We start from the raw sequence: 57,130 nt of genomic DNA, 5'->3' as shown, positions 1-57,130 counted from the left end.
GCGAAGGTCTTGTCCCGCACGATCCGTCCAATCCACACGGCCTTTTTATGGCGGCACGGACATGCCCGAACTGGGTGATTTGCCCGGATTGCGGGTCTGCGCAACATGGCATTTGCCGCGGATTAAGGCGCGGCTTTTCAACCTGCGTCGTCATGAAGTTTGGACACAGCCCGATCTATCGTTCCCTCGATTCGTTGTTAATTGGTCAGGGAAGTTATCGAATGCCCACTTTGCTGGACGGCGAAAGCCTTGTGACATCAGAACTTTTCGACGCGGCTTCGGGTCGCGTTGGTCGGGCGGGGGAACTGCCCAACCCGGACATCTCCCTTAGACTTGATCCGGTGCTTGACGCGGCCTTGGCCGGGTTCGCGGCAAATCTGCCTGCCAGCCGCATCGTGTCGGATCTGGCGGCTGCGCTGCATGTGCTGCGCCGCACATCATCGCCGCAGGACTGGAAGGCGATGGCGATTGCGTGCCGCGCCCATCCCGTCGGCGACCTGCTTCGGCAAGATCCGTTCACCGGGCGGTCGGCCGGCAAGCCACGTGGGTATTCGGGCGATGCCGAACTGCTGGACATCTTTTACAAACACCCCTCGGCCGACGAGGTGGTGAATAACGCATCGACCATCGGTCGCGCGATCTACGAACATACTTCGGAAGTCCCCTCCTCCGAGGCAGGTCGCGAACGTTGCCGGCTATTGGCCGCCAATGTTGATGAGGCGTGTCAGCGCGTGGGAAGCAATGCGCAGATCCTGGCCGTCGCCGCGGGGCATCTGCGCGAGGCAGAGATTTGCGCCTCGTTGGACAAAAAGCGCATCCTGCGCTGGGTCGCGCTTGATCAGGACCCGCTGAGCATCGCGACCATCCGCACGAACCACGCAGGAACGCCCATTGAGGCGGTCGAGGGGTCTGTCCTAGGCCTGCTGCGCCGTTCCTATGATCTGGGCACGTTCGATCACGTATACGCCTCGGGTCTTTATGACTATCTGACCGCGAAGACCGGGGCGAAACTGCTGGGCCGCCTGTGCGAGATGGTCGCCCCCGGTGGCACCTTGCTGTTTGCGAATTACAGCGATGAGATCGTTTCGGACGGCTATATGGAAAGCTTCATGGACTGGCCGCTGATCCTGCGCTCCGAGGCGGATATGCGTTTTATCGTGGAAGCGACCCCGGAAACCGAGGAGTTTTCGGCGGAATACTTCTATGGTGCGAACCGCAACATCGTCTATGCCAAGCTGACCCGCGACCTGCCCATTTCGACAGCTTCCTCAGAGCACGCGATTTGCTACATATAACACATCTTTAACGAGTGTTTTGGCGCAGGCCGCGTATCGGCCTCGCCGCTTTGAGGTGTTATATGAACGATGATCTGGTAAAGCGCCTTGCGCGCGCATGGGCTGGTATTGAAGGCAAGGCGGCAGAATTCGACGCCTGTGCCGCCAACCCGGTGCAGGATATGCGGGACGGACAATTCTCGCGCTATATGTTCCAGGCAGAGGAATTGATGCGGCGGTCGGGCTTGGCCATCGACATGCATCAGATGCGTTTGCGGGCCGATGGCGCCGCCCAATCTCTGGCTTAGGCCAGACCTGACCGGGCCGCTTACCGGCGGCCCGATCCAAGGCGCTTCAGGCCGCGCGGCGGCGGGCGAACATGCGTTTCCAGCCGGAAACGGTTTCCTCATCCAGAAACAGCAGACCTGCGACATCTTCGACCGACAGACCGTCGGCAAGCAGCAGCAGGGCATTGGCCATGCGGACCTGCAAAACCTCGGGGGATTTGCTTTGCAGGGTGGTCATCAGCATCTGGTGGTCTTTTTCGGAAAGTTGCATATCTGTCTTAACGCTGGTTAACGGGTGTCGCGCGATTGTCATATTGCGCGGTTGGCTGCAATGCCCAGACCACCACCACAGCGCTTTCGCGCCGAGGGGCGGCAATTTCTGCATTGGAAAAGGGTTAGGGATGCGCCACGCAATCCGCGCGGCGCAATGCCTCAGGCGTTAAAAAGGAAGTGCAGCACGTCGCCATCCTTGACGACATAGGACTTGCCTTCGACGCGGAACTTGCCGGCTTCGCGCGCACCCGCCTCGCCCTTATAGGCGACGTAATCGTCATAGGCGACGGTTTCGGCGCGGATGAAGCCGCGTTCGAAATCGCCGTGGATCACGCCTGCGGCCTGCGGGGCCAGCGTGCCTTTGTGAATGGTCCATGCGCGGGCCTCTTTGGGGCCGACGGTGAAATAGGTTTCCAGACCCAGCAGCGAATAGCCCGCGCGGATCAGGCGATCCAGACCGGCTTCGGTCAGGCCCATCTCGTCAAGGAACATCGCGGCCTCATCGCCGGGAAGCTGGCTGATCTCCTCTTCGATCTTGGCCGAGATCACGACGTGGCCCGCGCCCTGCGCACGCGCCATTTCCGCCACGCGGTCGGATTGGCTGTTGCCGGTGGATGCCTTGTCTTCTTCGACATTGCAGACGAACAGCACGGGCTTGGCGGTCAGCAGCTGCAGCATGTCCCATGCCTTGCGCTCATCCTCGGCGACCTGCACGGTGCGGGCAGGCTTGCCATCCGACAGCGCGGCCTGCGCGGCTTTCAGCAGACGCTCCTGTGCCACTGCTTCCTTGTCGCCGCCCTTCAGCTTGCGCGCGATATTGGCCAGACGCTTTTCGACCGATTCCAGATCGGCGATCATCAGCTCGGTTTCGATCGTGTCGGCATCCTCGATCGGATCGACGCGGCCTTCGACATGGGTCACGTCGCCGTCTTCGAAACAGCGCAGCACATGGGCGATGGCATCGACTTCGCGGATATTGGCCAGAAACTGGTTGCCCAGACCTTCACCCTTGGACGCGCCTTTTACCAAACCGGCAATATCGACAAAGGTGATGCGGGTCGGGATGATCTGCTTGGAGCCGGCGATCTCGGCCAGTTTGTCCAGACGCGGATCGGGCACAGCCACCTCGCCGACATTCGGTTCGATGGTGCAAAAGGGAAAGTTCGCGGCCTGCGCGGCTGCGGTCTTTGTGAGCGCGTTGAACAGCGTCGATTTGCCCACGTTCGGCAAGCCGACGATCCCCATGCGAAAGCCCATGATGCACCCCTTTTCCCGGATTTTCGCGCCTTTTATGGCCGCAAGCGTCCCAAGTCCAGTGCCGGGCGTTGATCTTGGCACCGAAGCCGCGCTAGGGCTTTGCGGATCATGACTGGGGAACGGGGCGCATGAGCAGAATTGACGACACTTTCGCGCGGCTGGCCGCCACGAATGGCAAGGCCTTTGTCGCCTATATGATGGGCTGCGACCCCGATTTCGACAAATCGGTCCAGATCATGCGCGGTATGCCCGCCGCAGGTGTGGACATCATCGAACTGGGGATGCCCTTTACCGATCCGATGGCGGATGGCGCGACCATTCAGGCCGCGGGTCAGCGCGCCCTGGCGGCAGGTGGCAGCATTGATCGCGTGTTCGACATGGTCCGTGCCTTTCGCAAAGACGACAACACGACGCCGATCGTGCTGATGGGCTATTACAACCCGATCTATGCGCGGGGCGTGGACCGTTTCATCGCGGATGCCGTTCAGGCCGGGATCGACGGGCTGATCGTAGTGGACCTGCCCCCCGAGGAAGATGCCGAACTGTGCCTGCCTGCGCGAGATGCCGGGCTGAACTTTATCCGTCTTGCGACGCCGACGACCGATGACCGGCGGCTGCCTGCGGTGGTGCGCAATACCTCGGGCTTTGTCTATTACGTGTCGGTCACCGGCATCACTGGCGGGCTGGCGGCGAATGCCACCGAAGTCGCGCCCGAAGTCGCGCGCATCCGCGCCGCAGCGAATCTGCCCGTCGTGGTCGGTTTCGGCATTTCCACCCCCGAAGCGGCGCAGGCCGTGGCTGGCGTGGCGGATGGTGCGGTCGTGGGCTCGGCCATCGTCAAGCTGATCGGCGAAGGCCGTCCGGTCGCCGAAATCCTTGCCTTCGTCGCCGATCTTGCCAAGGGCGCGCATAGCGCCTGACGTTCGCAAAAACAGAACGCCGCGTTTTGCCCTTTTCCAGTTGGGGAAACGCGGCGATGCGCTATCTTCCGGTTAACGCAACACCCGGAGGATACCATGCCCAAGCTGCTTTACCACACCGGCGCCTGCTCGCTTGCCCCGCATATCGTGCTGGAATGGATCGGTGCGCCCTATGAGACGCAATCGGTCGAGTTCGGCTCGAAAGAGCTGCTTGCCGTGAACCCCTCGGGGATGGTCCCGGCGCTGATCGAGGATGACGGCTGGGTTCTGACGCAGGCGGGCGCGATCCTGCATTATTTGGCGCATCAACACCCCGAGGCGGATCTGGCGGGCGGCACGGGTCCGCGCGCGGCGGCCGAACTGGACCGCTGGTCGGGCTTTTTCACCGGCGACCTGCATCCCAGTTTCTACCCGATCTTTATGCCCCAGCGCTACACGACCGACTCTGCGGGCCGCGATGCCACGCAGGAGGCCGGGCGCAAGCTGGTCCGCAAGCGGCTGTCGCTGCTGGACGAACAGTTGAACGGGCGCGAATGGGTGCTGGGCAAACGCTCGGTCATCGACGCCTATGCTTTCCCGATGCTGCGTTGGGCCGCCAAGCTGCTGCCCGAAGGGCTGTCGGAATGGAAAAACGTCCAGGCCCTGCATGACCGCATGGCCGCCGATCCGGCTGTCCAGCGCGTGCTGGCCCGCGAAGCGGCATAAACAGGAGAAGAAATATGTCCACCGGCATCCATCACGTCACCGGCATCACCCGCCGGGTGCAGGCCAATGTCGATTTCTATGCAGGCTTTCTGGGCCTGCGACTGGTCAAGCGCACGGGCGGGTTCGAGGATGCCGAACAACTGCATCTGTTCTATGGCGATGCGCTTGGCTCGCCCGGCTCGCTTGTGACCTTCCTGGTCTGGGAAGATGGTGCGCCGGGTCGGGTCGGTCACGGGCAGGTCGCGGAAATCGCGCTGGCCGTGCCGCCGGAAAGCATCGGGGAATGGCTGACCCGTGCCATGACCGCGCGCATCCCGGTTGACGGGCCCAGCCGCGAATTCGGCGAAACCGTGTTGCGGTTGAAAGACCCCGATGGGGTGATCGTCAAGCTCGTCGGGATCGACATGCCCGCCGATGCGCCTTTGCCCGATCCCATCGCGCCGACCCGGCTGCGCGGCGTCACGCTGTTTTCCGAAACGCCGGAACAGTCGTGCGATTTTGCCGCCCGCTTTGGCTATCGGCCGGGACAGGTGGCGGGTGCGGTCCGCCGCATGGTCTCGGATACGGATGTCATCGACATTCGCGACGCGACCGGCTTCTTTCCCGGTATTCCGGGCACGGGCATCCTGGATCACGTCGCATTCCGCGCGGCTGATGTCGATGCGGTGCGCCAGATGCGCCTTGCGTTGAAGGATACCGACGCGACCAACGTGCATGACCGGACATATTTCCTGTCGCTTTATGTCCGCGACCCGGCGGGCATCCTGCTGGAATATGCGACCGACCGCCCCGGCTTTGTGCTGGACGAAACGCCGCAGGAACTGGGCAGCACGCTGTTCGTGCCGCCGCAAGCCAAGGCCCGCGCGCAGGATCTGCGCGTGATGATGCCGCAATTCGCCCTGCCGGGCGAAGAAAGGACACCCATGCGCGATCTGCATTTCACCCATCGCTCTCACCGGCCTGAAAACCCCGATGGCAGCACGATCATCCTGCTGCATGGCACGGGCGGCAACGAATCTGACCTGATGCCGCTGGCAAACCGCATCGCACCCAATGCGACGCTTCTGGGTGTGCGTGGCCGCTCGACCGAGGAGGGGATCAACCGCTGGTTCCGCCGCTTTGATGCCGTGACCTATGATCAGGCCGACATTCTGGCCGAGGCAGAGGCATTCGCCGCCTTTATCGACGATGCGGTGCGGGCTTACGGGCTGGACCCCGCGCGGCTGGCGTTTCTGGGCTATTCCAACGGCGCGAACCTGATCGGCGCGATCCTGCAACTGTATCCGCAGGCGATCCGTCGGGCGATCCTGCTGCGCGGCATTCAGGTGCTTGAGGATGCGCCGCAGCAAGCCGAAGGCGCGTTGGCGGGCCAGAAAGTGCTGATGCTGAACGGTGCGCGCGACATGTTCGGGCGCATGGCCCCCGCGCTGGAGGCCGCGCTGCGTCAGGGCGGTGCCGATCTGGATGCGCAGACCTTGCCCGCCGGGCATGAACTTTCGGCCGAAGACCTGAACCGCGCGCAGGCTTGGCTGGTCTGACTTTGGTGGGGCGGAGTAAATCCGCCCCGCCTGTTTCCAAATATCGAACACCGCTTTCTGAACAGGTCGGCTTGCCCGCACGGGTTTCAGGGTTCAGCTTGCCCAAGCAATTTCCCGCCGCATCGCGGCAATCGGATCAAGGATGCCACCATGACGAAACCGAATATCGCCATCATCATCGGCTCGACCCGCGCGACGCGCTTTGCCGACAAACCCGCCGCATGGCTACTGGAGAACGCCCAAAAGCGCGAGGATATGCGCTTTGAGCTGGTCGATCTGCGCGATTACGACCTGCCGCTGTTCAACGAACCCGCATCCAACCTGTGGATGCCGTCGCAAGACCCTCGTGCCGTCAAATGGCAGGAAAAACTGGCCGAGTTCGACGGCTATATTTTCGTGACCGCCGAATATAACCACTCGATCACCGGCTCGCTGAAGAACGCGCTGGATCAAGCTTACAAGGAATGGAACCACAAACCCGCTGCGGCGCTGGGTTACGGCGGCGTGGGCGCGGCCCGCGCGATCGAACATCTGCGCGGCATCGCGGTCGAACTGATGATGGTCCCGCTGCGCAATGCCGTCCATATTGGCGGCGGCGATTTCTTCAAGGTTTCGCCGCTTGGCGCGAATGGCGACATGGCGGAAATCGAAACGAACCTGTTGCCCGCACTGAACGCCACGCTGGATGAATTGGCGTGGTGGGCCGAAGCGACGATGGCGCAGCGCGCCAAGACAGCCTGAAACCTGACAGGGCGGCCCAAGGGTCGCCCTTTTCATTGCGCTGGAACCTCTGGCCCCGCCCTGCGGTTCTACACCATGGCATCCGCCACGCCTGAGGAGGGCAGGGACCATGGCATCAAGGGCTATCTGGAAAGGGCAGCTTCGCCTGTCCCTTGTGGCCATTCCGGTCGAGATTCACAGTGCGGTCAAGACCGGCGCAAGGCTTAGCTTTCGCCAGATCCATGGCCCGTCTGGCAAACCCGTCCGTTATGAAAAGACCGTGCCGGGCATCGGCCCCGTCAAGGCGGATGACATTCTGAAGGGCTATGAACTGCCCGATGATCAATACCTGCTTCTGGATCCCGATGAGGTGGATGCGATCCGGCTGGAAACGAAGAAGACCTTCGAACTGGTGCAGTTCGTCGATGCCTGCGAAATCTCTCCGCTGTATTACGACAAGCCGTATTACATCGTGCCGACCGATGAGCTGGCCGAGGATGCTTATCGCGTCGTCCGCGATGCCTTGCGCAAGACATCGCGCGTCGGGCTGGGTCAGATGACGATGCGCGGCAAGGAATATCTATGCGCCGTGCGGGCCTGTGGTGACGGGCTGCTGATGGAAACGCTGCGCTATGCCGATGAAATCCGCGATGCCGACCCGCTGTTTCGCGACATTGAGGATGCCAAGGCCGATGCCGAGCTGCTAAGCGTCGCGACCCAGCTGATCGACCGCAAGACCGCGCCCTTCAAGGCCGAGACGTTCAAGGATCACTATGACATCGCCCTGCGCGACCTGATCGAGGCCAAGCGCAAGAACCGAAAGACCCCCCGCACCAGCGTTGACGACGAGGCGCGGCCCAAGGGTGGCAATGTCGTCGATCTGATGGATGCGCTGCGGCAAAGCCTGAAATCCGGCGGCAAGACGACCGGCAGCAAGACCGCCTCCAAGCCCGCGGCAAAATCTGATGCCAAGCCGGGCCGCACAAGGGCGCCGCGCAAGGGCAGCAAGGCATCCTGATGGCCGGGCTGGCGAAATATCGTGCGATGCGGGATTTTTCGGCCACGCCTGAACCGCAGGGTGGTGCGGGCAGCAAACTGGCGCTGCGCTATGGCATCCAGATGCACGATGCGACGCGGCTGCATTGGGATCTGCGTCTTGAATGGGATGGGGTGCTGCTAAGCTGGGCGGTGACGCGCGGCCCCTCAACCGATCCTGCCGATAAGCGGCTGGCGGTCAGGACCGAAGATCACCCGATGGACTATCTGACCTTCGAAGGCGTGATCCCCAAGGGATATGGCGCGGGCACGGTGATGCTTTGGGATATCGGCTGGTGGCAGCCGTTCCACGACGTGGGCCAGGGGCTGGAAAAGGGGCATCTGCATTTCGCCCTGCACGGTCGCCGCGCCACCGGCAACTGGTCGCTGATCCGCATGAAAGGCCGGGACGAGCCGCGCGAGAACTGGCTGATGATCAAGGAGGAGGACGCCGCTGCCGATCAGGGCGGCACGCCTTTTTCCGAACGCTACCCGGTTTCGGCCGTCACGGGGCGCAGTCTGGCCCAGATTGCAAAGAATGCGCCGCCGCATGATCCCGGCCCTGCGCGCAAAGGTCCGCTGCCGCGTTTCCGCGCCGTTCAGCTTGCCGAAACCGTGGCCGCTCCGCCCAAGGGCGTCGATTGGCTGCACGAAGTCAAGCTGGACGGCTATCGCGCCCAGATCGCGTTGGGCAAGGGCGGCATCCGCATCCGCACGCGAAACGGGCATGACTGGACCGACCGTTTCGCCGAGCTTGTTCAGCCCTTGGCCGAGCTGCCCTGCGACAGCGCCCTGATAGACGGAGAGATCGTCGCGGGCGCGGGCCTGTCCGGCTTTTCCGCCCTGCAGGCCGCGATCAAGGCGGGCGGGCCGTTCCGGTTCTATGCCTTTGACCTGCTGCATCTGGACGGCAAGGATCTGTCTGATGCGCCCCTGCTCAAGCGCCGCGCCGCGCTTGAGGGGGTGATGGCCGATACCGTGCCCTTGGGCATCCTTGGCCTGTCGCCCGCGATCACGGGCGATGCCGCCGAAACGCTGGGCACGATCTGCGATGCGGGCGGCGAGGGCATGATCTCAAAGCTGCGCGATGCGCCCTATCGCGGTGGGCGCGGCCCCGCATGGGTCAAGACGAAATGCATCCGCCGCGCGGAGTTCGTCATCGTGGGCTGGCAACCTTCGGCCAGCAAGGGGCGGGCCTTTGCCTCGCTTCTGATGGCAACGTTCGAAGGTGGGCGGCTGGTCTATCGCGGCAAGGTCGGCACGGGTTTTGACGGCGACACGATGGATGAACTGGCGGCCGCGATGAAGCCCCTTGCCCGCGATCGCGCACCGCTGGACGCCCCCAAGGCCGAAACACGCGGCGCGCGCTGGGTGCAGCCAAGGCTGGTCGCGGAAATCTCCCATGCCGAACTGACATCCGCCGGGCATCTGCGCCACGCCAGTTTCGTCGCGCTGCGCGAGGATAAAAGCCCAAAGGAGGTGGCCTTGGACCCGACCCCCACCGAACAGCTGGAAAAGCCCGACCCCTCGCGTATCGACGTGGCAGGGGTGGGGATCAGCCATCCGCGCCGGGTGATCTTCCCGGCGGTCAAGGTCACGAAGCTGGATCTGGCCCGCTATTATCACGACATGGCCGACCGCATCCTGCCGCATCTGGCCGACCGCCCCCTGTCGCTGGTGCGGCTGCCCGAAGGGATCGAGGGCGAGCGGTTCTTTCAGAAACATGCCGGCAAGGGCTTTCCCGATGCGATCAGGCGTATCCGCGTGCCCGACCCGGATGGCGGCGATGACGAATTGCTGACCGTGACCGATGCCAGGGGTCTGGTCGCCGCGGTCCAGATGGGCACGGTCGAATTCCATCCATGGGGTGCGAAACGTGACAAGCCCGACCGTCCCGAACGTCTGGTCTTTGACCTTGATCCTGACGAAGGTTTGGGCTTTGCCGCCGTCCGCGACGCGGCATTCGAACTGCGCAACAAGTTGCAGGCATTGGGACTGGCGGCGTGGCCGATGCTTTCGGGCGGCAAGGGTGTGCATGTCATCTTGCCGCTGCGCCGGACCGCAAGCTGGGAAACGGCGCGGCTGTTTGCCCAGCTTTTCGCGACGCTGATGGCCGAAACCGTGCCGGACCGCTATGTCGCCACCATGTCCAAGCGCCGTCGCAAGGACCGCATCTTTATCGACTGGCTGCGCAACGACCGGGGCTCGACCGCGATCGCGCCGTTTTCGGTCCGCGCGCGTCCGAATGCCAGCGTGGCGGTGCCGCTGTCCTGGGACGAGCTGAAAAAGCAGAAACGCGCGGATGCTTTTGGCATGGATGCTGCGCGGGAACGGGGCTGGGATGACCTGCGCCTGCCAGCCCCGAATGCGCTGAACCAGACGCTGTTGAAACGTCTGGCCGCGCTGGTCGAACGGGACAAGGATTAGCCCCGCTGCGTGGGATCAGTCATCGACCCCGATCATCACGTCCGAGGCCTTGATGACCGCGCTGGCCTTGGAACCGACCTGCAGTCCCAGTTCCTTGACCGCTTCGTTTGTGATCGAGGCGGTGACGGACGAGCCGCCGACATCCAGCCGCACATGGCTGGTGACGGCGCCGGTGACGATTTCGGTGACCGTGCCGCTAAGGACGTTGCGGGCGCTGAGCTTCATCTGGTTCCCCTCCAAGATTGGTTTCGCCCAAAGGCTAAGCCGATACACGGACTGCCGCAATCCTGTGTCGCGGCGACAGTCTATCAACCTTTACAAGAAGCCGATAAGCTGGTCCCGTCAGAAAACGTAGAGGAGACAAGGACATGATCCGTGCTATAAGCGTCGCCGCCCTGACCCTGCTGCCGATTTCGGCGGCCGCGCAGGACCTGCCGACCAGTGCCTATCTGCCGTTGGAAACCGGGTTGACCGCTGCACAGGCCGCGCTTGTCGCCTGCGCCGCCGAAGGCCACAATGTTAGCGTCGCCATTGTTGGCCGCGACGGTGTGCTGAAACTGCATCTCAAGGCCGATAATGCCGGGCCCCATACCGTGGGCAGCGCACAGGGCAAGGCATTCACTGCCGCCTCGATGGGGCGTGACACGGCGACCATCGCCCAAGCCATTGCCGACAACCCGCAGAATGCCGGGATGCGCGACATGGACGACCGCATGGTGATTTTGGCGGGCGGGCTGCCCATCCGCCTTGGCGATGCGCTGGTGGGGGGTATCGGCGTCGGCGGTGCACCTTCGGGCGACATTGACGCGACCTGCGCCCGCAAAGGTCTGGACGCGATCAGCGCGCAGTAAATCCCCAAGATGTCAGGCTGGCGCCTTGATGATCTTGCGTGAAAAAAGATGCAGTGCGGCACGCGCTGCATCTATATCCGTGGCGGCGCCCGTCCAGCGGGACAGATTGCCGCTTAGCATCTTGCCTGCCACGCCATAGGCAAAGCTGCGGGCCGTCGCGATCAGCAGCGGCGGATCGACATCATCGTCCATGACACCCAGTTCGCGCGCGCGCAGCAACATCTGCATCATCAGCCGGTGCAGCGCGGTTTCATAGCGCAGCAGATTGCCGCTTTGCGGGGTCATATGCGCGGGAATATCGCCAAGGATGGCGAACTCCTGCGGGTGGTCATGCGCCCATTCGATATAGGCATCGGCCAGTGCCAGGAACTGCGCCAGCGGATCGTCCGCGCTGACCTTGACCACCGAACGCACGCATTGATCGTGCAGCAGCATCATTGCGTTTTCCAGCGCCGCTTCCATCAGGCGCTGGTCGTCGGGAAATACCTTTGAAACCTCGACTTCATCTGTGCCCAGATGACGGGCAACATCGGCGGTGGTGGGCCGGACGGAACGCGCGCCGAGCTGCGTCACGGCGCTGACGGCATCGGTATAAAGCGAACCACCCCGGCGGCTGAAATAGGCCATGCGAAATGCTCCGAAAGAATGCGCGAGCTATATCAGATAAAGCGCAACCTTAGGAAGAGTTTCGTAAGAATGCTGTCTTTTATCAATGATTCGGCGCGACAATTTTGACGGGAACGACCAAAGGCTTTCTCGCGTTGGAATGGGGATTCCAACCGCACCTTGACAGAAATGCATCGTTGTGTGAGCATTTGCCCATCGCATTGGCAAATGCCGATCCGTTAGGGAGGACGACCAAGATGAACATGAAGTTGCGCAGCCTGATGGGGGCATGTGCCCTGACGGCACTTGCCGCACCCGTCATGGCCGAAACGCTGACCATCGCCACCGTCAACAACGGTGACATGATCCGCATGCAGAAAATGACGAAGCCCTTTACCGACGCCAATCCGGACATTCAGCTGGAATGGGTCACGTTGGAAGAAAACGTGCTGCGCGAGCGTGTCACCACCGACATCGCGACGAATGGCGGCCAGTATGACGTGCTGACCATCGGCAACTACGAAGTGCCGATCTGGGCCAAGCAGCAATGGCTGACCCCGCTGACCGATCTTCCGGCGGATTACGACGCCGACGACCTGCTGCCGCCGGTGCGTGCGGCGCTTTCGATGGATGACCAACTGTTCGCCGTGCCGTTCTATGCGGAATCGGCCATGGTCATGTATCGCAAGGATCTGGCCGAGGCCGCGGGCGTCACCATCCCCGACAGCCCGACCTGGACCGACATCAAGACCGCCGCCGAAAAGATGACGGACAAGTCCAAGGAACAATACGGCATCTGTCTGCGCGGCAAACCCGGCTGGGGTGAAAACATGGCCTTTCTGTCGGCCATGGCCAACAGCTATGGCGCGCGCTGGTTCGACATGGACTGGAAACCCCAGTTCGACAGCGCCGAGTGGAAAGAGGCCTTCACCGACTATCTGACCATGATGCAGGAATACGGCCCGCCCGGCGCGTCCTCGAACGGGTTCAACGAAAACCTGTCGCTGTTCCAGCAGGGCAAATGCGGTATCTGGATCGACGCAACCGTCGCCGCCAGCTTCGTGTCGGACCCGAACGAATCGACCGTGGCCGACAAGGTGGGCTTCGCCAAGTTCCCGAACAAGGAAGGCGTGGACAACCACGGCAACTGGCTGTGGTCGTGGAACCTTGCCATCCCGGCATCCAGCCAGAAACAGGACGCGGCCAAGAAGTTCGTCGCTTGGGCGACCAGCAAGGCATATACCGAACAGGTCGCAGCAGCTGATGGCTGGCGTGCAGCACCTCCGGGCACCCGCACCTCGCTTTACGAGAATGCGGAATACCAAAAGGATGCGCCCTTTGCTGCCATGACGCTTGAGGCGATCACGGTTGCGAACACGCAGAAATCCTCGGTTCAGGATGTGCCCTATACCGGCGGTCAGTTCGTGGCGATCCCGGAATTCCAGGGCATCGGCACCTCGGTCGGTCAGCAGTTCGCTGCGGCGCTTGCCGGGCAGATGTCGGCTGACGACGCGCTGGCGGCCGCCCAGTCGAACGTCACCCGCGAAATGACCCGCGCGCGCTACATCAAGTAACGCGCCGACACGGGCCGCCCGGCATCCACCGGGCGGCTTTCCCCGAACCGGCGTTACGCCGGCGACCCGCCGCATTCACCAAGGAGCAACCGTCATGGCAACCCGCCAGACCCAGAGCCTTGCCCGCCTGATGCGCGCACCCGCGATCCTGCTGCTTTTGGCGTGGATGATCGTGCCGCTGGCGATGACGCTTTACTATTCGTTTCTGGACTACAACCTGCTGAACCCCGGTTCGGCGGCGTGGACCGGGTTCTTCAACTATCGCTTTTTCTATACCGATCCCGCGTTTTTCGCGGCCATCGGCAATACGCTGATCCTTGTGCTGGGCGTGCTGGCGATCACCGTGATCGGCGGCATCGCCATCGCGTTGCTGATCGACCGTCCCATCATGGGGCAGGGGATCGTGCGGATCCTGATCATCTCTCCGTTCTTCGTCATGCCGCCGGTCGCGGCGCTGATCTGGAAGAACATGATCATGCATCCCAGCTACGGGGTTTTGGCCGACATGGCACGGTTCTTTGGCGTGCAGCCGGTGGACTGGTTCGCGCAATATCCGCTGCTGTCGATCATCATCATCGTGGCGTGGCAATGGCTGCCCTTTGCGACGCTGATCCTGCTGACCGCCCTGCAATCGCTGGACAGCGAGCAGATGGAGGCGGCCGAGATGGACGGCGCCAGCGCATGGGCGAAGTTCACCCACCTGATCCTGCCGCATATGGCGCGCGCGATCACCGTGGTCATCCTGATCCAGACCATCTTCCTGCTGGGCGTCTATGCCGAGATCTTGGTGACGACCAATGGCGGTCCGGGCAATGCCTCGACCAACCTGACCTATCTGATCTATCGCGCGGCGCGGTTGAACTTCGACATCGGCGGCGCGGCTGCCGGGGGGATCATCGCGGTCGTTCTGGCCAATATCGTCGCCATCTTCCTGATGCGCGCCGTCGGCAAGAACCTGGATTAAGGGGGGAAACATGGCACGCGCAACCACTCAACGCAGCCGGATCGGATGGACCATCGCCGCATGGTTCGTCGCCCTGCTGATCTTTTTCCCGATCCTTTACACCATCATCACCAGCCTCAAGACTGAACAGGAGGCGATCGCGGGCTTCGACCTGATCCCGTCCTTCACACTGTCCAGCTTCGAGGCGGTGCAAAGCCAGAACAGCTATTGGCGGCCCTTCACCAATTCGGTGATCCTGTCGCTGGGTTCGACCCTGCTGGCCTTGGTGGTGGCGATCCCCGCCGCTTGGGCCATGGCGTTTTCGCCGACCAAGCGGACCAAGGACATCCTGATGTGGATGCTGTCCACCAAGATGATGCCTGCGGTGGCCGTGCTGGTGCCGATCTATCTGATCTTTCTGCGCACCGGGCTTATGGACACGCGCATCGGGCTGACGGTCCTTTTGATGCTGATCAACCTGCCGATCGTGGTCTGGATGCTTTACACCTATTTCCGCGAAATTCCCGGCGAGATTCTGGAAGCGGCACGGATGGACGGCGCATCCCTGCGTAATGAAATCCTGTATGTGCTGACGCCGATGGCGGTGCCGGGCATCGCATCCACGCTGCTTTTGAACGTCATCTTGGCGTGGAACGAAGCGTTCTGGACCATCCAGCTGACGACGACGAATGCGGCGCCCTTGTCGGCCTTCATCGCGTCCTTCTCCAGCCCGCAGGGGCTGTTCTGGGCGAAACTTTCGGCGGCGTCGGTCATGGCTATCGCGCCCATTCTGGTTCTGGGCTGGTTCAGCCAAAAGCAACTCGTGCGCGGCTTGACCTTCGGCGCCGTGAAATAAGGGGGGGAATGATGGGCAGCATCACACTGAAACAGGTCCGCAAGACCTTCGGCGATGTCGAGGTCATTCCCGGCGTCGATCTGGAAATCAACGATGGCGAATTCGTCGTCTTCGTCGGGCCTTCGGGCTGCGGCAAGTCCACGCTGCTGCGGCTGATCGCGGGGCTTGAGGACGTGACCTCGGGGCAGATCGTCATCGACGGGCAGGACATGACCGACGCCGCCCCCGCCAAGCGCAAGCTGGCGATGGTATTCCAGTCATATGCGCTTTACCCGCATATGTCGGTCAGGAAGAACATCGCGTTTCCGCTGAAGATGGCGGGCATGGACGCGGCCCAGCAGGAAGCCAAGGTCAAGCATGCGGCGGGCATCCTGAACCTGACAGACTACTTGGACCGCCGCCCCGGCCAGCTGTCGGGCGGCCAGCGCCAGCGCGTGGCCATTGGCCGCGCCATCGTGCGCGAACCTTCGGCGTTCCTGTTCGACGAACCGCTGTCGAACCTTGACGCGGCGCTGCGCGTGAACATGCGGGTCGAGATCAGCGAGCTGCACAAGAAGCTTGCGACCACGATGATCTATGTCACCCACGATCAGGTGGAAGCCATGACCATGGCCGACAAGATCGTCGTCCTGCGCGCCGGCCTGATCGAACAGGTGGGTTCCCCGCTGGAGCTTTACCGCAACCCCGCCAACCGCTTCGTCGCGGGCTTCATCGGCAGCCCCAATATGAACTTTCTGGAAGGCGAGACCGCGCGGGCCATGGGCGCCCACGCCATCGGCGTCCGCCCCGAACATTTCGATCTGTCCAAGACCGAAGGTCTGGTCGCGGGCACGGTCGGCGTGGCGGAACATCTGGGTTCGGACACGTTCCTGCATGTGCATCTGGACGGCGGCACGCAGGTTGTGGTCCGCGCCAAGGGCGAATTCCCCGTCGATCACGGCGATCGCATCTACCTGACCCCGCAGGACGGGCGGGTCTATCGCTTCGACGAAAAAGGCTTGGCTCTATGAGGCTGGAAGGCAAAACTGCCCTGATCACGGGTGCTGCGCGCGGCATCGGCCGCGCCTTTGCCGAGGCGTATATCCGCGAAGGCGCCACCGTCGCGATTGCAGACATCAACGCGGCGGCGGTCAAGGCGACGGCTGCGGAAATCGGCGCGCATCCCGTCGTCATGGACGTGACGAAACAGGACAGCATCGACGCGGGCGTGGCCGAGGCGGTGCGCCTGATGGGCGGCATCGACATTCTGATCAACAACGCAGCCCTGTTCGATCTGGCCCCAATCACGGAAATCACCCGCGACAGCTACGACACGCTTTTCGCGATCAATGTGGGGGGCGCGCTGTTCACCATGCAGGCCGTCGCCCGCCATATGATCGACACCGGGCGGCGGGGCAAGATCATCAACATGGCGTCGCAGGCGGGTCGTCGCGGCGAGGCTTTGGTCGGCGTTTATTGCGCCACCAAGGCCGCCGTCATCAGCCTGACCCAATCAGCGGGGCTGAACCTGATTTCCCATGGCATCAACGTCAACGCCATCGCCCCCGGCGTGGTGGACGGCGAACATTGGGACGGCGTGGACGCGAAATTCGCCGCCTATGAAGGAAAGCCGCGCGGTCAGAAAAAGCGTGAGGTCGGCGAAGCCGTCCCCTTTGGCCGCATGGGCACTGCGCAGGATCTGACCGGCATGGCCGTGTTCCTTGCCTCGACTGACGCCGATTACATCGTCGCCCAGACGTATAACGTCGATGGCGGAAACTGGATGAGCTGACATGACCATTCGACTGAACGACGCGAACCTTTCCCAGATCGCAGCCAAGCCCGGCTATGACCGCGCCGCCCTGACCGGCGGGATCGTGCATTTCGGCCTGGGCAATTTCCACCGCGCCCATCAGGCGGTTTATCTGGACCGGCTGATGAACCTGGGCCAGGGCCATGACTTCGCCATCATCGGTGCGGGCGTCATGCCCTCGGACGCGCGGATGCGTGAAGCGCTGGCGGCGCAGGACAACCTTTACACCGTGGTCGAACAATCGGCCGAAGCGTCCGAGCCCCGCGTCATCGGCGCGATGATCGACTATCTGCCCGCCGCCGATGCCGCGGCCATCGTGGGGCAACTGGCCGATCCGGCCACGAAAATCGCCAGCCTGACCATCACCGAAGGCGGCTATTTCATCGACGCAAATACCGGCCATTTCGATCCGACCCATCCGGCGATTGCGGCGGATGGCGCGAACCCCGATGCGCCCAAGACCGTTTTCGGGATGCTGGTCGCCGGTTTGAAAGCGCGCCGTGCCGAAGGCACGCCCCCCTTTACCGTCATGTGCTGTGACAACATCCCCCATAACGGCGTTGTCACGCGCGAGGCGGTGGTGGAAACCGCGCGCCTCTCGGACCCGGAACTGGCCGACTGGATCGCTGCCAACGTCGCCTTCCCGAACGGCATGGTCGACCGCATCACCCCCGCGACCAGCGACCGCGAACGCGCCATGATCCGCGACGATTTCGGCATTGCCGACGATTGCCCGGTCTTTGCCGAGGATTTCATCCAGTGGGTGCTTGAGGACAACTTCCCCGAAGGCCGCCCCGCGCTTGAGGAGGTCGGCGTCGAATTCGTCGCCGATGTCACCCCGTGGGAGCTGATGAAGATCCGCATCCTGAACGGCGGCCATGCGGTCATCGCCTATCCCTCGGGGCTGATGGACATCCATTTCGTGCATGAGGGGATGGAAAATCCGCTGGTCCGCGCTTTCCTGGACAAGCTTGAGGCCGATGAGATCATCCCTGCCGTGCCGCCGGTGCCCGGCACCGACCTGAACGCCTATTACGCCAAGGTCGCGGAACGCTGCGCCAATCCCAAGATTGGCGACACGATCCGGCGGCTGTGCCTTGACGGCTCGAACCGGCAGCCGAAATTCATCGTGCCGACGATCAACGACCGTCTGGCGCAGGGGCTTTCGGTGGACGGTCTGGCGCTGGAATCGGCGCTGTGGTGCCGCTACTGCGCGGGCGTGACCGATAGCGGCGCGGTGATTGAGCCTAACGATCCGAATTGGGACCGCCTGACCGCTGCGGCGAACGCTGCCAAGGCCGACCCCGGCGCATGGCTGGGCATGGCCGACATCTATGGCGTCACCGGGGCCGATCCGCGTTTCGCCCAGCCCTTCGCCAAATGGCTGGGGATGCTGTGGCAGGACGGCACGGCGGCGACGTTGACCGCCTATCTGAAGGGGTAAGCCATTGCCGCGCGGGCTTATCTTCGACTGTGACGGGGTTCTGGTGGACAGCGAACCGCTGGCTGCTGCCGAACTTGCGACAGTCATGCGCGGTCTAGGGGCGCCGGTCGATCAGGCGCGGGTCTATGACGATTATCTGGGCCGCTCGGTCCGCTATATCGTCGATGCGGCCTCGCGCGAATTGGCGATCGACCTTGCCCCCGCCATGCCCGGTTATGCCGAAAGCCTTGCCAGCCGCTTCCAGCGCGAATTGCAGCCCATTCCCGGCATGGCCGGGGCATTGGCGCAGCTTGCCGGACCCAAGGCGGTCGCCTCCTCCTCGACGCCCGAGCGGCTGGCGCTTTCACTTGGCATCACCGGGCTGGCGCCATTCTTTGGCGAACACGTCTATTCCGCGACCATGGTGCAGAACGGCAAGCCGGCGCCCGACCTGTTTTTGCTGGCCGCCGCGCGTCTGGGCCTTGCCGCCGAAGATTGCGTGGTCATCGAGGACAGCCCCGCCGGGATCATGGCCGCCAAGGCTGCGGGGATGCGCGTCGTGGGCTTTCTGGGTGGCAGCCATGCCGCACCTGCGCGCCTTGCGCAGCGTCTGGTTGAACTGAAACCCGACGCGCTGATTGAACATGCCGACGTTTTGCCCAACACTTTGGCCGAACTGGCCTGAGGGAGAGACGTCTTGCTGATCGCTGCAGTTGATGTGGGCTCGGCCCGCGCGCGTGCGGGTTTGTTCACGCCGGACGGGCAGCTTGTCGCGCGGACCAGCCGGGGCTTCGACACGCGACACGCGTCGGACGGGCAGGCGGGTTTCGTCTTTGCCGAAATCTGGCAGGCGGTATCGGACGCATTGGCCGAGGCGCGTCAGCAGGCCGGCACCGCGCCCGAGCGTATCGGCGCGTTGGCATTCGACGCGACCTGTTCGCTGGTGGTGGACGCGCCCGGATTTGCGCCCGACGTGATCGCTTGGCACGACCATCGCGCCGTGGCCGAGGCGGCAGAGCTTTCAGACATTGCCCATGAGGTGGTGTCGAGGGCAGGCGGCGCCGTCTCGCCCGAGATGCAGACGCCGCGTCTGATCTGGCTAAGGCGGCACCGCCCGGACATCTGGGCCAACCTGCGCGGCATCCGCGATCTGGGCGACCATCTGGCCTTTCGCGCGACCGGCATCGCCACGCGGTCGCATTGCGCGGCGGCGGCAAAATGGCCATGGCTGCCCGATCAGGGCGGCTGGGCCGAGGATTTGCTGACGCGGCTGGGCATCGCCGATTTTCCCCATGCCGAACCCGTCCTGCTGACCGGCGCGGCCATCGGTCCGCTGACGGAACCTGCTGCTGCGGAATTGGGCCTGACCCGCAGTTGCGTGGTCGCCTCGGGGATGATCGACGCTTTTGCGGGCGCGCTTGGTGCTGCGCCGGGGATGCCCGCGCTGATCGCGGGCACGTCGAATTGCATCATGGCGCTGGACGTGCCTGTCGGTCCCGCGCTGTGGGGGCCCTATCCCGGCGCGATCCTGCCCGACGAGGCGGTGACCGAAGCCGGGCAATCCGCGACAGGCGCGCTGCTGGAATGGGTGCGGCGGCAATATCCCGATGCGCAGACCCATGACCAGATCACCGCGCGTCTTGCCCGGATGCCAGAACCGGGGGCGGGGCTGCATGTCCTGCCCGATTTCAAGGGCAACCGCGCGCCCTTTGCCGATCCGCTGATGCGCGGCGTGGTGCATGGCATGGGGCTGGATCGCGGGCAGGCGGCGATGGATGCGCTGTACTGGCGCGCGGCGGTGGGCATCGCCTTGGGCACGCGGCAGGTCATCGACCATATGGGCCTGACGCCCGCGCGGCTGGGCATGGCGGGTGGACAGGCGCGCACGGCCCTGATGCGCCAGCTTTATGCCGATGCGACCGGGGCCGAGATCCACTGGCAACCCGACGATGCGGTGCTGCGCGGCACGGCCATTGCCGCCGCCGCGCCCCGTGCCGGGGGGCTGCGTGCCGCCCGCGACCGCTTTGCGCGTCCGGCCACCGTCACCGCGCCCGACCCGCAAGGGCAGGCGCGGCGTGGTCGCGATTGGGCGGTTTTCCTGCGGATGCAGCAGCAGCGCGACGAAATCTTAAACATGACAAAGGATTAGGCCATGTATCTGGGCATCGACCTTGGCACTTCGGGCGTGAAGGTCACGCTGATCGACGACAGCCAGCGGGCGCTTGGCTCGGAAACCGGGGCGCTGACGGTGCAGCGTCCGCATCCGAACTGGTCCGAACAGGCCCCCGCCGACTGGATCCATGCGACCGAGGCTGCGCTGTCCGCGCTGGCCCGCACCCATGATCTTGCGGCGGTGCGCGGCATCGGGCTGTCCGGCCAGATGCACGGCGCGGTGGCGCTGGACGCGGGCGGCGCTGTGCTGCGCCCGGCGATCCTGTGGAACGACACCCGCAGCCACCTTGAGGCGGCGGAACTGGACGCCATGCCCGAGATGCGCCGCATTTCCGGCAATATCGTCTTTCCGGGCTTCACCGCCCCCAAGCTGGTCTGGATGGCCCGGCATGAACCCGACCTGTTCGCCCGCGTGGCGACCGTGCTGCTGCCCAAGGATTATCTGCGCCTGTGGCTGACCGGCGAGCGGGTCAGCGAAATGTCGGACGCATCTGGCACAAGCTGGCTGGACGTGGCGGGCCGCGACTGGTCGGATGTCGCGCTGACCGCTGGCGGAATGCGCCGCGATCAGATGCCGGCGCTGGTCGAGGGGTCGGCGCCCTCGGGTTATCTGCGGGCGGAACTGGCGACGAAATGGGGTATGGGGCGCGTGGTCGTGGCGGGCGGCGCGGGCGACAATGCCGCGACTGCGATCGGTGCGGGGACCGTGGGGGCAGGGCAGGGCTTTGTCAGTCTGGGCACCTCGGGCGTGGTCTTTGCAGCGTCGGACCGCTTCCTGCCCGCACCCGATACCGCCGTTCACGCCTTTTGCCATGCGCTGCCGGGGACGTGGCACCAGATGGGGGTGATACTTTCGGCCTCGGCTGCGGTCGAATGGCTGGCGGGGGTGCTGGGTGCAAAGCCCGCCGAGCTGACCGCCGATCTTGGGACGCTGCAAGCGCCGGGGACGGCGATGTTCCTGCCCTATCTGTCAGGCGAACGCACGCCACATAACGATGCGATCGCCAAGGGGCTGCTGGCCGGGCTGACGCCGACGACCGACCGCGCCGCCCTGACGCGGGCCGTGCTGGAGGGCGTGACATTCGCGCTGGCCGACAACCTGACGGCGCTGCGCGCGGCGGGGGCCGATCTGGATGCGCTGCTGGCCCTGGGTGGCGGCGCGCGGTCGGATTACTGGCTGCAGCTGATTGCCACGACCTTGAACCTGCCCGTGCTGCTGCCGGTCGGTGGCGATTACGGCGCGGCCTTCGGCGCGGCGCGGCTGGGGCTGATGGCCGCGACCGGGGCCGCCCCGTCCGAGGTCTGCGCCATGCCGCAGATCGCCCGCGAGATCGCCCCCGATCCGGCGCTGGTTGCGGCCTTCGCCGAAAGCCATGCAAGGTTCCGCGCGCTTTACCCCGCCAGCCGGGGCTAAAGCAGCGCCGCCCCGGTTGCGGCGTCGGTAATAAGCCCGCCGATCAGCCCGCCTTCCAGCGCGCCGCGCAGGGCGGGCACCTTTTCGGCCCCGTAAGCCGCGCCGATCACCAGCGTGGTTTCGCGCGGCGGAATGGGGGCGGATGCCACGCGGTCATTCGATAGCCCGTGAATCAGCCGCCCCTGCGCGTCATAGGCCCAGCCGGTGATTTCGCCCACCGCACCCGACGCGATCATCGCATCCAGATCGGGGCGGGTCAGAAAGCCGTCCTCCATCAGCGCTGCGCGTTCGTTCATCGTGCCGATGCCGACAAAGGCCACTTCGGCCTGCGCCGACATTTCGATCACGCGCTGGATGCCGGGTTGGCGCATCATGGCGCGGCGTTCCTCGACCGTGGGCACGATCACGGTCAGAGGCAGCGGATAGCTGCGGGCCGTGACCAGATCCGACATGGAAAACAGCACGTTGTAATAGGCGGTCGAGCCGTCGGTCGCGATGTTTCCCGTCAACGACACGATGCGGTGCTGCGGGCAGTCGATATGCGGCAACTGCCCTACGGCGGAACGCAACGTCCGCCCGGTCCCAAGGGCCAGCGTCAACGCAGGTTCGCGGCGCAGCCAGCGTTCCATCGTGGCGGCGGTGTGATGGGCCACGCCTGCCTCGGGTGCGTCGGCGGGGGCGATTTCGCAAAATTGCAGCCCCCAACGCGCGCGCAGATCGGCGGCAAGTTCAAGGCAATGCGCGAAAGGGTGGTCGATGCGAATCTTGACCAGCCCCTCGGCCATGGCCTGTGCGACCAGCCGCTGCGCGGTCTGGCGCGAAATACCCATCAGGCCCGCGATTTCGTCCTGGGTCTTGCCCGCGACATGCGCAAGCCATGCCGCGCGCGCGGCCTGTTCCAGCTTGCGACCCTGGTTCGACATGGGCGTCCTCCCTATCCTCGCGTCATCTAGGGCCGTTCCGGGGGCACTGTCCAGCAAGGCTGATCTGGCTTTATCAATGCGCATGAACTGGAGCTATCGACGATTGTCCCACACGCGTAAGCTTGCCCGATCAACCATTCGCCCGGAGACGCGACATGAACGACCTTAGCCCGGTCATTGCAGCGGACAAAGCCCATGTGTGGCACCATCTTAGCCAGCACAAGCAATACGAACAGACCGACCCGCGCGTCTTTGTCGAGGGCAAGGGAATGCGGCTTTGGGACGCCACGGGACGCGAGTTTCTGGACGGCGTTTCGGGTGGCGTCTGGACCGTCAACGTGGGCTACGGGCGCGAAAGCATCGCCAATGCCGTGCGCGACCAGCTGCTGAAGCTGAACTATTACGCGGGCGCGGCAGGCACGGTTCCGGGTGCGAATTTCGCACGGCGGCTGATCGAAAAGATGCCGGGGCTGACGCGGGTGTATTACTCGAACTCGGGTTCCGAGGCGAATGAGAAGGTCTACAAGATGGTGCGCCAGATCGCGGCGCGTCACTATGGCGGCAAGAAATGGAAGATTCTGTATCGCGACCGTGACTATCACGGCACCACCATCGGGACGCTGGCGACCAGCGGTCAGGATCAGCGGGCGATGCAATACGGCCCCTATCCCGAAGGCTTTGTGCGCGTGCCGCATTGCCTTGAATATCGCAAGCAATGGGACGTTGAGAATTATGGCGAACGCGCCGCGGATGCGATCGAGGAAGTGATCCTGCGCGAAGGCCCCGATACCGTGGGTGCCATCGTGCTGGAGCCGGTGACCGCAGGCGGCGGCGTCATTACCCCGCCCGAGGGCTATTGGCAGCGCGTGCAGGAAATCTGCCGCAAATACGATATCTTGCTGCATATCGACGAAGTGGTCTGCGGCTTGGGTCGCACCGGCACATGGTTCGGTTATCAGCATTACGGGATCGAACCGGATTTCGTGACGATGGCCAAGGGGCTTGCCTCGGGTTATGCGGCGATTTCCTGCACCGTCACCACCGAACGCGTGTTCGAGATGTTCAAGGACGATGCCAGCGACCCCATGGGCTATTTCCGCGACATTTCGACCTTTGGCGGCTGCACGGCGGGGCCTGCGGCGGCGCTGGAAAACATGCGCATCATCGAGGATGAGGACCTGCTGGCCAACACCGTAAAGATGGGTGAACGCACGGTCGCGAACCTGAACGCGCTGATGGAAAAGCACAAGGTCATCGGTGACGTGCGCGGCAAGGGCCTGTTCTGCGGTGCGGAACTGGTCGCGGATCGTGTGACAAAGGAACCGGCGGATGAAAAGAAGGTGCAGGCCGTCGTTGCCGATTGTCTGGCGCAAGGCGTGATCATCGGGGCGACCAACCGCTCCATCCCCGGCCTGAACAATACGCTGTGCCTGTCGCCTGCGCTGATTTCGACGGCGGATGACATCGACACGCTGACGAATGCCATCGACGGGGCGCTGACACGGGTGTTCGGCTAAGGCATCATGGCGGCCTTAAAGCAAAGGCCGCCATGCAGATCCCGCCCGAGACATTCCTGATCGACCGCGCATCCCCGTTGCCGCTGCAAGTGCAATTGCGGCGGCAGATCGTTCTGGCGGTTCACGAAGGGCGGCTGCGCCCCGGTGAAAGGATGCCGTCAAGCCGCGCGCTGGCCGCGCATCTGGGCGTGGGACGCATCACCGTCAGCCAGTCCTATGGCGATCTTGTGGCGACGGATTATCTGACGGCGCGGGGACGGTCGGGCTATTTCATCTCGGACCGGGTGGGGGAACCGGAGCAGATTCCCGCGACCGAACCGGGGCCGGGTTTTGATTGGGGCGCACGGCTGGACGGGCGTTTCCGCGCGGCGCGGCGCAAGGACAGGCCGCTGGGGTGGCGCGGCTATCCCTATCCCTTCATCTATGGCCAGACCGACGACCGGCTGATCGACCATGCGGCATGGCGGCAATGTGCGGTGCGGGCGCTGGGGCGGCGCGATCTGGGCGCGCTGTCAGACGACCAATATGACGGCGATGACCCGGAACTGATCGACTTCATCATTCGCCACCTGCTGCCCCGACGCGGCATCAAGGCACGCCCCGAGGAGATTTTGCTGACCCTTGGCGCGCAGAATGCGCTGTGGCTGATCTGCGACATCCTGTTGTCGTGCGGCGCTGTCTGCGCGCTGGAAGAACCCTTCTATCCCGGCGCGCATGAGATTTTGGCGACGCATGATGCCCAAGTCCTGCCCGTCCCCATCGACGCGGAAGGGCTGCCGCCGCAATCGGTGCCGCCGGGGGTTTCGGTCGTCTTCACCTCGCCCAGCCATCAATGTCCGACGAACCGCACCATGCCCCGCCCGCGACGCGAGGCGTTGCTGCGCCTGTCCGCAGAGCGCGGCTTTGCCGTGGTCGAGGATGATTACGAATTCGAAATCAGCTTTGCCGGTGCGACCTCGCCCGCGCTCAAGGCGATGGATCGCAGCGGGGCGGTGATCTATGTCGGTTCATTTTCCAAGTCGGTGTTTCCGGGGCTGCGGCTGGGCTATATCGTCGCCGACCCCGCTTTCGTGGCCGAGGCGCGGGCGCTGCGCGGCATGATGCTGCGCCACCCGCCGGGGCATGTGCAGCGCACCATGGCCTATTTCCTGTCGCTGGGTCATTACGACCGGCAACTGAACCGCATGCGCGAGGCTTTTGCCGAACGCCGCCGCGTCACGGCGGATGCGCTGGGCCGCCACGGGCTGGACAGCGGACAGGCGGGCGCTGGCGGCTCCAGCTTTTGGCTGCGCACGCCTGCGGGTCTGGACAGCGATGTGCTGGCTGCCGCGTTGAAGCCCAAGGGCGTGCTGATCGAGCCGGGGCGACCGTTCTTTCGCCAGCGCGAAAACGGCGCGGGGTTTTATCGCCTTGCCTATTCGTCGATCGCGGCGGGTGACATCGACGAAGGCATTCGCCGCATCGCCGCCACCTGTGCGGAATTGCAGGGTCAGCCGGAGATCGCGTAGGCGTCGCGCAGCCCGTGCTGCGTCGGGATCTGGCGCTTGCCGATCCAGCCGACGTGACGCGCCAGCGTGGCGCAGGCCAGCGTCGTGTTGCCGCGATGCAGGGCGGCCAGAATGGTGCGGTGATCGTGGTCGGTCCGCGCCTCCCAGTCCGAACGCCATGCAGCGAACAGGAACCGGGCCGACGCGGCGTGCAGATCGTCGATCGTGGACATCAGCCGCGACATGCCGCATGGCGCAAGAATCAGACGGTGAAATCGGCGATTGGCCGCCTCCCATTCGCGCACGCTGGTGGCATCGTCCACGGCCCGCGCCGCATCGGCGGCATTCATCAGGATGCGGGGTGTCATGTTCGGCGCAGCATGGCGCAGCGCCAGCGATTCCAGCGCCGAGCGCATTTCGGCGACTTCGCGCAACTCCTCGATGGCGAAGGTGGTGACGCGCATCCCGCGGCGGGGTTCGCTGATCGCCAGCCCCTGCGCCTCAAGGCGTAGCAAGGCTTCGCGCACGGGAACGTGGCTTGCGCCGAATTCGGCGGCGATATGGTCCTGACGCAGCTTTTCGCCGGGCGCAAGCTGGCCCTGAATGATGCGGTCCGCAAGGACACGGGCGATGCGCGATGTCAGGGTTTCGTCAGCCATGACCGATAGATAGGCATTGCCGCCGATGCCGTCGAGAGGGCGATTTGACATCCTCGCCCGCAGGCATGAGAAGACAGCCAAGCAAGAACTGGACCGCCATGAGCCTGACCGGACGCCGTAGCCTGACATTCGCCCTTGCAGCATTGGGGGCGGCGCTGTTCGTGGCCCTGGGGCTGCCATTGCCTTTCCTGCTGGGTCCGATGCTGGCCTGCCTGTTCGCCGCACTGGCGCGCGCGCCGCTGGCGGGGGCGGGCGAATTCGGTGTTGCGATGCGCACCATCCTTGGCGTGGCGGTTGGGGCCTCGATCACGCCGGAGGTGCTGGCGGGCCTGCCCGCGATGGCCGGGTCGCTGGCCTTGGTCCCGGTCTTTATCGCCGTGATCGCCTGCGTGGGCTACCCGCTGTTTCGCCGCGTCTTCGGCTTTGACCACGCCACTGCCTGGTATGGCGCGATGCCCGGCGGATTGCAGGACATGCTGGTCTTTGGTGAAGAGGCGGGCGGCGACGTTCGTGCCCTGTCGCTGATCCATGCGACGCGCGTTCTGGTTATCGTGACCGTCGCGCCGTTGATCATGACGGTGTTCTGGGGCGTTGACCTGTCGCAGCCGCCGGGTGCGCCCCTGTCGTCCATCGCGCCGCATGAACTGGCGCTGATGGTGTTCTGTGGGCTGGCGGGCTGGAAACTGGCCGAGCGGGTGAACCTGTTCGGCGCCTCCATCCTTGGGCCGATGATCCTGACGGCATCGCTGTCGCTGTCGGGCATCATCACCCATCGCCCCCCGGCCGAGATGATCCAGGCCTCGCAATATTTCATCGGCATCGCGGTGGGGGCGAAATATGCCGGGATCACGCTGCGCGAATTGCGCCTGCACGTCACGGCGGGCCTGATCTATTCGCTGATCCTTGCCGCGATCAGCCTGGCGTTCATCGAGTTCATCTTTCAGCTCGGGCTGGCGCCGTCCATCGACGCCTTCCTTGGCTTCCTGCCCGGCGGGCAGGCCGAGATGATCGTCATTGCCATCATCGCAGGTGCGGATCTGGCCTATATCGTCAGCCTGCACCTGCTGCGGATCGTCATGGTGATCGTTCTGGCCCCCATCGTATCGCGGATGATGCCCAAGGATTAGATGTTCATCTGCGTGCCGATTTCCACCACGCGCCCTGCCGGAATGCGGAAGTAATCCGACGCTCCGGCGGCATTGCGGGCCAGCGCGATGAACAGCTTGCCCTGCCAGCTTGGCACGCGCGAACGTGTCGAGATGCGGATACGCCGGCGCGACAGGATGAACGAGGTCGCCATGATGTCGAATTTCCAGCCTTGCTTGCGGCATTGCAGCAGCGCCTGCGGCACGTCCGGGTCTTCGGCATAGCCATAGCACAGTTCCACCAGACGGAAGCGGTCGTTGATTTCGCGCATCTGCACGCGGTTTTCGGGGCTGACGCGCGGCACCTCGGCTGTGGTGATGGTCAGGATGACGTTCTGTTCATGCAGCGATTTGAAATGTTTCAGGCTGTGCAGCAACGCTGCGGGGGCAAGATCCGGGGTCGAGGTCAGAAACACTGCCGTTCCCGGCACGCTGGCGATGGATGACGACTTCTCGATCTGCGCCAGCAGCACGTCCAGCGGCAGCTCCGCCTCGCGGTCCTTGACGGCGACGACGGCACTGCCCCTTATCCAGCTTGCCATCAGGATCAGGATGATCGCGGCGATGCCAAGGGGCACATAGCCGCCATCCGCGATCTTCATCAGGTTGGCGCCAAGAAACACCAGATCAAGCGCAAGGAAGGGCAGCATCATCCCGACCGACAGCCAAAGCGGCAGTTTCCAGTGCTTATGCGCCACGATCATCGCAAGGGTCGCGGTCACGACCATCGTGCCGGTGACGCTGATCCCATAGGCCGAAGCAAGGCTGGAGGACGAGCCGAAGATCACCACCAGCGCCAGCACCGCAATCATCAGCCAGCGGTTCACGCCCGGCATGTAGATCTGGCCGTGATGTTCTTCCGAAGTGTGGCGGATCTTCATGCGGGGCAACATGCGCAGTTGCACGGCTTGCTGCGTCAGCGAAAACGCCCCGGTGATGACGGCCTGACTGGCGATGACCGTGGCCAGCGTCGCCAGAACCACGACCGGCAGCAGCGCCCATGACGGGAACAGCAGGTAAAACGGGTTCTCGATCGCCTCGGGGCGGGACAGAACCAGCGCACCCTGCCCGAAATAGGTCAGCAAAAGCGCGGGGAATGCCACGAAGAGCCACGCCATCTGGATGGGTTTTTTGCCGAAATGGCCCATATCGGCATAAAGCGCCTCGGCCCCGGTCACGGCAAGAAACACCGCGCCCAGCACGATCAGCCCAAGCTGGCCGTTGTCGATCACGAAACGCATGGCGTGGATCGGGTTCAGCGCCGCCAGAACCTCGGTGTCCTGCGCCATCCAGTGGATGCCGCCTGCGGCCATGACCAGAAACCAGACCAGCGTGATCGGCCCGAAAAAGCGGGCCACCGCCTCGGTTCCGCGGTTCTGGACCAGAAACAGGGCGATGATGATGGTGATGGCGATGGGTTCGATGAAGGGCTCGACCCCGGTGGTGACCAGCTTCAGCCCCTCGACGGCGGACAGGACCGATACGGCGGGCGTGATCGCGGCATCGCCGTAAAACAGCGCGGCGCCCAACATCCCCAGAAACAGGATCAGCCGGTTCTGCCGCCCCATCGCGCGCTGCGCCAGCGCCAGCAGCGACAGGGTGCCGCCTTCGCCTTCGTTATCGGCGCGCAGCAGGATCAGGACGTATTTCACCGTCACGACCAGAACCAGCGCCCAGACGATCAGCGACAGGATGCCCAGCACGTCTTCGCGCAGAACGCCGCCATGGGTGGCGCCTGCCGCGTGCAGCGCCTCGCGGAATGCATAAAGCGGCGAGGTGCCGATATCGCCGTAAACCACCCCGATCGCCGCCAAGGACAGCGACCAAAGTCCGGCGCGCTTGGGCTGGGCTTCGGACAGATGGGTATCCAGACTGGCCATTTCATCCTACCTGACACCGGGCGAATCCCCGGAAAGAACGCGCAGATTGCCGCAGAGCAGCATAAAACTTCGATGTGGATTATGCGCTATGGCGTAAGGATTTTATAAATACTGTGGACAACGCCGCTGCTGTGCCGCCACATCCAGATCATGAACCGTTCCGATCCGCCCCGCCTGTCCGATGACCGCCGCTGGATGACCGCGCCCACCCTGGGGGGCTTTGCGGGGGCTGCGGCAATTCTTGTCGTTGTGGCCGTGGTCGTCGGATCGGCCCGGCATGTGCTGCCCGAATCGGCGGCGATCCTGCTGTTTCTGACCTCGGTGCTGATCTCGGCCGCGGGGTTCGGGTTCTGGGTCGGCATCGCCAGCGCCTTCGGTGCGCTGGCCGGCTTCAACTTCATGTATGTCGAACCGCATTTCACGCTGCACATCGCGCGGCCCGAAGACATCATCAAGCTGGCGGTGTTCCTGCTGGCGGCGGCGATCATCGGCCTGATCTCGGGCCGGTTGCGCGAACAGGTCGATGCGGCGAACGGACGTGCGGCGGCGCTGGAGGTGCTGTCACAAGTCTCGACCGAGCTTGCGATGGCGCAAACCCCGTCCGAGGTGGCGCAGGTCACGGTGCGTCATCTGCACGCCCTGGCTGATGGCCCGGCGCTGGCGCTTGGGCTGATCGACGGAAAGCTGCACGTGCTGGCCGCCGAGCCCGAAGGCTATCTGCCCGATGCAAGCGAACTTGAGGCGGCCGATGTCGCCCTGCGCCGAGGGCGCGTGGAGTTCGCATCCGCGCAGGGCTGGAGCGGGTCGCGCCTGACCTTTTACCCCTTGGGCAGCAAGCGCGAAGATCGCAGCGGTCCGGTCGTCGGCCACCGCCGCCTGCCCCCCGATCGTCGCGACCACGGCTGGCGCGAGCAGGCGATCGAGGTGATCCTGCGTCAATCGGGTCAGGCGCTGGAACGGGTCGCCCTGACCGCCGAGGCCGAGGCCGAACGCCGCCGCGCCACCAGCGAGGAGATGCGCGCCGCCCTGTTGGCATCGCTGTCCCATGATCTGCGCACGCCTCTGGCGACCATTCTGGGATCGGTCACGACCCTGCGCGAACTGGGCGCGACGCTGCCGCCCGCAGCCCAGGGCGACCTGCTGGCCGCGATCGAGGAAGAGGCCGAAAGGCTGGCCCGCTATGTCGAGAAGCTTTTGCAGCTGACGCGGCTGCAAGCCGGCATGGAGGTGCATATGACGTGGGTGGATGCGGGCGATGCCGCCACCGCATCCGTCAACCGCGCCCGCAGGTCATGGCCCAATGCCCGGATCGAGGCGCAGATGCCGCCGCTGCCGATGATCAAGGCCGAAGCCGGTCTGCTGGAACAGGCTGTCTTCAACCTGATCGAAAACGCGGTGAAATACGCCCCCGGCGTCATCCGCGTTCTGGGCGAGGTGCAGGACGGCACGCTGGTCCTGTCCGTCACGGATCGCGGCAATGGCCTGCCAGCGCCCATCGCGGAATGGCTGGTCTCGGACGGCATGACGCGTCCGCCGCAGGGCACCGGGCTGGGTCTGCCGATCAGCAAGGGCATCGCCACAGCGCTTGGGGGCGAAATCGTGGCCCGGCGCATTGCGACCGGGGCCGTCGTGGAAATCAGACTGCCCATTCCCCCGGACCACAAGGCATGACCCGACAGACCATTCTGATCGTCGATGACGAACCGCAGATTCAGCGTTTCCTTGGCCACGCCCTGACGGCGGCGGGCTATGATACCGTGCTGGCCGCGAACGGACACGAGGCGCTGGCCAGCATCAGCGCGCATGAGCCAGACCTGATGATTCTTGATCTGGGCTTGCCCGACATGAACGGCAAAGAGGTGATCGAACGGCTGCGGCTGCGGTCCGATCTGCCGGTGATCGTCCTGTCCGCGCATGATCAGGAAATGGAAAAGATCATGGCGCTGGACCTTGGGGCCGATGATTTCGTGCCCAAGCCCTTTGGCATCGGTGAATTGCTGGCACGGCTGCGCGTCAGCCTGCGCCCGCGCCGCGCCGCGCGGATCGAGATGATTGCGCAGGGCGGTCTGGTCATTGATCTGGACGCCCATCAGGTCAGCCGTGACGGAGAGGTGCTGCGCCTGACGCCCAAGGAATTCGATCTGCTGGCAGCTTTGGCGCAGAATGCGGGGCGCGTGATGACGCATCGCAAGCTGCTGGGACAGGTCTGGGGACCGGCCCATGTGGACGACGTGCCCTATCTGCGGGTGTTCATCGGGCAGTTGCGGCAAAAGCTGGAACTGGACCCGGCCCGGCCGACGATGATCCTGACCGAACCGGGCGTGGGTTATCGCTGGGCACAGGCCGAACCGCAGCCCTAGCGGTTCGACAACAGCAGGTCGCGCCCGGCAAAGATGCCGCCGACGCATTCCATCTGGAACCGGCTTGAATCGCGGCCACGGATGTCGGCCATGACCTCCTCGATCTCCTCGGGGGTGTCGCCCAGCCGCTCCAGCGCCTCGCGGCCCATCGCAAAGGCGCTTTCCAGCACCTCGCGCAGTTGGAAATCGGCACCCACCCTGACCAGTTCCAGCGCGTGTTCGCGGTCGAATGCGCGGGCCAGCACCGGGACCAGCGGGAATTCATGCTTGGCCAGTTCGACGATGCGCGTCACCGCGTCCTTGTCGCCCGCCGCCGCGATGATCAGGCTGGCGTTTTCGGCCCCTGCCGCGTGCAGGATGTCCAGCCGCGCGCCGTCGCCATACCACACCTTGAAGCCGAATTCGTCGGCATCGCGAATGGTCTGCGGGTCTTTTTCGATGATCGAGATGGAATGGCCCCGCGCGATCAGCGGTTGGCTGATGATCTGCCCCATGCGGCCAAAGCCCACCATCAGCACGCGGGCGTTCAGGTCGCGCGCTTCCTCGACCCCTTCGAGCGAGATCTTGGCCTTGGGGGCAAGGCGGTCATGCAGGATGATCATCAGCGGCGTCAGCACCATCGAGACGATGACGATGGCCGTCAGCGTTGCATTGTCCTGACCCGAGATGATGCCGACACCCATCGCCGCCGAATACAGCACAAAGGCGAATTCGCCGCCCTGCGCCATCAGGACGGCACGCTCCAGCGCCTCGGGGTGCGGGGCTTTGAACAGGCGGGCTATGCCGTAGATGACGCCCATTTTCAGGATCATGTAGGCCGGCACGCAAATGGCGATCAGTGCCCAGTTCTGTGCGATGATGTTCAGATCCAGCGCCATGCCGACGCCAAGGAAGAACAGGCCCAGCAGCAACCCGCGGAAAGGTTCGATGTCCGCCTCAAGCTGGTGGCGAAAGGTGGATTCCGACAGCAGGACGCCCGCAAGGAATGCGCCCATCGCCATGGAAAGCCCGCCCGCCTGCATCAGCACGGCAGCACCCAGCACGACCAGCAGGGCGGCTGCGGTCATCACCTCGCGTCCGCCGAAACGGGCCAGCAGGCCGAACATCGGGTTCAGCAGGTAACGCCCGGCCACCACCAGCGCGGCGATGGCGGCAAGGCCGATGCCCACGCTGGTCAGGCGTTCGGCCAGCGTCACCTCGGGGCCGCCGGGGGCGAGAAAGGCGACCAGCGCCAGAAGCGGCACGATGGCAAGGTCTTCCAGCAACAGGATCGCGATGATGCGGCGACCCTGTGGCAGCGCCATCTGGCCGCGTTCGTCCAGCATCTGCATCACGATCGCGGTCGAGGTCAGCACGAACCCCGTCCCCGCCACGAAGCTGGACGGAACCGAGAAACCCAGCGCCAGACCCACGCAGGTCAAAACCCCGATCGCCAGCGCCACCTGCGCCAGCCCCAGCCCGAAAATCTCTCCCCTCATGGCCCAAAGGCGCGAGGGCTGCATTTCCAGACCGATGATGAACAGAAACAGCACGACGCCCAGTTCGGCGAAATGGATGATCGACTGCGGGTCGTCGAACAGGCCCAGACCAAAGGGTCCGATCGCCAGACCCGCCGCCAGATAGCCCAGCACCGAGCCAAGGCCCAGCTTGCGAAACAACGGCACGGCGATGACCGCCGCAGCCAAAAGGATGACGGCGCTTTCGATGCTTGCGCCGCCGTGATGGGCGGCCCCGGCCGCTGCTTCGGTCACTGCCATGATGTGGGTTCCCTAGCGCCAGCCCAATGCGGGGGCGACATGTTTCAAGATGGCTTCGATCAGATAGGCGTTGTAATCCACGCCAAGCTGGTTCGGGATCGTCAGCAGCAGGGTATCCGCCTCGGCGATGCCTTCGTCGTCTTTCAGCGCGTCGATCAGCTTGTCGGGTTCGGCGGTATAGCCACGGCCAAAGATCGCGCGGGTCTTGTCGATGACGCCGACCTGATCCTGTTCCTTGCCGCCATGCCCGAAATAGCGGCGGTCCTGATCGCTCAGCAGCGGAAAGATCGAGCGGCTGACCGACACGCGGGGCGCGCGTTCATGGCCGATTTCGGCCCATGTGTCGCGGAAATAGCGGATCTGTTCGGCCTGCTGAACATGAAACGGCTTGCCGTTTTCATCGTCCTTCAGGGTCGAACTTTGCAGGTTTACCCCCAGCGTCGCCGCCCATTTCGCCGTCGCGTTGGAAGATGCGCCCCACCAGATGCGTTCGCGCAGCCCCGGCGAATGCGGTTCGGGGCGCAGCAGGCCCGGCGGGTTGGGAAACATCGGGCGCGGGTTCGGTTCGGCAAAACCCTTGCCTTCGATGACGTTCAGGAACACCTCGGCATGGCGGCGGGCCATATCGGCATCGCTTTCGCCCACGGCGGGCTGATAGCCGAAATAACGCCAGCCATCGATCACCTGTTCGGGCGACCCGCGCGAGATGCCAAGCTGCAACCGCCCCTGCGAGATAAGATCGGCTGCGCCCGCATCCTCGGCCATATACAGCGGGTTTTCATAGCGCATGTCGATGACCGCCGTGCCGATCTCGATGCTTTTGGTGCGCGCGCCGATGGCGGAAAGCAGCGGAAACGGGGAGCCAAGCTGACGCGCGAAATGGTGGACCCGGAAATAGGCGCCGTCCGCGCCCATCTCCTCGGCGGCGATGGCAAGATCAATGGATTGCAGCAGCACGTCCTGGGCGCTGCGCGCGGCAGAGCCCGGATCGGATGACCAGTGACCGAATGACAGGAAACCGATTTTCTTCATGATTTTTCCTTTCCAACCTGCCAGGGCGGGTCTTTCAGTTCCGATGCAACGTGATCGATGAAACGTCGCAGCTTGGCGGGCATCGGGGTAACGGGTGGCCAGACGGCCGTGATGGGCAGACGGCGCGTGGCGTAATCGGGCAATATCCGTTCCAGCCGGCCATTGCCGATTTCGCGGGCGACGATAAAACTTGGCAGCATGGCGATGCCCAGCCCTTCGATGGCCATGTCGCGGATCGCCTCGCCGTTGTTCAGCGAGATGCGGCTTTCGACGGGTTGCGAGATGAAACGGTCGCGGTCCTGAAATTCCCAGATCCGGCTGTTCGGCACATGGCTATAGCCGATGACCTGATGGTCGCGCAGATCGTTCAGCGTCTGCGGGCGGCCATGCCTGTCCAGATAGGCGGGGCTGGCGCAGGGAACGGCCTCATCCTCGCATAGTTTCTTTTGCATCAAGGCCTTGTCGCGCAGCTTGCCGACGCGGATGCCGATGTCGATGCCTTCGCGCGCCAGATCGCGGGTGCGGTCGTCATAGCTGACGCTGATTTCCAGTTCGGGATTGGCCTTGGCGAAACGCGCGATGATGGGGCCAAGATGCAGGATGCCAAAGCTCATCGGGGCGGAAATCGACAGGCTGCCGCGCAATGCCGCGACCCCGTCCATGTCCCATGCGGTGCTTTCGGCGGCGGCGATCAGTTCGGCCAGCGCGGGACGCAGGCGGTCGGCCAGATGCAGCGCCGCCTCGGTCGGGGTGATGCGGCCCGCGTTGCGGCGAAACAGCGCCGCGCCCAGCGTCGCTTCCAGATCGGTGATGCGCTTGCTGACCACGGATTTCGACAGGTTCAGCCGTGCGGCTGCCGCCGTGACCGTGCCCAGCTCCATCACTGTCAGAAAGGTTTCAAGGTCGTTCAGATCGTATCGCATTACCGCAGGATAGGCGGGGCGGGCCTTGGCGACCAGCCCGATTCCGTTCTGCAAAACCGAACGCGATGTTTCGGACTGCGCCAGTGGCGGAAACGCCTGCGCTGGCTGATATTGATCCCAACGAAAGGAGGCGCATCATGCAGCTCACCGGAATTCACCACCTGACGGCCATCACGGCGCAGGCCCGCGAAAACAAGCAATTCTATACCGAAACGCTTGGCCTGCGGCTGGTCAAGAAAACCGTCAATCAGGACGATACCTCGGCCTATCACCTGTTTTATGCCGACGGTCTGGCCCAACCCGGAACCGATCTGACCTTTTTCGACTGGCCTGCTGCGCGGGAACGTCGCGGGACGCATTCGATCAGCCGCACGGGCCTGCGTATCGGCGCGGACAGCTTTGATTTCTGGGCTGGTCGGCTGGCGGATCGCGGCCTGACGGTCGGGCAGGTGGGCAGCCTTGACGGACGCACCAGCCTTGATTTCGAAGACCCCGAGGGCCAGCGTTTCCGCCTGACCCAGGACGCGCCGGGCGTGGTCGCGGCGGCATGGGACAAAAGCTCTGTCCCTGCGCAGCACCAGATCCACGGTCTTGGCCCGATCACCATTTCGGTCCCTGATCTGGCGCCGACGGAACTGGTGCTGACCCATGTGATGAACATGACCAAGGTGCGCGACTATGCCAGCCCGGACGGTCACGGTTCGGTGCATGTGTTCCAGATGGGGCAGGGTGGCCCGTCAGCAGAACTGCACGTCGCCGTCCAGCCCGATCTGCCCGTGGCACGTCAGGGTGCGGGCGGGGTGCATCACGTCGCATTCCGCGTGCCGGACAAGCCCACGATCCACGCCTGGGCGCAGCGCCTGAAAGAAATGCGCGTTCCCAGTTCCGGCGAGGTCGAGCGCTACTATTTCCGCTCGCTTTACTTCCGCGAACCGGGCGGCAACCTGTTCGAGATCGCGACAGACGAACCCGGCTTTGCCGTGGACGAACCGCTGGCAACGCTTGGCGAAAGCTTGTCGCTGCCGCCCTTTCTTGAAGGTCGGCGCGACCAGATCGAAGCGGGGCTGAAGCCGCTGGACTGACGAAATGGGCCGCCGGGATGACCGGCGGCCAGTTTCGTTTGCGGGCTTGCCTCGCCTTGAAGATATGCGCCAATGATGCGGCGGGTATCTTGGAATGGATCACGGGCCAGTGCTGGACGAAAACTTTCTGAACGGTGCAGCGGCGCTGGACTTCGCGGCACTGCGCCATGAGATCGTCCTGGGCCCGCCCCATGCCGCCGCCTATGGTCGCAACGACGCGTTCGCCGATCACCTGCAAATGCTGCGGGGCGAGTTTTCCGGGCAAAGCGGCCTGAAATTCGCCCATGCCGCTTTGATCGCTGCCATCCGGCGTGGCATCAATACCGACGAAAACATGCGCCGCTTCACTGCGATGTGGCACGATCAGGCCAATTTCCTGCTGGAGGTGCTGGACACGCGCTGGCTTGTTTCAGCGTGCGAGACGATCGCCGATCACAGCCCCGACCGGAACGAGGCACGGATCGCCATTCTGGCCAGCCTGTTTGCCAACACGCTGAAACTTTACGAAACCGAGCGTGCTGTGACGCCCATGGGTGAACCGGGTCAGGTTCAGCGCCGCATTCCGATCTTTGACGGGTTGACGGCCTATGTCATCGGCCATGGCGACATGATCGCAAACCTGCTGCGCCGGATCGATGCAACATTCGACGGCAGCACCATTGCCGATTGCATCGCGCGCGAAATCATCCATCGTGCGCAGCGCGTCGATACGGTTTTCGAACGCTTCAATCGCAAGCAGGTGGTCCATCAATGGGCGACTGCGCGCGCCGTGGTCCGTTTTCCCCCGGCTCCGCGCAAGAACGCCTATCTGCCGCCCGCCGCCGGGTCTGGGCCGGGCTATATCCTGCTGAACGATACGGGCAGGCTGGGGCAGGGCTTTCACGCCGGAACGACCTTTGCCTGCGCCGCGATCCGACAGGGGTTGGCGGCGAGGGGCCTGCACGAAATCGGCTGGGCGAATGACGAACTGACATTCGACCAGCTTTTGCATGACAGCGCCCCGCGGCTGATCGTCCTGAACGGCGAAGGCACGATGCATCACGGCGCGGCGCGTGCGGCCGAGTTGCTGCGGTGCTGCGAAAAGGCCAAGGAACGCGGCGTTCCCGTCGTGCTGATGAATTCGGTCTGGCAGGACAATCCGCCGTCATTCGCGCAAAGCCTGCGGGCGTTCGACCGTATCTATGTGCGCGACCGCGCCTCGCTTGCCGAACTTCCCGAGGGGTTGGGCGCAAGGCATCTGGCCGATGTGTCGATTGCCGGGTTTGCGCCGTTTTACGCACAGGGCCGCTTTGATGATGCGCCGCACGATCTTGCGGTGATCGACAGCGTGCTGCCGCAGGTATCGCATGAATTGCAGGACTTTGCCCAAAGGCAGGAGGCCGCTTTCTATGCCATGCCATACGGATCTCTGGCAGCGCTGAGGACACGCGCGGCACAGGACGGCACAGCATTTCCCCGGCTGCTTCAGGCCCCCGATCTGATGTCGGCAAGGGGTTGGTTGACGGGCCGCTTTCACGGTCTGGTTGCCGCGCTTTGCGCCGGGCGTCCGGTTTGCGCGATCCCGTCAAATACCTTCAAGATCGAGGCAATGCTTGGTGATGCCCAGCTTTTGCACGAATGCCTGCTGCCCTCGGACTGGACGCAGGCCGATGGCGCGACCCGTCGCCGGATGGTCGATGCCCGTCTGGCCGCGCAGGCCGATCCGGGTTTCATCGAAAGGCGTGCCCTGTTCATCGCGCAGGCGGGCCGCGGTATCGCGTCGATGTTCGACGATCTTGCTTCGCTGGTGATGCAGCGGGCGAACTAGGCCCGAACCGGCGCCCATATCGCCCACAAGGCGCGATAAGTTCAGGGAAATCACCCCGCAACAGGACTGTTGCCGCAAAGATATGGTTTTGTCAGAAAGCCCTTGTTTCCTAGACCCCCGATCCATATACGGGGCGGCGGAGACGTGGCCGAGTGGTCGAAGGCACACCCCTGCTAAGGGTGCAGACGGGGAACCGTCTCGAGGGTTCGAATCCCTTCGTCTCCGCCACCTTTCTCTCACTTACCCTTATTTTGCCGACGTTTTCGCTTGGGCGATTTTCACGGCCAACGAAAATGCCGATACATTGGTTTCGCCTTATGGAACCTGCCACCCGCAAGGCCATCACCACCCATTCCTGACCGAGATCGGGCATGGTCGATCCTGGGCTGTTTTGGATGCCTGGACATTCGTCGCATCGTGCCGAGCATAAACGCGTCGGTGGCGACGTGAAGGGGCCAAGGCATCCGGTCTTGTCGCCCGTCTTGCTGCGGCAGGAACGTCCTGGATGCCGTGCAGCTTAATGGTCCCCGGCTAATCAGGTCATCCAGCCCGGTATCGCTGCGGCCTGCTTGATCCAGCTTGCAAGCTGCGCCTCGTCGAATTCTTCATTCTCGTGGATGTGGAAATAGCGCGTATTTTCATCTTTCGACGCGACCGGAGGCTTGGGATCAAGTGCGCTGCCCTTGAAGAACGCCAGCTTGATGTATTTCGCAAAGCAATGGACGCCAAGAAAAAAGCCCTGCCCCTCGACGCCGTATAGCGGTGAGTTCCACTTGACCGCCTTGCGCACGCCCGGAACGGTGCTTGCGATCAAGGCATCAAGCCTTGCGCCGACCGGGCTTTTCCAGCCGGGCATGGCGGCGATATAGGCCTGCACCGGGCCGTCGCCGTCACCCTTGGGGATCTGCGGGTTGCCGCCGGATAGCAGCTTCGGTTGGGATGCGTCGGTGTTCTTGGTCATCCGCGTCTCCTGCATGGCAATTGCGGGCAGCCTAGCACGGGCTGGTTACGAAACGCAGATGCAGGGATTCTGATATTCTTGTATTTCAGTTATGGACTTGGTTGGTCCACGCCGCTTACACATGCAGCGCCGGGGACATGAGGGGGGCCGTGTCGATGGGTGGAGCCGATCAACGCAAAGGGATCGCGGTCGCCATGATGATTGGCGCCACGCTGCTGGCCGGGCTGGACGCGGTGATCGTGCGCAGTCTGGCGGGCGGGGTGCATCCGCTGATCATCGGCTTTTTCCGCGCATTGTTCGGGTTGATTGCGGTGCTGCCCTGGATCGTGGGGCGGGTCGATCTGCGCGCCTCGTCCTATCGCTGGATGCATGTGCTGCGTGCGGCGCTGAAGCTGGCATCGCTGGTGACGCTGTTCGTGGCTTTTGCCCATGCGCCCTTGGCTGATGCGACGGCGATCAATTTCACCATGCCGATCTTTCTGACGTTGGGCGCGTGGCTGTTCCTGCGCGAACGCATCGGGGCCGAGCGTTTGCTGGCTGTGCTGGCCGGTTTCATCGGCATCACGATCATCATCCGTCCCGGCGCAACTGCCTTCGATCCGTGGCTGCTGTTTGCGCTGGCGGGCGCGATCCTGACGGCGACGATCCAATTGATCCTGCGCAAGATGGCGCAGCGCGACACGACCGATCAGCTTGTCGCGTGGAATTTGTTAAGCATGGTTCCGCTTGGGCTGCTGGTCGCTTTGCCGGTCTGGCAAACGCCCACGCCCGCACAGCTTGGGTTGCTGGCTTTGCAAGGTTTCCTTGGTGCGATGAACATGACGCTGATCACACGGGCGTTTTCGATGGCCGATGCGTCATTTCTGGCACCATTGGATTTCCTTCGCTTGCCGATCGTGGCAGTTCTGGCCTTTCTTTTCTTTGGCGAAATCGCGCCTGCGGCGACATGGATCGGGGCTGCCGTGATCTTTGCATCCGCCCTGTTGACCGCACGCGGTCTGCGCTGGTCGCGTGAGCACAAAGAATAGCGGTTCACAAAAATCCTAGATGCACTAATATATCAATTATGGATGCGATGATTCGCATGGATGCCTGACGGGTTGAGGAGCCTGCCGGGCAAAACGGCACAGAACCCGGACGGCGGCCCGCGCCACCGTCAAAAACCCAAGGGAGGGGGGTGGGCTTATGAACTCATTCATCGGAAAACGGGCTTTGGCCAGCGCGGTGTCGCTGGTGGGGCTGGTGATCCTTGTGTTTTTCCTGTCGCGACTTACGGGCGATCCGACGAACCTTTACCTGCCGCTGGACGCCACGACCGAGATGCGCGACCAGTTTCGCGAACTCCACGGCTTCAACGATCCGCTGATCGTGCAGTTCGGGCGCTATGTCGGCGATCTGCTGCAGGGGAATTTCGGCGATTCCATCCGGCAGGCCCGCCCCGCGATGGATGTCGTGCTTGAGGCATTCGGCTGGACGCTGACGCTGGCCGTCATCACCATGAGCCTGGTGACAGCCGCGGCCATCGTCATCGGCTCGCTTGCGGCATTCAAGGTTGGGGGCGTCTTCGACCGCATCGCCACCTTCTTTTCGCTGGTTGGTGCATCCGCCCCGGATTTCTGGATTGCGATCGTCGCGATCGTCGTCTTCGCGGTGAACCTGCACTGGCTGCCCACATCGGGCACGGGCAGCGTCTGGCACTGGATCCTGCCGGTTGCCGTGCTGTTCATCCGCCCCTTTGGCCTGATCCTGCAGGTCGTGCGCGGCTCAATGATCACCGTGTTGGGTTCGGCCTATGTCAAGACCGCCCGTGCCAAGGGCGTGCGGACCCGGCCCATCATCTTTGTCCACGGGCTGCGCAACGCCATGCTGCCAGTCATCACCGTGATCGGCGATCAGGCCGCCGCCATCCTGAACGGCGCCGTGGTGATCGAAACGATCTTCGGCTTTCCCGGCATCGGCAAGCTGATGATCGACAGCATCCTTTTGCGGGATTTCGCCGTGGTGCTGGCCGCGATCATGGTTTCGGCGCTGGCGATCTTTCTGATGAACCTGCTGATCGACATTGCTTACGCGATCCTCGATCCCCGCATCCGGTATTGAGCGATGAGCATGACAGACACTCGAACCATATCTGAACCCAAGCCCAAGGGCCGCGCCGCGCAATGGCTGGCCATGCTGTGGGCCGACAAGTTCGCCTTCTTCGCCGCGCTTTTCCTGCTGATCGCCGTGCTATGCGCAATATTCGGCCCGATGCTGCTGGGCGATCTGGCGACCAAGCAAAACCTGCGCGGACGCAATGCCGCGCCTTTCGATCTGGAACGTGGCTGGGTCTTCTTCCTTGGCGCGGATGCGCTGGGGCGGCCGCTGCTGGCGCGGATCATCGTGGCGGCGCAAAACACGCTGATGGTGGCCGCGGGGGCGGTGTTCTTCTCGGCCATCATCGGCTGCGGGTTGGGGCTGGTCGCGGGCTATTCGCGCAAACGCTCGGCCCAGTGGATCATGCGGCTGGGCGACGTCATCATGTCGTTCCCGTCGCTGCTGCTGGCGGTGATCGTGCTGTATATGCTGGAGCCGTCGATCGCCAATATCGTGCTGGTGCTGGCGATCACGCGCATCCCGATCTATCTGCGCACCACCCGCGCCGAGACGCTGGAGGTCCGCGAACGCATGTTCGTGCAAGCCGCCAAAGTCATGGGCGCGTCGCACAAGCGCATCGTGTTCCGCCACATCCTGCCCGTGGTGTTCCCGACGCTGGTGACCATCGCCACGCTGGATTTCGCCTTCGTGATGCTGGCCGAATCCTCGCTGTCCTTTCTTGGCATCGGTATTCAGGCACCCGACATCACCTGGGGTCTGATGGTGTCGCAGGGCCGGCCCTATCTGACGAACGCCTGGTGGCTGTCCTTCTGGCCCGGTCTGGCGATCATCCTGACGACGCTTTCGCTGAACCTGCTGTCGAACTGGCTGCGCATTGCGCTGGACCCGACGCAACGCTGGCGCCTTGAAATGGGGGGACGCAAGAATGGCTGATCACCTGTTGGAAGTCCGCGACCTGTCGGTCGAATTCCACACCGTCGCGGGCACGGTGAAGGCGGTCCAAAATGTCAGCTGGCATCTGGACCGGGGCGAGACGCTGGCGATCCTGGGCGAGTCGGGCTCGGGGAAATCCGTGTCGGCATCTGCCGTGATGAACCTGATCGACATGCCGCCGGGCAAGATCACATCGGGCACGATCCTGCTGAACGGTCGCGACATGCTGTCGATGACCGCCGAAGAACGCCGCCGCGTCAACGGGGCCAAGATCGCGATGATCTTTCAGGATCCGCTGGCGCACCTGAACCCGGTCTATACCGTCGGCTGGCAGATCGCCGAGATGGTGACGACCCATGGCGGAGCACGCGCCAAGGCCGATGCCCGCGCGCTGGAACTGCTGCGCCGCGTCGGCGTGCCGGAACCCGAGGTTGCGATGCGGAAATATCCGCACCAGTTTTCCGGCGGACAGCGGCAGCGCCTGATGATCGCCATGGCATTGGCCTGCAAGCCCGACATCCTGATCGCGGATGAACCTACAACCGCGCTGGACGTGACCGTGCAGGCGCAGGTGCTGGAGCTGTTGCAGGAATTGCAGCAGGAAACCGGCATGGGCCTGTTGCTGATTACCCACGATCTGGGCGTGGTCGCAGAAATCGCCGACCGCGTGGTGGTGATGAATGGCGGCTGCATCGTGGAAACCGGCGATGCTGCGGCGGTCTATGCCAATCCGCAGCACCCCTATACCCGCAAGCTGATCGACGCGGCCCCCGGCAAGGGCGCGATGCCCGAGGAACGCGACCGTTCGGGTCAGCCCCTGCTGCTGGCGCAGAACCTGCAAAAGCATTACGGCGGCTTTCATGCGCTGAAAGGCGTGAACCTGACGATCATGCCGGGTGAAACCGTGGCGGTGGTCGGCGAATCCGGCAGTGGCAAATCCACGCTGGCCCGCGCGATCCTGCGGCTGGACGATCCAGATGCGGGCCGGGTGATGTATCAGGGCCGCGACCTGATGGCGATGACCCCGCGCGAATTGTTCGGCTGTCGTCGCGACCTGCAGATGGTGTTCCAGGACCCGACGCAATCGCTGAACCCGCGCATGACCGTCTATCAGCTGATTTCCGAGGCATGGGTGATCCATCCAGAAATCCTGCCGAAAAATCAGTGGCGCGACCGGGTGGCGGAACTGCTGGTCAAGGTGGGCCTGCGCGCCGATATGGCAGGCCGCTATCCGCACCAGTTCTCGGGCGGGCAGCGGCAGCGGATCGCGATTGCGCGGGCCTTGGCGATGGAGCCGAAGCTGATCGTCTGCGACGAGGCGGTCTCGGCGCTGGACGTGTCCATTCAGGCGCAGGTGATCGAGCTGCTGGACGGGTTGCGGCGCGAATTCGGGCTGTCCTATCTGTTCATCGCCCATGACCTGCCGGTGGTGCGCGATTTCGCGGATCGCGTCATCGTCATGAAGGCGGGCCAGATCGTCGAGGAAGGTTCGGTCCGGCAAATCTTCGAAGACCCGCGCGAGCCCTATACCCGCGCGCTACTGGCCGCGAGCCTTGACCCCGATCCGCAGGTGCAGGCCGCCCGCCGCACCGCCAGACAGGAAGAAGGACTGATCCCCGCATGAAGCCCGACGTTCTGGTCGCCGTTCCCCTGCGTCCCGCGCAGATGAACGCGCTTGAGGAAAACTACACCCTGCACCGCCTTGATCTGGCCGCCGACCCTGATGCGCTGCTGGTGCAGGCGGGGCCGGTCTGCCGCGCGATGGTGGTGAACGGCCATTACCACGTGGACAAGCCGCTGCTTGATCGTCTGCCCGCGCTGGAACTGGTCGCCTGTTCCAGCGCCGGGTATGAGCCGATGGACCTGCCCGAGATGACCCGGCGCGGTATCAAGCTGACGAATACCTCGGACGCGCTGGTCGAGGATGTGGCGAATATGGCGATCCTGCTGATGCTGGCGGCAAGGCGGCAATTCGTGCAGGCCGATGCCTATGTCCGTTCCGGCGACTGGGGGCGGCAGGGGATGTTTCCCCTGACCGCTTCGACCCATGCCAAGCGGACGGGGATCGTCGGTCTGGGCAATATCGGACGCGCCATCGCCACGCGCTGCACGGCGCTGGGGCATCAGATCGGCTATTTCGGGCGCAGCAGGAAGCCGGTGGATTATGCGTTCTATGACGATCTGACCGCGCTGGCCGATTGGGCTGACATCCTGATCGTCGCGACCCCCGGCGGGCCGGACACCGAAGGGCTGATCTCGGCGCAGGTGATCAAGGCGCTTGGGCCGCAAGGCACGCTGGTCAGCGTGGCGCGCGGATCGGTCACGGATGAGGCAGCGCTGATCGCGGCTTTGCGTGACGGGCGGCTGGCATCGGCGGGGCTGGACGTCTACCTGAATGAGCCCAACCCCGACCCGGCGCTGACGGCGCTGCCGAATGCGGTGTTCTATCCCCATCACGCCAGCGGCACCGTGGAAACCCGCGATCGCATGGCGCAACTGGCGCTGGACAATATCGCGGCCTTCTATGCGGGCCGGCCATTGCTGACCCCGGTCAACTGACCGGGGCGCTTTCAGGCGAAGTAGCCCGGATGGATCTGCCGCAGATCCTCGACCTTCGATATTGTCCGGCTCAGGTGGTCGCGCATGGCATCGACCGCGCCTTGCGGTGATCGGTCGGCCAGCGCGTCGATGATGGCCACATGGCCCGCGATGGTTCCCGCAGCCTTGCCTTTTTCCGGCAAATGCAAGCGGCGGATGCGGTCCAGATGCCCGGAACGTTCGCGCACCAGCATGTGAAGCCCGCTGCGACTGACGCCCGCAAACAGCGTCTGATGGAACAGTTCATCCAGTTCCTGGAATACGGCCAGCTGTTCGGGATCGTCGGCCACCGCCTCTTGCATCCGAATGATCGAGCGCGCGCGCGTGACCAGCGATGCGTTGTCCATGCTGGCAAGTCGCCGCACCACCTCGGTCTCCAACGCGACGCGCAGGAAATGCGCTTCGTGGATCTGCGGCACGTCGATGCGGGTCACGACGGTCTTGGACTGCGGATAGATGCGGACCAGCCCCTCTTGTTTCAAAAGCTGCATGGCTTCGCGCAAGGGGGTCTGGCTGACCTCATATGTCTCGGTCAGTTCGGCCCGCGACAAGGTGGTGTCGGGGGGCAGTTGCAGCGAAATGATGCGGCGACGCAGATCGTCATAGACACGCTGGACCGTGGCCCCGGTCGTGTTGGGCATCAACGGTTCGGGCAAACCAAAAGACGAGGCGAGCGAGCTGTTCATCATCATTTCCTTCTTGATCCCGATTCTAGTCCTCGGCGGGGGCGGGCACAACGATACAAATATAGTAGTTGATATAAGTGATGCACTAAAATATTAGTATGAATGAGGGCCGCGCCAAAGCCGATTCTGGCGCGGGAAGGAGGAAAAATGGTCGCCAAGAAGACTTACGAAGAACTTCGTTCGGCGCGCTGGATGCTGCCTGACGATCAACGCAGCTTCGGCCACCGCTCGCGCACGATGCAAATGGGCTACGCACCCGAGGATTGGCAGGGCAAGCCGATTATCGCGATCATCAACACATGGTCCGAAGCGCAGCCCTGCCACATGCATTTCAAGGACCGCGTGGAATGGGTGAAACGCGGCATCCTGCAGGCTGGCGGCTTCCCGATGGAACTGCCCGCGCTGTCACTGTCGGAAAACTTCGTCAAGCCGACCACCATGCTTTACCGCAACATGCTGGCGATGGAGACCGAGGAGCTGCTGCGCTCGCATCCCATCGACGGGGCGGTGCTGATGGGCGGCTGCGACAAGACGACGCCCGCACTGGTCATGGGCGCGGTCAGCATGGGGCTGCCATTCATTTTCCTGCCCGCCGGTCCGATGCTGCGCGGGAACTATGCCGGAAAATACCTTGGCTCGGGGACCGACGGATTCAAATACTGGGACGAACGCCGCGCCGGAACGATCAGCAAGGAAGAATGGCAGGGCATCGAAGGCGGCATCGCCCGATCCTATGGCCATTGCATGACGATGGGCACGGCATCCACCATGACCGCGATCGCCGAAGGCATGGGCCTGACTTTGCCCGGCGCATCGTCGATCCCGGCGGCGGATGCCAACCACCAGCGCATGTCGGCGGCCTGCGGGCGCCGCGTGGTCGAGATGGTGTGGGAGGATCTGACCCCCGAAAAGATCATCACCCCGGTTTCCGTGAAAAACGCCGTGACGGTCGCCATGGCCACGGGCTGTTCGACCAATGCGATCATCCATCTGATCGCCATGGCCCGCCGCGCGGGCGTGCCGCTGGAACTGGACGATCTGGACCGCATCGGCCGCACCACGCCCGTCATCGCCAATATCCGTCCCTCGGGCACGGCCTATCTGATGGAGGATTTCTTCTATGCAGGCGGTATCCGCGCGCTGATGAAGCAATTGGGCGACAAGCTGGATTCCAGCGCGATCACCGTGACGGGGAAATCGCTGACCGACGGTCTTGAGGATGTGAAGATCTGGAACGAGGACGTGATCCGTCCGCTGTCAAACCCGGTCTATCACGAAGGCTCGCTGGCGGTGCTGAAGGGCAATCTTTGCCCCGATGGCGCGGTCATCAAGCCCGCCGCCTGCGATCCGAAATTCCATAAGCATACCGGCCCCGCGCTGGTTGCCGACAGCTACCCCGAGATGAAGAAGATCATCGACGACCCGGACTATCCGCTGACCCCCGACACGGTGCTGGTCCTGCGCAATGCGGGTCCGCAGGGCGGGCCGGGGATGCCGGAATGGGGCATGATCCCGATGCCCAAGGCGCTGCTGAAGCTGGGCCTGCGCGACATGGTTCGCATCTCGGACGCGCGGATGTCGGGAACCAGCTTCGGGGCATGTGTGCTGCACGTCTCGCCCGAGGCATTCGTGGGCGGGCCGCTGGCCCTGCTGAAGACCGGCGACATGGTGGAACTGGACATCCCGAACCGCAGCCTGAACATGCTGGTCCCCGATGCCGAACTGGCCGAGCGCCGCGCCGCCTGGGCCGAGCCGGAACGCAAATACGAACGCGGTTACGGCTACATGTTCAGCAAGCATATCGAACAGGCCGACAAGGGCTGCGACTTCGATTTCCTGAAAACCGATTATGGCCGTCCGGTGGACGAGCCGGTGATCAACTAAAGGGGCCAGCACATGCTTTCCGACGAAACCCGCGCCAAGCTGAAAAAGGTTTCCACGGCGTCCATCGCCACGGCGCTTTACAAGCGCGGCCTGCGCAACCAGTTCATTCAGGGCGTCATTCCGGTCGCGCCCAAGGATGAAAACATGGTCGGGCCGGCCTTTACCCTGCGCTATATCCCCGCGCGCGAGGATCGTAACCCGATCACCGTGTTTCGCAATCCCGACCACCCGCAGCGCGTGGCGGTGGAAACCTGCCCGCCCGGCCATGTGCTGGTGATGGACGGGCGCAAGGATGCCCGCGCCGCCACGGCGGGGTCGATCCTGATCACGCGGCTGGCCCTGCGCGGGGCGGCGGGCGTGGTAACGGATGCCGGGATGCGCGATGCCGAAGGCATAGGCAAGCTGGACATGCCTGCCTATTTCGCGAAATCCAGCGCGCCGACCAACCTGACCCTGCACGAGGCGCTGGACATCGACGTGCCCATCAGTTGCGGCGATGCGGCCGTGTTTCCGGGCGACATCATGGTCGGCGACAAGGACGGCGTGATGGTCATCCCGGCGCATCTGGCCGATGAGATCGCCGATGAATGCACCGGCATGGAATCATTCGAGGATTTCGTGCTGGAGCAGGTGCAGGGCGGCGCGGCCATCATTGGCCTTTATCCCTGCACCAAAGAGGAAAACCAGCAGAAATACGACGAATGGCGCGCCCGCACGGGCCGATAAAGCAGGAGGCGACTATGACCTTGCAATCCGCCCTGACTGGTATCTCGGGCATTCTGGTGACGCCTTTTGACGGCAATGACCGTCTGGCACCCAAGCTGCTGCAACCGATCATCGACCGTGCCCTGACCGCGGGCCTGCATATTCCGGTGGTGAACGGCAATACCGGCGAATTCTACGCCCTGACCGTGGATGAGGCCGAGGCGATGGCCCATGAGGTCTGCCAGATGGTTGCGGGCCGCGCGCCGGTCCTGGCGGGCGTGGGGCGTTCGGTGAACGACGCCTGCCGTCTGGCTGCCTCGGCGGCCAAGGCAGGCGCGGCGGGTCTGATGGTGCATCAGCCGCCGGACCCGTTCGTGTCGCCGCGCGGCGTTGTGGAATATCTCAAGCGCGTGTCCGATGCGGGCGACGGCCTGCCCCTGATGCTGTATCTGCGCAACGACGCCATCGGCACCCGTGCGATTGCCGATCTGTGCGCCGTGCCGGGTGTCATCGGCGTGAAATGGGCCACGCCCAACCCCTTGAAGCTGGCCGACGCCATTTCTGCTTGCGATCCGTCAATCATCTGGGTCGGCGGTCTGGCCGAGGTCTGGGCACCCGCGCTTTATGCAGTGGGGGCGCGGGGCTTTACCTCGGGGCTGATCAACATCTGGCCGGAACGTTCGCTGGCGATCCATGCGGCGCTGGAGGGCGGGGATTACGCCCGCGCCCGCGCGCTTATCGCCGACATGGCCCCGTTCGAGGAAATCCGGGCCGAGGAAATGAACGGCACCAACGTCACCGGCGTCAAGGCGGCCCTTGCGGCCATGGGTCAGGATTGCGGCCCGACCCGGCCCCCGGCGGCATGGCCGCTGACACCGGCGCAAGCCGCCAAGATGCAGAGCTTCCTGTCATCGCAGGGTCTGCTGGCTGCCGAACTGACCAACGGCTGATCCGCGAATGCGGGCCAGCCAGCCCCCCGGAGGAGCGGGGGGCATCGCCAGAAAAACCGCGCGACAGCGCATAGGGAGGAAATCGAAGATGTATCTGCGCAAGGCAGCCGCCTGTCTTTCCACCACCATCCTTGCTTTGGGGATCGCCCCGGCCTTTGCACAGGATGCCAACAAGAACGTCACCATCGTTCTGGCCGAAGCGGTCGACATGGTGGAACCCTGCATGGCCGCGCGTCAGGATGTGGGGCGCGTCATCTCGGAAAACGTGAACGAGATGATGATCGAATTCGACTATGTGAACGGCGGGTTGAAGCCGCGTCTGGCGACCGAATGGAGCCAAGTCGATGACGACACATGGGAATTCAAGCTGCGCCCCGGCGTGAAATGGCATGACGGCAAACCCTTTACCGCCAAGGACGTTCAGTTCACGCTGGAACGGAACAAAAGCGACAAGTTCAGCTGCGAAGTCGGCGGCAAGTATTTCGGCAATACCGAATTCAGCTTTGAAATCCCCGACGACAACACCATCCGCATCACCACCAATCCTCCCCAGCCGATCCTGCCCCTGCTGATGACCGTCATGCCGGTGATGTCGGCCGAGGCGACCAATCCCGACGAATATACCCGCAAGCCCATCGGGACCGGGCCTTATGTCTTTTCCGACTGGCAGACCGGTCAGTCGATCACCCTGACCCGGAACGAAGATTACTGGGGCGACAAGCCGCAGGTCGAAAAGGCCACCTATCTGTTCCGATCCGACAGCGCTGTCGCCGCCGCCATGGTCCAGACCGGAGAGGCGGATATTGTGCCGTCCGTCGCGATGCAGGATGCGACGAACCCGGAAACGGATTTCAGCTATCCGAACTCGGAAACCACGTCGCTGCGCATCGACACCCGCGTGGCGCCGATGAACGACAAGCGCGTGCGCGAGGCGATGAACCTTGCCATCGACCGCGAGGCGATGCTGGGCACGCTGTTCCCGGCGGATGCGCAGATCGCCACGCATCTGGTCGTGCCGACGACCATCGGCTACAACCCCGACATTCCGGTCTGGCCCTATGACCCGGACCGCGCCAAGGAACTGATCGAGGAAGCCAAGGCCGACGGCGTGCCTGTCGATACGCAGATCCGCATCATCGGGCGCACCGGCCAATATCCGAACGCGACCGAGACGATGGAAGCGATCATGGCCATGCTGCAGGATGTGGGCCTGAACGTGAAGCTGGACATGTATGACGTGTCGGTCTGGAACAACTATTTCGTGTCGCCATTCGTCGCGGATGCTGGCCCGACGCTGACCCAGTCCCAGCACGACAATGCCACGGGCGATCCGGTGTTCACCGCCTATGTCAAGTGGGGTTCCAAAGGCATCCACTCGATGGTCAACGATCCGACCGTGGATGAGATGATCGCCAAGGCCACCGCTGCGACCGGCGACGAACGCACCAAGCTGTGGCAGGAATTGTTCGCCAAGGTGAACACCGACATCATCGCGGACATCCCGATGTTCCACATGGTCGGCTTTACCCGCGTCAGCCCCCGGTTGGACTTCAAGCCGACCATCGCCACGAACTCGGAACTGCAATTGCAGCAGATCAAGTTCAAGTAAGCCTTGCCGGGCCGGAGCAATCCGGCCCGCCTTACCCATAAAGGATAAGCCATGCCCCTGTTCGACCGCGCCGAATTGCTGGACTTTGCCACGAACCTGCTGACCGCCGCCGGGATGGAGGCCGACAAGGCCGCGACCACCGCCGAGGTGCTGGTCGAAGGCGACATGATCGGCCATGAAACCCACGGCCTGCAACTGATGCACTGGTATATCGAGGAACTGGCCAGCGGTAATCTGAACGGCAAGGGCAGCTATGACATCGTGGCCGACAAGGGCGCGGGCTTTGTCTGGGACGGCCGCCTGCTGCCCGGTGCGTGGCTGTTGACGCAGGCGCTGGATCAGGCCTGCGAACGGGTGGCGACCCATGGCATCGTCGGTGCGGCCATTCGCAACTGTCACCACACCTGCGCACTGTCGGCCTATATGCGCAAGGTCACGGATCGCGGGCTGATCGTGCAGATCTCGGCCTCAAACCCGGCCGCCGCGCGGGTCGCGCCTTATGGCGGGACGAAGCCGGTGCTGACGCCGAACCCGATTGCCATGGGGTTCCCGACCTCGGGCGATCCGATTCTGGTCGATGTGTCATCGTCGATCACCACCACCACGATGACCCAGCTTCTGGCCAAGCAGGGCGAGAAGTATCCCGAAGCTTGGGGCCTGACTGCCCAAGGAGCCCCCACCGACGACCCGCGCGAGATCACCGAACGCGGGGGGTCGCTGATGCCGCTTGGCGGCGCGCTGAAGGGGCACAAGGGCTTTGGTCTGGCGCTGATGGTCGATTTGCTGGGGCAGGGGCTGTCGGGCAAGGGCCGCGCCAATACCGCCGTGCCGGGACCGCTGGCGCAAAGCGCCTTTGTGCAGGTGATCGACCCGGAATTCTTCGCGGGTCTGGGCGCATTCACCGAACAGTCGGACTGGCTGGCCGATGCCTGCCGCACGAACCCGCCCGCGCCATGGACCAAGGGCGCCGTGCGCGTGCCGGGCGACAGCGCATCGCGCAAACGCCGTCAGGCCTTGGATCAGGGCGTGCCGATCGCCGATAACGACCTGACCCGCATGGCGAAACATGCCGACCGGCTGGGCGTCGCGCTGCCGCGTGAACGGGCCACCGCCTGAAGCATGTCCGCCTGACAGGATGCCTGCCTGACAAGCTGCCTGGCGGTCAGAACCGCCAGGTCGCCCCGATGACCGGACCCTGCATCCTTGTGTCGAAGACGTGGCCGTCGTCTTCGTAATCTACGTCCAGTACCCGATACCCGACCGAGATCGAGGCGCTGTCGGTCACGACATAGTTCACCGTCGCCAGCACCGACCAGGTCATGTCCGACCCGACGCCGAAGCCGCCGATATCGGCCTGCCCCTGAACCGACCAGCGGTCGTTGATGGGCGCAAAGGCGCGCAGGCCGACCAGCGGATCGAACCAGCTGAAGCTTTCCTTGAACGTCCGGCTTTGCCCCAGCGCCTTCACGGTCAATTCGTTCGAGACATGCCAGTAGCGCGCGCCCGCAAGCCCGTCCAAGGTCAGGCCGGGCGTGTCGTAGAAGCGATAGCCGCCCTGCAGGGTCAGCATGAATTCCTTGGTATCGACATCGCCGCTGACCGGCAGTCCGGGCGGCACACCCGGCAGCGCGGGCAGGCGGCCTGCCTTGCTGTCGTTGGTGTTGACGAACATCAGATCGCCGGAAAAAACCAGTTTGTCCCTGCGTGCCCAGACGTTCAGGAAACCGCCCAGCTCCAACTCCTCCATCACGTCCGAGAAGTCTTTTTCGACCCCGATGGTCGGACCGCGGCGAAAGGGGGATACGCGACCCTCGATCCCCGTGGCCCATAGGTAGGGCGAAACCTGCACCACCCAGTCCGAGCCTTCGGTTTGCGTGGAAAGCGCCTGACCATGGGCGGCCTGCGCGAAGACCAGTCCCAGAACGGACAAAGTCATGGTTTTCATGTCGTCCCTCATGTCTTGGAAATCAGGCGCTTGCCTCGGCACCGTCCCGCCCGCATAGTGCCCGCGTTCGATCGGATTGTCTTGGCGGAAATTCGGCGTCGAAGCACAAGCATCCGGCAGAATTCGCTTGCGATTCCCTTGTGAAGGATTTCCCGAATGCTGACAGATCGTTCTTTGCCCGCCCTGTTCGCTGCAGTGCTGCTTTGCGGTAGCCTGGCCGCCGCCAGCGTGGCGGATGCCTGCACCCGGCTGGTCTATCTGGGTGCCGATGATCAGGTGGTCACCGCCCGCTCGATGGATTGGAAACTGGACGTGGGCACCAATCTTTGGGTGCTGCCGCGCGGCATTGCCCGCACCGGCGAGGCGGGGCCGAATTCGGTCGAATGGACGGCGAAATATGGCAGCGTCATTGCGACCGGCTATGATGTGTCCACCACCGACGGCATGAACGAGGCCGGTCTGGTCGCCAATATCCTGTGGTTGGTCGAATCGGAATATCCCCAATATGACGGCAAGACGCCCGGCCTCGCGATCTCGCTTTGGGCGCAATACGTGCTGGACAATTTCGCGACCGTGGCCGAGGCGGTGACCGCGCTTGAGGCCGAGCCGTTCACGCTGGTCAGCGACAGCGTGCCGGGCGAAGATCGGCTGGCCACGCTGCATCTGTCGATTTCGGATTCCAGCGGCGACAGCGCGATCATCGAATATATCGGTGGCAAGCAGGTCATCCACCACAGCCGCGATTATCAGGTGATGACCAATTCCCCGATCTTCGAGGAACAATTGGCGCTGAACGAATACTGGAAACAGATCGGCGGCACGGTGATGCTGCCGGGCACCAACCGCGCCTCGGACCGTTTTGCCCGCGCGTCGTTTTACGTCAACGCGATCCCCAAGACGGAAAACGCGGTCGAGACGCTGGCCAGTGTCTTTGGCGTGATCCGCAATGCCTCGGTTCCGTTCGGGATCAATACGCCGGATCAGCCCAACATCTCCTCGACCCGCTGGCGCACGGTCGCGGATCACAAGCGCAAACTGTATTTCTTCGAATCCGCGCTGACGCCGAACACCTTCTGGGTCGATCTGAACACGCTGGACTTTGCCGAAGGGGCAAAGGTGCTGAAGCTGGATCTGGGCCCGAACCAGACCAACACGTTCTCTGGCGTCGCAAATGCGAATTTCAAGGAAGCCGAGCCGTTCAAGTTCCTGGGCCTGTGAACGAAGACCTGTGAACGAAAAAGGCCCCCGTTGCGGGGGCCTTTCCATTCGGCTGCGGGATGGATCAGAAATCCATCTTCACGCCCAGCGTGACCGTGCGGCCGGGGGCGTAAAGCGGGTTGATGTCGCGCGCCAGCGCGCCGTTGCGGAACACGTCTCGTTCGCCATAGCTGGACCGTTCGTAGTAATTGCGGTCGAACAGGTTATCGATGCCCAGATGCACGACGATGTTTTCGTAGTTCTGCGGGCGCCATTCACCATAGACGTTCACGACCGTATACGAGCTTTGGTCGTAAAAACCGCCCTCGCCATTCACGTAATCGCCCTTCAGCTTGTCGGCCCATTCCACAGAGCCGCCGACCTTCAGGTTGTACTGCGCGAATTCCTGATCGACGAACAGGGTGGCCGTCTTTCCGACCGGAACCGCGACGCCGCCCGCAGCAATGACATCTTCGCCGCCCTGCGTCACGTCCGCCTTGGTAAAGCTGCCGCCCACGCGACCCGAACCCCAGCTATAGGTGCCCTGAAGGGTGAAACCCTTGCTGCGATATTCATCGACATTGCCCAGATAGGGCGAACCTTCGTCGGGGAAGATGAATTCGCCCATGTTCTTCAGACGGGTGTCGAAGAAGGTCAGGTTGCCGGTCCAGTTGTCCTGATTGGCGTTCAGGCCCAGCTTGATGTTGCGCGCCGTCGAAGGCTCAAAATCGCTGGCGGTGTAAAGGTCCGAGCTGCGCGCGTGCAGCAGCGCGTATTCGCCAAAGCGATAGCCCAGCCAGGTATGCGAGGCACCTGCAAAGACTTCGTAGCCCTCGGCGAATTCATAGGACAGGGCGCCGTTCACGCTGGCGCCGGTGTCGCTGACCCGATCGCCGTTCCAGTCGGTGAAGCGGTGGTGATCGACGCGGGCGCCGGTGGACAGGTCGATGCCGTTTTCGAATTCGAAGCGACCCTGCACGAACGCGCCGATCTGCATCGTCTCCATGGTCCAGTAACGGCGGTCGGTGTCGCCGTAATTGTCCACGTCATAGTCGTTGTAAGCCCAGTCGATCCCCGAGGTGATATTGCCCGGACCCATCGTATAGGTGTTCTGGATTTTGCCGCCGATGGTGCGGTTCTTCAGCTTCATGTCACCGTTGATGTCGCCGGGCACATAATCCGGGCGGTCATACTTGTTCTCGGTGACATATAGCATCGCCTCGGGATCCCAGGCGTCGGTGGGCGCGGTCGAGCTGTATTTGAGGCTGACCGAATTGCGCGTGACCGTCAGCGGATAGACCAGCTTGTCCGCGTTCAGGTCCATGTTCATCTTGGTGGTGCGGTCGCCGTCATCTTCGGTGTGATCGACGGCCAGTTCGATGCGGTGGCCCTCGGCCTCATAGCCCAGCTTGACCAGCGCGCCGCGGGCGCCCGGTTCGGTCCCGGCGATTTCGTAGCCGTCGCCGTTTTCATAGTTCTTGCCGTCGGTGCCATGCACCATCGCGAACCAGTCAAAGCCGCCATAGACGCCGTAACCGGCCAACGAGGCAGAAAGCCCGCGCCCGTTCGTGCCATAGGACAGGCCGACGCGACCGCCCTGCGTGCGACCGTCGGTCAGCAGGTCTTTGGCGCCCACGGTTTCATACCGCACCGCACCGGCAGCAGCACCAAAGCCCGTATCTGCGGCGGCAGCACCTGCCTCGACCGTGACGGCTTTCAGGAAGGCCGGATCGACCACGTTCGAGCCGGTATGGTGCCAGCTTGTCGGACCCTGCGGCACACCGTCCACGGTCACGGCCAAAGCTGACTGCTCCAGCCCGAAAACATGGATGCGCTTGGACGGACCCGCGCCGCCCGAGACGCTGATGGCCGAGTCGCGGGCGAACAGTTCGGACACATCGGCAGGCTGCATCGCCTCGATGTCTTCGGCGCTGACGGATACGCCGCCGGTCGCCTCGACGTTTTCCTGACCGTTGGCGATCAGTGTGATCGGCGACAGCACGACAGTGCCCGGCGCAGCCCCGGTTGCCAGATCCTGCGCGGAAAGCGCGGTCGCCAGCGCCAGCGTGGATACACCGGCCAGCGCAAAAATCATTCCATTCTTCATGTTTGCCCCTCGTCTCCCAAATGGGTCGCGCGATTTATCGACCGCTTGTCGGCGACCACAAGTATTTTACTCAGGATTTCTCTCTTTATGTTGACAGTAATGCTAAGGATTGTTGCATGAATGTCGCATTTGTTAATTGGACAAGCCCGATCCGCTGCGGCCAAGAAGGGCTGGCGCGGGTCGGGCAAAAGCGGTTAATCCTCGGGCCATCCTGTCCAAGCCGCAGCCGGAACCCAGATGAGCATTCACCTTTATCAAAACGACCTGCCGGACGATCTGGACCTTGGCCCTGTTGTCGCCATCGATACGGAGACCATGGGTCTGGACATGCGCCGCGACCGTCTGTGCCTTGTGCAATTGTCGTCGGGCGACGGATCGGCGCATCTGGTGCAGATCGCGCGGGGGCAGCGCAAGGCGCCGAACCTGTCGCGGCTGTTGGCCGATCCCAAGGTGCTGAAGCTGTTCCATTACGGTCGTTTCGACATTGCCGCGCTTGAAGCCGCCTTCGGCACGGTTACCACCCCTGTCTGGTGCACCAAGATCGCCAGCAAGCTGATCCGCACCTTTACCGACCGCCACGGCCTGAAATACCTGCTTAGCGAGATGGTCGGCGTCGATATTTCCAAGCAGCAGCAGACCAGCGACTGGGGCGCCGAGGCGCTGACGGACGCGCAACTGGAATATGCCGCCTCGGACGTGCTTTACCTGCACAAACTGAAAGCCGAGCTGGAAAAGCGGCTGGAGCGTGAAGGCCGTATGGGTCTGGCGCAGGCCTGTTTCAACTTTCTTCCCGCCCGTGCCCATCTGGACCTGATGGGT

General features: G+C 63.6%; 51 protein-coding genes and 1 tRNA gene (1 of these 52 running past the window's edge). 38 read left to right on the top strand and 14 right to left on the bottom strand.

The annotated features are described in order from the left end of the window. The first annotated feature begins 221 nt into the window (after positions 1 to 221). Together FN835_RS14050 and FN835_RS14045 are read left to right on the top strand one after the other, a co-directional pair. Positions 222 to 1,295 carry a class I SAM-dependent methyltransferase gene (locus FN835_RS14050; RefSeq protein ID WP_142663863.1) on the top strand — a complete coding sequence of 358 codons (1,074 nt, stop codon included), beginning with the start codon at positions 222 to 224 and terminating at the stop codon, positions 1,293 to 1,295. Between the two features lie 62 nt (positions 1,296 to 1,357). Next, entirely contained in the window at positions 1,358 to 1,582 is a 225-nt protein-coding gene (locus tag FN835_RS14045; protein WP_142663862.1) for a hypothetical protein, read from the top strand. A gap of 46 nt (positions 1,583 to 1,628) precedes the next feature. Here FN835_RS14045 and FN835_RS14040 read toward each other — a convergent pair whose 3' ends face one another. Next, positions 1,629 to 1,805: a helix-turn-helix domain-containing protein gene (locus FN835_RS14040; RefSeq protein WP_246098745.1), complete on the bottom strand. Its 177-nt coding sequence runs from the start codon at positions 1,803 to 1,805 to the stop codon at positions 1,629 to 1,631. A gap of 188 nt (positions 1,806 to 1,993) precedes the next feature. Beyond that, a complete protein-coding gene (gene ychF, locus FN835_RS14035; RefSeq protein ID WP_142663860.1) occupies positions 1,994 to 3,091 on the bottom strand; it encodes a redox-regulated ATPase YchF in 1,098 nt (365 codons plus the stop codon). A 128-nt stretch (positions 3,092 to 3,219) separates the two neighbouring features. Here ychF and trpA point away from each other — a divergent pair, with 128 nt between their 5' ends. The 6 genes from trpA to ligD all read left to right on the top strand — a co-directional run bounded on the left by trpA (position 3,220) and on the right by ligD (position 10,436). Next, positions 3,220 to 4,011, top strand: coding sequence for a tryptophan synthase subunit alpha (trpA, locus tag FN835_RS14030; RefSeq protein ID WP_142663859.1), 792 nt, complete (start codon positions 3,220 to 3,222; stop codon positions 4,009 to 4,011). A gap of 96 nt (positions 4,012 to 4,107) precedes the next feature. Then, positions 4,108 to 4,716, top strand: coding sequence for a glutathione S-transferase family protein (locus FN835_RS14025; RefSeq protein WP_142663858.1), 609 nt, complete (start codon positions 4,108 to 4,110; stop codon positions 4,714 to 4,716). Positions 4,717 to 4,730: 14 nt separating this feature from the next. After that, positions 4,731 to 6,254: a VOC family protein gene (locus FN835_RS14020; RefSeq protein ID WP_142663857.1), complete on the top strand. Its 1,524-nt coding sequence runs from the start codon at positions 4,731 to 4,733 to the stop codon at positions 6,252 to 6,254. A gap of 150 nt (positions 6,255 to 6,404) precedes the next feature. Beyond that, complete coding sequence (locus tag FN835_RS14015; protein WP_142663856.1) at positions 6,405 to 6,995, top strand: NADPH-dependent FMN reductase; 591 nt, start codon at positions 6,405 to 6,407, stop codon at positions 6,993 to 6,995. Positions 6,996 to 7,104: 109 nt separating this feature from the next. Continuing rightward, positions 7,105 to 7,992 carry a non-homologous end joining protein Ku gene (gene ku, locus FN835_RS14010; RefSeq protein WP_142663855.1) on the top strand — a complete coding sequence of 296 codons (888 nt, stop codon included), beginning with the start codon at positions 7,105 to 7,107 and terminating at the stop codon, positions 7,990 to 7,992. Then, positions 7,992 to 10,436, top strand: coding sequence for a DNA ligase D (gene ligD / locus FN835_RS14005; protein WP_142663854.1), 2,445 nt, complete (start codon positions 7,992 to 7,994; stop codon positions 10,434 to 10,436). Before ku ends, ligD begins: the two co-directional genes overlap by 1 nt. Positions 10,437 to 10,451: 15 nt before the next feature. Here ligD and FN835_RS14000 read toward each other — a convergent pair whose 3' ends face one another. Next, on the bottom strand, positions 10,452 to 10,661 hold the full coding sequence (locus FN835_RS14000; protein WP_142663853.1) for a TOBE domain-containing protein: 210 nt from the start codon (positions 10,659 to 10,661) through the stop codon (positions 10,452 to 10,454). 143 nt (positions 10,662 to 10,804) lie between these two features. On the opposite strand from FN835_RS14000, the gene FN835_RS13995 reads away from it, so the two are divergent. Further along, on the top strand, positions 10,805 to 11,287 hold the full coding sequence (locus tag FN835_RS13995; protein WP_142663852.1) for a GlcG/HbpS family heme-binding protein: 483 nt from the start codon (positions 10,805 to 10,807) through the stop codon (positions 11,285 to 11,287). Positions 11,288 to 11,299: 12 nt separating this feature from the next. Here the strand turns inward: FN835_RS13995 and FN835_RS13990 are convergent, their stop codons facing one another. Next, positions 11,300 to 11,914, bottom strand: coding sequence for a TetR-like C-terminal domain-containing protein (locus FN835_RS13990; RefSeq protein ID WP_142663851.1), 615 nt, complete (start codon positions 11,912 to 11,914; stop codon positions 11,300 to 11,302). Between the two features lie 236 nt (positions 11,915 to 12,150). Between FN835_RS13990 and FN835_RS13985 the strand changes: the two genes are divergently transcribed. From FN835_RS13985 to xylB, 9 genes are all read left to right on the top strand, one after another. After that, positions 12,151 to 13,467 (top strand): ABC transporter substrate-binding protein, encoded by a 1,317-nt coding sequence (locus FN835_RS13985; RefSeq protein ID WP_142663850.1) that lies wholly within the window; start codon positions 12,151 to 12,153, stop codon positions 13,465 to 13,467. 94 nt (positions 13,468 to 13,561) lie between these two features. Continuing rightward, on the top strand, positions 13,562 to 14,431 hold the full coding sequence (locus FN835_RS13980; RefSeq protein WP_142663849.1) for a carbohydrate ABC transporter permease: 870 nt from the start codon (positions 13,562 to 13,564) through the stop codon (positions 14,429 to 14,431). Positions 14,432 to 14,441: 10 nt separating this feature from the next. Next, positions 14,442 to 15,266: a carbohydrate ABC transporter permease gene (locus FN835_RS13975; protein WP_142663848.1), complete on the top strand. Its 825-nt coding sequence runs from the start codon at positions 14,442 to 14,444 to the stop codon at positions 15,264 to 15,266. Between the two features lie 11 nt (positions 15,267 to 15,277). Next, positions 15,278 to 16,276 carry an ABC transporter ATP-binding protein gene (locus FN835_RS13970; protein ID WP_142663847.1) on the top strand — a complete coding sequence of 333 codons (999 nt, stop codon included), beginning with the start codon at positions 15,278 to 15,280 and terminating at the stop codon, positions 16,274 to 16,276. Next, complete coding sequence (locus FN835_RS13965) at positions 16,273 to 17,037, top strand: L-iditol 2-dehydrogenase (protein ID WP_142663846.1); 765 nt, start codon at positions 16,273 to 16,275, stop codon at positions 17,035 to 17,037. Before FN835_RS13970 ends, FN835_RS13965 begins: the two co-directional genes overlap by 4 nt. Position 17,038: 1 nt before the next feature. Continuing rightward, a complete protein-coding gene (locus tag FN835_RS13960) occupies positions 17,039 to 18,502 on the top strand; it encodes a mannitol dehydrogenase family protein (protein ID WP_142663845.1) in 1,464 nt (487 codons plus the stop codon). 4 nt (positions 18,503 to 18,506) lie between these two features. Further along, complete coding sequence (locus FN835_RS13955; RefSeq protein WP_142663844.1) at positions 18,507 to 19,166, top strand: HAD family hydrolase; 660 nt, start codon at positions 18,507 to 18,509, stop codon at positions 19,164 to 19,166. A gap of 12 nt (positions 19,167 to 19,178) precedes the next feature. After that, positions 19,179 to 20,630, top strand: coding sequence for an FGGY-family carbohydrate kinase (locus FN835_RS13950; protein ID WP_142663843.1), 1,452 nt, complete (start codon positions 19,179 to 19,181; stop codon positions 20,628 to 20,630). Positions 20,631 to 20,633: 3 nt separating this feature from the next. Then, entirely contained in the window at positions 20,634 to 22,067 is a 1,434-nt protein-coding gene (gene xylB / locus FN835_RS13945; RefSeq protein WP_142663842.1) for a xylulokinase, read from the top strand. On the opposite strand, the gene FN835_RS13940 is transcribed toward xylB, so the two are convergent. Then, positions 22,064 to 22,990 (bottom strand): sugar-binding transcriptional regulator, encoded by a 927-nt coding sequence (locus FN835_RS13940; protein WP_142663841.1) that lies wholly within the window; start codon positions 22,988 to 22,990, stop codon positions 22,064 to 22,066. The two genes, xylB and FN835_RS13940, sit on opposite strands and share 4 nt — an antisense overlap. Before the next feature lie 155 nt (positions 22,991 to 23,145). On the opposite strand from FN835_RS13940, the gene tpa reads away from it, so the two are divergent. Both tpa and pdxR read left to right on the top strand, forming a co-directional pair. Then, positions 23,146 to 24,507 carry a hypotaurine--pyruvate aminotransferase Tpa gene (gene tpa, locus FN835_RS13935; RefSeq protein ID WP_142663840.1) on the top strand — a complete coding sequence of 454 codons (1,362 nt, stop codon included), beginning with the start codon at positions 23,146 to 23,148 and terminating at the stop codon, positions 24,505 to 24,507. Positions 24,508 to 24,539: 32 nt separating this feature from the next. Continuing rightward, a complete protein-coding gene (pdxR, locus tag FN835_RS13930; RefSeq protein ID WP_142663839.1) occupies positions 24,540 to 26,015 on the top strand; it encodes a MocR-like pyridoxine biosynthesis transcription factor PdxR in 1,476 nt (491 codons plus the stop codon). Here the strand turns inward: pdxR and FN835_RS13925 are convergent. Next, on the bottom strand, positions 25,997 to 26,653 hold the full coding sequence (locus tag FN835_RS13925; protein WP_221930429.1) for a GntR family transcriptional regulator: 657 nt from the start codon (positions 26,651 to 26,653) through the stop codon (positions 25,997 to 25,999). The genes pdxR and FN835_RS13925 overlap by 19 nt on opposite strands. Before the next feature lie 98 nt (positions 26,654 to 26,751). Here FN835_RS13925 and FN835_RS13920 point away from each other — a divergent pair, with 98 nt between their 5' ends. Next, positions 26,752 to 27,780, top strand: a complete 1,029-nt coding sequence (locus FN835_RS13920; RefSeq protein ID WP_142663837.1) for an AbrB family transcriptional regulator — start codon at positions 26,752 to 26,754, stop codon at positions 27,778 to 27,780. On the opposite strand, the gene FN835_RS13915 is transcribed toward FN835_RS13920, so the two are convergent. Then, the gene (locus FN835_RS13915) at positions 27,777 to 29,678 is read right to left on the bottom strand and encodes a potassium transporter Kup (RefSeq protein WP_142663836.1); all 1,902 of its coding nucleotides are present in this window, start codon (positions 29,676 to 29,678) and stop codon (positions 27,777 to 27,779) included. The two genes, FN835_RS13920 and FN835_RS13915, sit on opposite strands and share 4 nt — an antisense overlap. Positions 29,679 to 29,828: 150 nt before the next feature. On the opposite strand from FN835_RS13915, the gene FN835_RS13910 reads away from it, so the two are divergent. Together FN835_RS13910 and FN835_RS13905 are read left to right on the top strand one after the other, a co-directional pair. Next, positions 29,829 to 31,349, top strand: a complete 1,521-nt coding sequence (locus FN835_RS13910; RefSeq protein WP_142663835.1) for a DUF4118 domain-containing protein — start codon at positions 29,829 to 29,831, stop codon at positions 31,347 to 31,349. Further along, positions 31,346 to 32,038, top strand: a complete 693-nt coding sequence (locus tag FN835_RS13905) for a response regulator (protein ID WP_142663834.1) — start codon at positions 31,346 to 31,348, stop codon at positions 32,036 to 32,038. The genes FN835_RS13910 and FN835_RS13905 overlap by 4 nt, the downstream gene beginning before the upstream one ends. On the opposite strand, the gene FN835_RS13900 is transcribed toward FN835_RS13905, so the two are convergent. The 3 genes from FN835_RS13900 to FN835_RS13890 are packed head-to-tail and all read right to left on the bottom strand — an operon-like array spanning position 32,035 to position 35,804. Continuing rightward, positions 32,035 to 33,795, bottom strand: coding sequence for a monovalent cation:proton antiporter-2 (CPA2) family protein (locus FN835_RS13900; RefSeq protein ID WP_142663833.1), 1,761 nt, complete (start codon positions 33,793 to 33,795; stop codon positions 32,035 to 32,037). The two genes, FN835_RS13905 and FN835_RS13900, sit on opposite strands and share 4 nt — an antisense overlap. 12 nt (positions 33,796 to 33,807) lie before the next feature. Further along, positions 33,808 to 34,827: an LLM class flavin-dependent oxidoreductase gene (locus FN835_RS13895; RefSeq protein WP_142663832.1), complete on the bottom strand. Its 1,020-nt coding sequence runs from the start codon at positions 34,825 to 34,827 to the stop codon at positions 33,808 to 33,810. Next, a complete protein-coding gene (locus FN835_RS13890) occupies positions 34,824 to 35,804 on the bottom strand; it encodes a LysR family transcriptional regulator (RefSeq protein WP_246098744.1) in 981 nt (326 codons plus the stop codon). Before FN835_RS13890 ends, FN835_RS13895 begins: the two co-directional genes overlap by 4 nt. 83 nt (positions 35,805 to 35,887) lie before the next feature. On the opposite strand from FN835_RS13890, the gene FN835_RS13885 reads away from it, so the two are divergent. From FN835_RS13885 to FN835_RS13875, 3 genes are all read left to right on the top strand, one after another. Beyond that, positions 35,888 to 36,832, top strand: a complete 945-nt coding sequence (locus FN835_RS13885) for a ring-cleaving dioxygenase (RefSeq protein ID WP_142663831.1) — start codon at positions 35,888 to 35,890, stop codon at positions 36,830 to 36,832. Between the two features lie 94 nt (positions 36,833 to 36,926). Further along, a complete protein-coding gene (locus FN835_RS13880; RefSeq protein ID WP_142663830.1) occupies positions 36,927 to 38,639 on the top strand; it encodes a glycosyltransferase family protein in 1,713 nt (570 codons plus the stop codon). A gap of 138 nt (positions 38,640 to 38,777) precedes the next feature. Continuing rightward, positions 38,778 to 38,867 (top strand) — tRNA-Ser (locus FN835_RS13875). A gap of 307 nt (positions 38,868 to 39,174) precedes the next feature. On the opposite strand, the gene FN835_RS13870 is transcribed toward FN835_RS13875, so the two are convergent. Then, positions 39,175 to 39,600 carry a DUF1801 domain-containing protein gene (locus FN835_RS13870; RefSeq protein ID WP_221930428.1) on the bottom strand — a complete coding sequence of 142 codons (426 nt, stop codon included), beginning with the start codon at positions 39,598 to 39,600 and terminating at the stop codon, positions 39,175 to 39,177. 194 nt (positions 39,601 to 39,794) lie between these two features. On the opposite strand from FN835_RS13870, the gene FN835_RS13865 reads away from it, so the two are divergent. From FN835_RS13865 to FN835_RS13845, 5 genes are all read left to right on the top strand, one after another. Then, positions 39,795 to 40,628, top strand: coding sequence for a DMT family transporter (locus tag FN835_RS13865; RefSeq protein ID WP_221930427.1), 834 nt, complete (start codon positions 39,795 to 39,797; stop codon positions 40,626 to 40,628). 157 nt (positions 40,629 to 40,785) lie between these two features. Next, on the top strand, positions 40,786 to 41,700 hold the full coding sequence (locus FN835_RS13860; RefSeq protein ID WP_142663827.1) for an ABC transporter permease: 915 nt from the start codon (positions 40,786 to 40,788) through the stop codon (positions 41,698 to 41,700). Between the two features lie 9 nt (positions 41,701 to 41,709). Next, entirely contained in the window at positions 41,710 to 42,630 is a 921-nt protein-coding gene (locus FN835_RS13855; RefSeq protein ID WP_142663826.1) for an ABC transporter permease, read from the top strand. Further along, the gene (locus tag FN835_RS13850) at positions 42,623 to 44,254 is read left to right on the top strand and encodes an ABC transporter ATP-binding protein (RefSeq protein ID WP_142663825.1); all 1,632 of its coding nucleotides are present in this window, start codon (positions 42,623 to 42,625) and stop codon (positions 44,252 to 44,254) included. Before FN835_RS13855 ends, FN835_RS13850 begins: the two co-directional genes overlap by 8 nt. Further along, on the top strand, positions 44,251 to 45,189 hold the full coding sequence (locus FN835_RS13845; RefSeq protein WP_142663824.1) for a 2-hydroxyacid dehydrogenase: 939 nt from the start codon (positions 44,251 to 44,253) through the stop codon (positions 45,187 to 45,189). The genes FN835_RS13850 and FN835_RS13845 overlap by 4 nt, the downstream gene beginning before the upstream one ends. Before the next feature lie 11 nt (positions 45,190 to 45,200). On the opposite strand, the gene FN835_RS13840 is transcribed toward FN835_RS13845, so the two are convergent. Next, entirely contained in the window at positions 45,201 to 45,914 is a 714-nt protein-coding gene (locus FN835_RS13840) for a GntR family transcriptional regulator (protein WP_142663823.1), read from the bottom strand. A 147-nt stretch (positions 45,915 to 46,061) separates the two neighbouring features. Here FN835_RS13840 and araD point away from each other — a divergent pair, with 147 nt between their 5' ends. From araD to FN835_RS13815, 5 genes are all read left to right on the top strand, one after another. Further along, positions 46,062 to 47,798: an L-arabinonate dehydratase gene (gene araD / locus FN835_RS13835; protein WP_142663822.1), complete on the top strand. Its 1,737-nt coding sequence runs from the start codon at positions 46,062 to 46,064 to the stop codon at positions 47,796 to 47,798. Positions 47,799 to 47,810: 12 nt separating this feature from the next. After that, complete coding sequence (locus tag FN835_RS13830) at positions 47,811 to 48,524, top strand: ribonuclease activity regulator RraA (protein ID WP_142663821.1); 714 nt, start codon at positions 47,811 to 47,813, stop codon at positions 48,522 to 48,524. A gap of 14 nt (positions 48,525 to 48,538) precedes the next feature. After that, positions 48,539 to 49,453 (top strand): dihydrodipicolinate synthase family protein, encoded by a 915-nt coding sequence (locus FN835_RS13825; protein ID WP_142663820.1) that lies wholly within the window; start codon positions 48,539 to 48,541, stop codon positions 49,451 to 49,453. 88 nt (positions 49,454 to 49,541) lie between these two features. Beyond that, on the top strand, positions 49,542 to 51,062 hold the full coding sequence (locus FN835_RS13820) for an ABC transporter substrate-binding protein (protein ID WP_142663819.1): 1,521 nt from the start codon (positions 49,542 to 49,544) through the stop codon (positions 51,060 to 51,062). Between the two features lie 51 nt (positions 51,063 to 51,113). Then, positions 51,114 to 52,178, top strand: coding sequence for an Ldh family oxidoreductase (locus FN835_RS13815; RefSeq protein WP_142663818.1), 1,065 nt, complete (start codon positions 51,114 to 51,116; stop codon positions 52,176 to 52,178). Between the two features lie 46 nt (positions 52,179 to 52,224). On the opposite strand, the gene FN835_RS13810 is transcribed toward FN835_RS13815, so the two are convergent. Continuing rightward, entirely contained in the window at positions 52,225 to 53,007 is a 783-nt protein-coding gene (locus FN835_RS13810) for a porin family protein (RefSeq protein WP_142663817.1), read from the bottom strand. Between the two features lie 156 nt (positions 53,008 to 53,163). Here FN835_RS13810 and FN835_RS13805 point away from each other — a divergent pair, with 156 nt between their 5' ends. Then, positions 53,164 to 54,225 carry a linear amide C-N hydrolase gene (locus FN835_RS13805; RefSeq protein ID WP_142663816.1) on the top strand — a complete coding sequence of 354 codons (1,062 nt, stop codon included), beginning with the start codon at positions 53,164 to 53,166 and terminating at the stop codon, positions 54,223 to 54,225. Positions 54,226 to 54,289: 64 nt separating this feature from the next. On the opposite strand, the gene FN835_RS13800 is transcribed toward FN835_RS13805, so the two are convergent. After that, positions 54,290 to 56,311 (bottom strand): TonB-dependent receptor domain-containing protein, encoded by a 2,022-nt coding sequence (locus FN835_RS13800; protein WP_142663815.1) that lies wholly within the window; start codon positions 56,309 to 56,311, stop codon positions 54,290 to 54,292. A gap of 237 nt (positions 56,312 to 56,548) precedes the next feature. Between FN835_RS13800 and FN835_RS13795 the strand changes: the two genes are divergently transcribed. Next, positions 56,549 to 57,130, top strand: the 5' portion of a protein-coding gene (locus FN835_RS13795; RefSeq protein WP_142663814.1) for a ribonuclease D. It continues 33 nt past the right edge of the window; only the first 582 of its 615 coding nucleotides appear in the window; its start codon is at positions 56,549 to 56,551; its stop codon lies beyond the right edge, outside the window.

This window comes from Paracoccus laeviglucosivorans (assembly GCF_900182695.1).
Taxonomy (GTDB): Bacteria; Pseudomonadota; Alphaproteobacteria; order Rhodobacterales; family Rhodobacteraceae; genus Paracoccus; species Paracoccus laeviglucosivorans.
The sequence above is the reverse complement of the archived record's forward strand: the minus strand, read 5'-3'. Positions and strand labels throughout refer to the sequence as shown.

Bases quoted from the DNA above. Each gene is read 5' to 3' on its own strand.
- FN835_RS14015 (WP_142663856.1), top strand. From the start codon at position 6,405: ATGACGAAACCGAATATCGCCATCATCATCGGCTCGACCCGCGCGACG.
- FN835_RS13895 (WP_142663832.1), bottom strand. From the start codon at position 34,827: ATGAAGAAAATCGGTTTCCTGTCATTCGGTCACTGGTCATCCGATCCG.
- FN835_RS13975 (WP_142663848.1), top strand. From the start codon at position 14,442: ATGGCACGCGCAACCACTCAACGCAGCCGGATCGGATGGACCATCGCC.
- FN835_RS14045 (WP_142663862.1), top strand. From the start codon at position 1,358: ATGAACGATGATCTGGTAAAGCGCCTTGCGCGCGCATGGGCTGGTATT.
- FN835_RS13810 (WP_142663817.1), bottom strand. From the start codon at position 53,007: ATGAAAACCATGACTTTGTCCGTTCTGGGACTGGTCTTCGCGCAGGCC.
- pdxR (WP_142663839.1), top strand. From the start codon at position 24,540: ATGCAGATCCCGCCCGAGACATTCCTGATCGACCGCGCATCCCCGTTG.
- FN835_RS13905 (WP_142663834.1), top strand. From the start codon at position 31,346: ATGACCCGACAGACCATTCTGATCGTCGATGACGAACCGCAGATTCAG.
- FN835_RS13915 (WP_142663836.1), bottom strand. From the start codon at position 29,678: ATGGCCAGTCTGGATACCCATCTGTCCGAAGCCCAGCCCAAGCGCGCC.
- araD (WP_142663822.1), top strand. From the start codon at position 46,062: ATGGTCGCCAAGAAGACTTACGAAGAACTTCGTTCGGCGCGCTGGATG.
- FN835_RS14020 (WP_142663857.1), top strand. From the start codon at position 4,731: ATGTCCACCGGCATCCATCACGTCACCGGCATCACCCGCCGGGTGCAG.
- FN835_RS13870 (WP_221930428.1), bottom strand. From the start codon at position 39,600: ATGACCAAGAACACCGACGCATCCCAACCGAAGCTGCTATCCGGCGGC.
- FN835_RS13910 (WP_142663835.1), top strand. From the start codon at position 29,829: ATGAACCGTTCCGATCCGCCCCGCCTGTCCGATGACCGCCGCTGGATG.
- FN835_RS13860 (WP_142663827.1), top strand. From the start codon at position 40,786: ATGAACTCATTCATCGGAAAACGGGCTTTGGCCAGCGCGGTGTCGCTG.
- FN835_RS13960 (WP_142663845.1), top strand. From the start codon at position 17,039: ATGACCATTCGACTGAACGACGCGAACCTTTCCCAGATCGCAGCCAAG.
- xylB (WP_142663842.1), top strand. From the start codon at position 20,634: ATGTATCTGGGCATCGACCTTGGCACTTCGGGCGTGAAGGTCACGCTG.
- FN835_RS13845 (WP_142663824.1), top strand. From the start codon at position 44,251: ATGAAGCCCGACGTTCTGGTCGCCGTTCCCCTGCGTCCCGCGCAGATG.
- FN835_RS13925 (WP_221930429.1), bottom strand. From the start codon at position 26,653: ATGGCTGACGAAACCCTGACATCGCGCATCGCCCGTGTCCTTGCGGAC.
- ychF (WP_142663860.1), bottom strand. From the start codon at position 3,091: ATGGGCTTTCGCATGGGGATCGTCGGCTTGCCGAACGTGGGCAAATCG.
- FN835_RS13970 (WP_142663847.1), top strand. From the start codon at position 15,278: ATGGGCAGCATCACACTGAAACAGGTCCGCAAGACCTTCGGCGATGTC.
- FN835_RS13865 (WP_221930427.1), top strand. From the start codon at position 39,795: ATGATGATTGGCGCCACGCTGCTGGCCGGGCTGGACGCGGTGATCGTG.
- ku (WP_142663855.1), top strand. From the start codon at position 7,105: ATGGCATCAAGGGCTATCTGGAAAGGGCAGCTTCGCCTGTCCCTTGTG.
- tpa (WP_142663840.1), top strand. From the start codon at position 23,146: ATGAACGACCTTAGCCCGGTCATTGCAGCGGACAAAGCCCATGTGTGG.
- FN835_RS13995 (WP_142663852.1), top strand. From the start codon at position 10,805: ATGATCCGTGCTATAAGCGTCGCCGCCCTGACCCTGCTGCCGATTTCG.
- FN835_RS13840 (WP_142663823.1), bottom strand. From the start codon at position 45,914: ATGAACAGCTCGCTCGCCTCGTCTTTTGGTTTGCCCGAACCGTTGATG.
- FN835_RS13830 (WP_142663821.1), top strand. From the start codon at position 47,811: ATGCTTTCCGACGAAACCCGCGCCAAGCTGAAAAAGGTTTCCACGGCG.
- FN835_RS14040 (WP_246098745.1), bottom strand. From the start codon at position 1,805: ATGCTGATGACCACCCTGCAAAGCAAATCCCCCGAGGTTTTGCAGGTC.
- FN835_RS13990 (WP_142663851.1), bottom strand. From the start codon at position 11,914: ATGGCCTATTTCAGCCGCCGGGGTGGTTCGCTTTATACCGATGCCGTC.
- FN835_RS14025 (WP_142663858.1), top strand. From the start codon at position 4,108: ATGCCCAAGCTGCTTTACCACACCGGCGCCTGCTCGCTTGCCCCGCAT.
- FN835_RS13880 (WP_142663830.1), top strand. From the start codon at position 36,927: ATGGATCACGGGCCAGTGCTGGACGAAAACTTTCTGAACGGTGCAGCG.
- FN835_RS13940 (WP_142663841.1), bottom strand. From the start codon at position 22,990: ATGTCGAACCAGGGTCGCAAGCTGGAACAGGCCGCGCGCGCGGCATGG.
- FN835_RS13980 (WP_142663849.1), top strand. From the start codon at position 13,562: ATGGCAACCCGCCAGACCCAGAGCCTTGCCCGCCTGATGCGCGCACCC.
- FN835_RS13885 (WP_142663831.1), top strand. From the start codon at position 35,888: ATGCAGCTCACCGGAATTCACCACCTGACGGCCATCACGGCGCAGGCC.
- FN835_RS13805 (WP_142663816.1), top strand. From the start codon at position 53,164: ATGCTGACAGATCGTTCTTTGCCCGCCCTGTTCGCTGCAGTGCTGCTT.
- FN835_RS13850 (WP_142663825.1), top strand. From the start codon at position 42,623: ATGGCTGATCACCTGTTGGAAGTCCGCGACCTGTCGGTCGAATTCCAC.
- FN835_RS13900 (WP_142663833.1), bottom strand. From the start codon at position 33,795: ATGGCAGTGACCGAAGCAGCGGCCGGGGCCGCCCATCACGGCGGCGCA.
- trpA (WP_142663859.1), top strand. From the start codon at position 3,220: ATGAGCAGAATTGACGACACTTTCGCGCGGCTGGCCGCCACGAATGGC.
- FN835_RS13815 (WP_142663818.1), top strand. From the start codon at position 51,114: ATGCCCCTGTTCGACCGCGCCGAATTGCTGGACTTTGCCACGAACCTG.
- FN835_RS13985 (WP_142663850.1), top strand. From the start codon at position 12,151: ATGAACATGAAGTTGCGCAGCCTGATGGGGGCATGTGCCCTGACGGCA.
- FN835_RS13920 (WP_142663837.1), top strand. From the start codon at position 26,752: ATGAGCCTGACCGGACGCCGTAGCCTGACATTCGCCCTTGCAGCATTG.
- FN835_RS13855 (WP_142663826.1), top strand. From the start codon at position 41,710: ATGACAGACACTCGAACCATATCTGAACCCAAGCCCAAGGGCCGCGCC.
- FN835_RS13800 (WP_142663815.1), bottom strand. From the start codon at position 56,311: ATGAAGAATGGAATGATTTTTGCGCTGGCCGGTGTATCCACGCTGGCG.
- ligD (WP_142663854.1), top strand. From the start codon at position 7,992: ATGGCCGGGCTGGCGAAATATCGTGCGATGCGGGATTTTTCGGCCACG.
- FN835_RS13820 (WP_142663819.1), top strand. From the start codon at position 49,542: ATGTATCTGCGCAAGGCAGCCGCCTGTCTTTCCACCACCATCCTTGCT.
- FN835_RS14050 (WP_142663863.1), top strand. From the start codon at position 222: ATGCCCACTTTGCTGGACGGCGAAAGCCTTGTGACATCAGAACTTTTC.
- FN835_RS13965 (WP_142663846.1), top strand. From the start codon at position 16,273: ATGAGGCTGGAAGGCAAAACTGCCCTGATCACGGGTGCTGCGCGCGGC.
- FN835_RS13825 (WP_142663820.1), top strand. From the start codon at position 48,539: ATGACCTTGCAATCCGCCCTGACTGGTATCTCGGGCATTCTGGTGACG.
- FN835_RS14000 (WP_142663853.1), bottom strand. From the start codon at position 10,661: ATGAAGCTCAGCGCCCGCAACGTCCTTAGCGGCACGGTCACCGAAATC.